Origin of the sequence: Allochromatium vinosum DSM 180 (genome assembly GCF_000025485.1) — a bacterium.
In the GTDB taxonomy this organism is placed as follows: domain Bacteria; phylum Pseudomonadota; class Gammaproteobacteria; order Chromatiales; family Chromatiaceae; genus Thermochromatium; species Thermochromatium vinosum.
In genome coordinates, this window is record NC_013851.1 from 2488874 (window position 1) to 2546379 (window position 57506).

Genomic DNA, 57506 nt, shown 5'->3' on the forward strand with positions numbered 1-57506 from the left:
TTCTTCGTCTGGGGCGCCTACGGCATGGTGGCGCTACTGTTGGTGGCCGAGGTGCTGCAATTGCGTCTCCAGCATCGAACCATTTTGGCGCGATTGGGTCGATTGGCCCGACTGTCCCAATCCTCGCGTCCGGAGTGAAATTCCCGATATGAAAGCACGACAGAAACGACTGGTCTTCGTCGGTCTGGCGATCCTGGGGATCGGCGCGGCCTCGACCCTGGCCATCACGGCGCTCAAGAGCAATCTCTCCTATTTCTTCAGCCCTTCGCAGGTCATCGCCAAGGAAGCACCGGCCGATCACGTCTTCCGGCTCGGCGGACTCGTCACCGAAGGTTCGTTGCAGCGCCAGGGCGAGGGTCTGACGGTCTATTTCGACGTGACCGACAATGCGTCGACCGTCAAGGTCGCTTATGAGGGCATCCTGCCCGATCTGTTCAAGGAAGGCTCGGGGGTGGTCGCCAAGGGCCGGCTGCGCCCGGATGGCGTGTTCCAGGCCGAGGAAGTCCTGGCCAAGCATGACGAGGAATACATGCCGCCCGAGGTCGCCAGCACGCTCCAGACCGCCCATGCCGAAGGCGTGGCCAACGCCGCCGCCAACCCAAGCCCAGCCAACAGTGGAGCGGCCAACTGATGGTGCCTGAACTCGGTCATTTCGCCCTGCTGCTGGCGCTGGTGCTGACGCTGGTCCAGGCCAGCGTGCCCCTGATCGGCAGCTTCACCGGCAATCGTGCCTGGATGGCCATGGCGCGTCCGCTGGCCTGGGGCCAGCTCACCTTCATCGGCATCGCTTTTCTCTGTCTGCTGATCGCCTTCCTGGACGACGACTTCTCGGTTCTCTATGTCGCGTCCAATTCCAACACCCTGATGCCGACGCTCTACAAGATCTCGGCCATCTGGGGCGCGCACGAAGGTTCGCTGCTGCTGTGGATCCTGATGCTCGCCGGCTGGGGCGCGGCGGTCGCGCAGTTCAGCCGCAACCTGCCGCTGCCGATGATCGCGCGCGTCATCTCGGTGCAGGCGATGATCGCCATCGGTTTCATGCTGTTCACGCTGCTGACCTCCAACCCCTTCGACCGCATCTTCCCGGCACCGCTCGAAGGCCGTGACCTCAATCCGCTGTTGCAGGATCCGGGGCTGGCCATCCATCCGCCGATGCTCTACATGGGCTACGTTGGCTTCTCGGTCGCCTTTGCGTTTGCCATCGCCGCGCTGATCGGCGGCAAGCTGGATGCGGCCTGGGCGCGCTGGTCGCGGCCCTGGACCACGGTCGCCTGGGTGTTCCTGACCATCGGCATCGCGCTCGGCTCCTGGTGGGCCTATTACGAACTCGGCTGGGGCGGCTGGTGGTTCTGGGATCCGGTCGAGAACGCCTCCTTCATGCCCTGGCTGGTCGGCACCGCGCTGATGCACTCGCTGGCCGTGACCGAGAAGCGCGCCGCCTTCAAGAACTGGACGGTGCTGCTGGCGATCTCGACCTTCTCGCTCTCCTTGCTCGGCACCTTCCTGGTGCGCTCGGGCGTGCTGACCTCGGTCCACGCCTTCGCCACCGACCCGACGCGCGGCAGCTTCATCCTGCTGTTCCTGTGCGTGGTCATCGGCGGTTCGCTCGCGCTCTATGCCTGGCGCGCGCCGACGATCTCCGGCGGCGGGCGCTTCGATCTGCTCTCGCGCGAGACCTTCCTGCTCATCAACAACCTGCTGCTGACCACGCTCGCGGTGCTGGTGCTGTTCGGTACGCTCGCCCCGCTGATCTACGAGGCGGCTGGCTGGGGCAAGATCTCGGTCGGCTTTCCCTGGTTCAACAAGATGTTCGTCGCCCTGTCGCCGCTGCTGATCCTGGCCACGGCCATCGGGCCGCATGTGCACTGGAAGCATGACGAAGCCTGGCGGCTGGTGCGCGCGCTCTGGATCGCGCTGGCGCTCGGGATCGCGGCCGTCCTCACCGTCTCGCTGCCGGGTATGTCCGCCGATCAGATGGCGACCGGATTCGGTGTCGGCATGGCGGTGTGGCTGGCTGCGTCTCATCTGGTCAGCCTGTTCGACCGGCTCAAGCACAAGGGCGGACTGCGCGGTCTCAAGGCCGATCTCACCGGCAACAGTCGCGGCTATTACGGCATGTGGCTGGCGCACATGGGACTGGCGGTCTTCATCGTCGGCGTGACCATGGTCTCGATCCACGGCGAAGAGACCGACGTGCGTATGTCGCCCGGCGCCAGCCACGAGGCCTCCGGCTATCGCTTCCAGTTCAACGGCGTGACCGCCATCCCCGGCCCCAACTATCAGGCGTTCCGGGGCGACTTCGTCGTCTATCGCGGTGAGCGCGAGATCGCCCGGCTCTATCCCGAGAAGCGCAAATATGTCTCAGGCGGGATGCCCATGACCGAGGCGGCCATCGACGCCGGGTTCCTGCGCGACATCTATATCTCGCTCGGCGAGCCGGTCGGCGTCCAGGGCGACTGGGCCTTGCGCCTCTATCACAAACCCTATGTGCGCTGGATCTGGCTCGGCTGCATCCTGATGGCCATCGGCGGCACGCTGGCCGCGACCGACCGGCGTTATCGTACCGTCCGCCAGACGGCAACCGTTCCGACCGACGTCGCTCTGGCCAAGGCTTGAAGGACCGATCATGAACACCTCTGCCAAACGCGCTCTCATCCCGCTCGGGATCTTTCTGGCCCTGGCCGCCCTGCTCTTCTACGGGCTGCAACTGGACCCGCGCAAAATCCCCTCGCCGCTGGTCGACAAACCGGCGCCTGAGTTCAGCCTGCCCGATCTCAAGGATCCCAACCAGACTCTGACCCGTGACATCCTCATCGGTCAGGTGTCGCTGGTGAACGTCTGGGCCTCCTGGTGCCCGTCCTGCCGCCAGGAACACGCCGAACTCATGCGTATCGCGCGCGAGCACGGTGTGCGCGTGATCGGCTTCAACTGGAAGGACACCCGGCCCGAGGCACTGGCCATGCTCCAGCGCTATGGCGATCCCTATACGGTCTCCCTCTATGACCCGGACAACAAGGCCGGGATCGACTGGGGCGTCTATGGCGCACCCGAGACCTTCATCGTCGACGCCGAGGGCATCATCCGTCACAAGCGGGTCGGGCCGATCGACGCCCAGGTCTGGGCCGAGGAGATCCAGCCCATCGTCGCGCGCTACCAAGGAGGCAAACCATGATCCGGACTCAGACCCAGTCGCTCGTGGCCGCGCTGACGCTGGCCGGCGCCCTGCTGACGACCGCTCCGGCTCACGCCTTCACCCTGGAAGAGTTCACCTTCGAGGATCCGGCGCGCACCCAGGAATTCCGCGATCTCACCAGCGAGCTGCGCTGTCTGGTCTGTCAGAACGAGTCGCTCGCCGGTTCGCAGGCCGGCGTCGCCCAGGATCTGCGCAAAGAGGTCTACCGCCTGATGCAGGAAGGCAAGAGCCGTCAGGAGGTCATCGACTTCCTGGTCGAACGCTATGGCGACTTCGTGCTCTATGAGCCGCCGCTCAAACCCTCGACCCTGGTGCTCTGGTTCGGCCCCTTCCTGTTCGTCGGTTTCGGCGCCTATCTGCTCGCGCGCACGCTCCAGCGCAAGAAGGCCGAACCCGAACAGGATCTGAGCGAGGCCGAACGCGCCCGACTGCAACAGCTACTCGCCAAGACCGGCGATCAACACGACTGACTCGAACCCCATGATCATCTTCTGGATTCTCGCCGGTATTCTGCTGGCCCTGTCGCTCGTCTTCGTGCTCGCGCCGCTGGTGCGCCCCACGCCGCCGGATACCGCGCCCGGTCAGGATCGACTCAACCTGGAAGTCTTCCAGCAGCGCCTGAAGGAACTCGACGCCGACCTGGAGGGCGGTTTTCTCGATCAGGCACAGTACGACGCCGCACGGCGCGATCTGGAGCGCGAGTTGCTCTACGATCTGGACGGTGCCGAGACGGCGGCGACCACCGAGCATTCGAGTTCCGCACTCAGCCGCTGGGCACTGGCACTGGTCCTGACCATCGTCGTTCCGGCCGCCACCGTACTGGCCTACCTAGAGATCGGCCGGACTGATCTGATCGACCAGCGCCAGACGGCCGCCATGGCGGACGGCGCCAACACCGAGGCCGCCTCGCTGGAAGAACTGGTCCAGCAGTTGGAAAAACGGCTCGAACAGGAACCGGCGAACATCGATGGCTGGATGATGCTCAGCCGTACCTATCTGGCCATGGGGCGACTCAACGCCGGCGCCAAGGCGATGGAGCGCGCCTATGCGCTCGCGCCCAATGAGGTCGAACTCAAGATCGCCTATGCCGAGGTGTTGGGACTCGCCGATCCCAACAAGAGCCTGCTGGGGCGTCCCGCCGAGCTGATCGCCGAGGCGCTGGCTCAGGAGCCGACCAATTCCAATGCCCGCTGGTTCTCGGGTCTGGTCGCGTTCCAGCGGGGCCAGTATCAGGCCGCCCGGACGACCTGGCAGAGCATCCTCGACGAACTCGCCCCGGAGAGCGAGGAAGCAGACAATCTCAGAAAGATGATGGACGAGGCGCTGCGTCGCGCTGGGATTCCAGCCGAGACCGCATCGGTCACACCAGGCGAAGCGGGTGAAACGACAGCCTCCGAAACCGAGGCTTCCGCATCCGCCACGCCCCAAGCCGACACGGCGGACACGCAGACAGAGAGCGAGGTGCCGGCTGCCACGTCACGAACGAGTCTGACCGTAGCGGTCAGCCTCGACCCGAGCGTCTCCGATCGCGTCTCACCCGACGATACGGTCTTCGTCTTCGCGCGTGCCGTTCAGGGGCCGCCGATGCCGCTGGCCGTACAGCGTCTCCAGGTCAAGGATCTGCCCGCCACTGTGACGCTCGACGACAGTCAGGCCATGAATCCGGCCCTGCGGCTGTCGGCCTTCGAGCAGGTTCAGGTCGGAGCACGGGTCTCGATGAGTGGCCAGGCCACGCCCCAGCCAGGCGACCTGTTCGGCGAATCGGAACCGGTTCAGCGTGATGCCGGGAGCAATGTCCGGATCCGCATCGATCGAGTGCGACCCTGAAGGCCAAAACGGGCGTACAGGACGCTGTGTCCTGGCGCCCGGCTTCGATCATCGAGTCCGGCTCAACCCGGGACGGACTTTTCGTAGGTGCCGACCAACTCGGCATGAGCCAGGATGTGGTCGTCCATCGCCAGCAGCAGATCGTCCTTGCCGGGTGTTCCCAGTGCCTCCGGCAGCCGCACATCCAATGCATAGAGCCGATGGAAATAGCGGTGACGTCCGATCGGTGGACAGGGTCCGCCATAACCCGTCCGCCCCCAGCTATTGATCCCCTCCCCCGCGCCTTCGGGCAATCCATGACGCGCCGTATCCTCGGGCAATCCTCCGCAATCCGGCGGGATGTTGTAGAGGATCCAGTGATCCCAGACCATGCGCGGCGCGGCCGGATCGGGCGCATCCGGGTCGTCGACGATCAACACCAGACTCTGGGTTCCCTCCGGCAGGTTCTCCCAGCTCAACGGCGGCGAGCAGTCTTCGCCCACGGAGGTGTAACGCGTTGGAATGGCTTCGCCATCGACGAAAGCGTCAGATTTGAGAACCAGTGCCATTTTTTGGCCTCCAGCGTTGTGCTAACGTTTGAACCAAGACAGGATCGAACCGCACCCCAAGGTGATTTCGGCACGATTCCACAGCGAACGATCCCCGTTTCGGGGCATGACAGGCCGTCACGGGTGTGCGGTTCGATCAACTCAGCGATCATCACGACCCTAGCTGTGCGTCCTTCGGCGGCCCGCCATATCGGCCGCCGCGTTTTATCTCTCTGCCGATCACCGGCGCCAGGACCGTCCCCTTGGTCCTCGACGAAGCCGCACGTTCGACCGTCCCCTTGATCTAGGGCAACTCCAGCGCGATTTCACCCCCAGTACGGCCTGAGCCCCACTCCGGTTGCAGTATACTTTCGATTCGTTCGGATGAACGTCCCTGGGCGCTGGTTCGCTCAAGCGCCCCGATTTCCACTCAAGCGCCACGACGGGATCCAAGATGTCTGACTACAATGCCGAGGACGTCCGCAACATCGCCCTGGTCGGTCACGCCGGCTCCGGAAAGACCACCCTGGTGGAGGCGCTGCTCGCGGCCACCGGCGTCATCAATGTGCCCGGCAACGTGACCAAGGGCACCACGGTCTGCGACTTCGACCCCATGGAAAAGGAGTTGCAGCACTCGCTCGACGCCGCCATCTCCAGCTTCACCACCAGCGGCAAGCACATCAATCTGATCGATACCCCCGGCTATCCCGATTTCCTCGGTCGCAGCCTCTCTGTATTGCCGGCGGTCGAGACCGCCGCCCTGGTCATCAATGCCCAGGCCGGCATCGAGTCCATGACCACGCGCCTGATGAAGGCGGCCGACAACCGGCATCTGTGCCGGCTGATCATCGTCAACCAGATCGATGCCGAGCAGATCGACCTGGAGCAGGTGACGGCCCAGATCCGCGAGACCTTCGGCCCCGAGTGTCTGCCGATCAACCTGCCGGCCGACGGCGGCAAGCGCGTCGTCGACTGCTTCTTCCAGCCCAGCGGCGGACCCACGGACTTCTCCTCGGTCGAGGAGGCGCACAGTCAGATCATTGATCAGGTGGTCGAGGTCGACGAGGATCTGATGGCGCTCTATCTGGAGCAGGGCCAGGAACTCCAGCCCGAGCAGCTCCACGATCCCTTCGAGGCGGCGCTGCGCGAGGCGCATCTGATGCCGATCTGCTATGTCTCGGCCCAGACTGGCGCCGGAATCCCGGAGCTGCTGGAGATCCTGGCGCGCCTGATGCCGAATCCGGCCGAGGGCAATCCACCGCCCTTCCTCAAGGGTGAGGGCGCAGCCATGGAGCCGGTGCGCGTCAGTCCCGATCCGAGCCAGCACGTCGTGGCCCATGTGTTCAAGATCCTCAACGACCCCTATCGCGGCAAGATCGGCATCTTCCGCGTCCATCAGGGGCGCATCACCCCGGCCAGCCAGCTCTTCGTCGGCGACGCGCGCAAGCCCTTCAAGGTCAGCCATCTCTATCGCGTACATGGCAATGATCTGATCGAGGTCGACGAGGGCGTACCGGGTGACATCCTGGCCGTCACCCGGGTCGAGGACATCCATTTCGACGCCGTGCTGCACGACTCGCACGACGAGGATCATTTCCATCTCACGACCATGGAGTGCCCGGTGCCGCTGTTCGGGTTGGCGATCAACACCACCAAGCGTGGCGACGAACAGAAGCTCACCGACGCGCTCAACAAGCTGCGCTCGGAAGATCCCTGCTTCCACATCGAGCACAACGCCAGTGCCAACGAGACCGTGGTGCGCGGACTCGGGGAGGCCCATCTCAAGGTGGTGCTGCGCCGGCTGACCGAGCAGTTCCATGTCGACGTCGAGACCCGGCCGCCGAGCATCCCCTATCGCGAGACCATCCTGGGTCAGGCCGAGGGCCATCATCGGCACAAAAAGCAAACCGGCGGCGCCGGCCAGTTCGGCGAGGTCTATCTGCGGGTCGAACCCAAGGCACGCGGGACGGGATTCGAGTTCGTCGATGCTGTGGTCGGCGGGGCCATTCCGGGCAACTTCATCCCCTCGATCGAAAAGGGTGTGCGTCAGGTACTGGAAGAAGGCGCTATCGCCGGTTATCCGCTCCAGGATCTAAAAGTCACCGTCTACGACGGCAAGTACCACTCGGTCGATTCCAAGGACATCGCCTTCGCCACGGCCGGGCGCAAAGCCTTCATCGAGGCCGTGCTCAAGGCCCAGCCGGTGATCCTGGAACCGATCGTCAAGATCCGCATCACGGCTCAGGACAGTGCCATGGGCGATCTGGCCGGAGATCTGTCGAACCGGCGCGGCCGCATCAACGGCAGTGAGTCCAAGAGCCGCGGGCGCGTGGTCATCGAGGGCGAGGTGCCGCTGGCCGAGCTGGAGGGGTATGACGCACGGCTCAAGTCGCTCACAGGCGGCGAAGGGACCTACAGCATCGAGTTGAGCCACTACGACCCGGTGCCGGGCAACATCCAGAAGCCGTTGATGGACGCCTATCAGCGCGCCGAGGATTGAGCGCTCCCCCCAGCCGCCTCCGAACCGGAGGCGTCGATCCATGGCTCAGACGCGTGCTGTGGCCATGGATCTCCAGCCGCCTGTTCCGCGCGCTAGGCGTGCGTGCCGAGCGCGCCGGTCTCTGGTGCCTGAGGTTCCGGTGAATCGCGATGACTCCGGGTCATCGACCAGAGCATCAGGCCGAGCCAGCCGATGATCGTCCAGCCGAGCAGGACGTTGAGCACACTGATGGCCACACGCCGACGGTGGCCCTGGTCGAACGCCAGCCAGGTCGGCAGCAGATAGAACAGGATCAGGAGCGCGGAGATGAACCATCCGCGAACGTCGATCGGATAGATGGCATCGACGGCCAGCAGCAGGAGCAGCCAGACCAGGACGAAGACGGGAATACCGCGTCTCAGACCGAGCCGGCGCAGATTCCCGACGAGTACCGGCGGAAGGCGTCGCTCGATGGCGGCGATCCAGGTACGAGAGTTTGAATTTTGAGCAGGGTTGGTCGCTTGGTGTCGATCCATACGGGGTCTCCGGGAGCAGAAAGATATCCGGCGCGAAGCATAGCCTGTAACCCGACCCTGATGCCAAGGCGGATGGGGCTACCCGATCTATCGCATCCGCGTTGAACCTAGGGATTTCCCTTATATCGAGTTTTGAAATACCATACCGGAAATCTTCCCGAGTATTTCATACACGAGAAAGCAAACATGCGAACGCTGTCCACGGTCTTGCTTGCCGCGATCGTCCCAACGCTCCTGACCGCATCACACACCACACCGCGTCTGATCGAAACACGACCGAGCGCCGAGACGAGAACCGAAATCGACCAGGATCTGCATTGTCTGGCCCTAAACATCTACCACGAAGCCCGCTCCGAGCCGGAATCCGGCCAGATCGCCGTCGCCCGCGTGACCCTGAACCGGGTCGAGTCAGAGGCCTTTCCCGAATCGATCTGCGGCGTCGTCAAACAGGGCAGCCAGAAGCGTCATCGCTGTCAATTCTCCTGGTGGTGTGACGGAAAGCCCGATGACCCCAAAGAACAAAAGGCCTGGAAGCGCTCTCTGGAGATCAGCCGCCGTGTCCTGGCCGACGAGGTTCCGGACCCGACCGACGGCGCGCTCTACTACCACACCGACTATGTCAGCCCCAAGTGGTCGCGACACCTCGAGCGCACCACACGCATCGGGCGCCATCTGTTCTATCGCCCCACCCAGAGTTAGTCGGCTCAGGCCGGCTGACGCCGACGGTTCCATACCACATATCCCAGCAACGTCAGCGCGACGAAGATCAGGGCCGCGACAGTCACCAACGGCAGGTTCTCACGGATGAGCGCCTCGTTGCCCCCGATGAAATAACCCAGCGCGATCAGCACCAGCGACCAGAGCCCGGCCCCGAACGCGGTGTAGAAGGCAAAGGTCGCGAGCCGCATCCGCGCCAGTCCGGCCGGAATCGAGATCAACTGCCGGATGCCTGGAATCAGACGCCCGGTGAAGGTCGAGATCGCCCCATGACGCGCGAAGAAAACGTCCGTCTTGTGCAGCACATCCGGGGCAATGAAGAAATAGCGTCCATAGCGCTCCAGGAAGGGGCGTCCTACCGCCAGCGCCAGCCCGTAATTGACGAAGGCGCCGATCAGACAGCCGACGATCGAGGCCAGCAGCACCAGGCTCGGATCCATCCGCCCCTGATGCGCCAGATAACCCGCCGGGATCAGTACCACCTCGCTCGGAAAGGGGATGAAGCTCGACTCGATGGCCATCAGCACCATCACACCCGTATACCCCCAGCCGTCGACCGCAGTCACCAGCCAGTCGATCATGTCATGCAACATCCGCTCATACCTCGCGCGCGGTTCAAATCAGTCCAATAGCGTTGAGAAAAACGATCACGACCAGCCAGGGCGAGACATAGCGTACCAGGAACCGCCAGGTGCGATACCCGACTCCATCCCCCATCCGCAGCTCGCCGCGCGAGGCGGCGCGCGACATCACCCAGCCGGCGAAGAGCGCGATCAACAGCCCGCCCAACGGCAGCAGGATGTTGGCCGTCAGATAATCCACGAGGTCGAACCAGGTCTTGCCAAAGAACTGGAAGGACTCGCCCGACCAGAGATTGAAAGACAGCACCGAGCCGACACCGAGCACCCAGGCCGGCGCCCCGACGGCGAGCGCTGCCGGAACACGTGCCATCCCCCGATTCTCGACCAGCCAGGCCACCGCCGGTTCGATGAGTGAGATCGCCGAGGTCCAGGCCGCGAACACCAGCAGCACGAAGAACAGCGTGCCGAACACCTGCCCACCCGGCATGGCCCCGAAAGCGATCGGCAGCGTCTGGAAGATCAGCCCCGGACCGGACGCCGGCTCCAGCCCGTTGGCGAAGACGATCGGGAAGATCGCCAGCCCTGCCAGCAGCGCCGCCGCCGTGTCGGCGGCCACGATGGTCAGGGTCGCACGCGCGATCGAGGCATTGCCCGGCATGTAGGAGCCATAGACCATGATTGCGCCCATGCCGAGACTCAGGGTGAAGAAGGCGTGCCCCAGGGCGATCAACAGCGGCTCGCCGGAGAAGCGGCACGACTTCACACCGGACTCCAGTAGTTCGCAATGCTGGAACACCTTGTCGAAGTCGGGGTTGAAGAGAAACGCCGCGCCGCGCGCGAAATCGCCTGCATACAGAGCGTAGAGCACCAGGACCACCAGTAGCGCGAAAAGCGCCGGCATCAGGATGGTCACGGCCCGCTCCAGGCCGCTGCGCACACCGCGTGCCACCACGGCCATGGTCATTACCATGAAGATGGTGTGCCAGGCGAGCATGGATTCGGGCGAATCCAGCAGGGCCCCGAACAGTGTCGAGACGCTCTCGGCGTTTGCGCCGGCGAAGAGTCCGGCGCCGGCGCGGAAGACATAGGCCAGCGCCCAGCCGGCGATCACGCTGTAATAGGACAGGATCAGGAAGCCCGTCAACACTCCAAGCCAGCCAAGCCAGCGCCAGGCCGGATGGGCCTTCTCGTCGGCCACCAGCGCGTGCATGGTATTGATCGGACTCTGGCGCCCACGCCGCCCGATCAGGATCTCGGCCATCATGATGGGCACGCCGATCAGGGCGATACAGATCAGATAGACCACGACGAAGGCACCGCCGCCGTTCTCGCCTGTGATATAGGGAAACTTCCAGATGTTGCCCAGACCGACCGCCGAGCCGACGGCGGCCAGGATGAAGACGAATCGCGACGACCATTGGCCGTGGATGGAACCGCGTATGTCCGGCATGGAGTGCGCGCCCTCGATGAATGGTTTCAATCGACCGAAAGCGCGCATTTTCCGCCAAGCGTATCGGAGTCACAAGGCACGCGCCGCGCCAGCCGCCAATCCCCTATGCAATAATTGCCATTTGACTCAAAACACTCTGAGGGACTTCACCGCCATGCCCAGGTTCCCCATCTTCCACTCCCGATCCGACCAGCGACGGCGATCGGGCGCCATCCGCGCGACACGCCTGCTGTTCACGGGTCCAATCATCCTGACCGGAGGCGCCTGCGCCAGCAACCAGTCACAGTCGGGCCAGGATCGCTCGACCCTGGCCCCCACGCCACCCAAGCCCTATGTCAATGCCTCCGCGCCTGTGAATCCATCGGGTTACGACTGGCGCAACATCGAGGGTACCCAGGACGGCTGGCAGCTGAACGAGCGTTCGAGCGAGTGGAGCAGACTCAACCGCGCGGCGCTGAATCTGCATTCGGTCAGCGCGATGATCGTCGACGAACGCGGTAACGTCCTGTACTCGAAGAATGCCCGCGCGGTCCGCCCCATCGCCTCCATCACCAAGTTGATGACGGCCATGGTGGTGCTGGATACGGGCGTCTCGCTCAAGACGCCGATCCGCATCGTCGAGGACGACCGCGACCGGCTCAAGAACAGCCGCTCGCGTCTGCGCATCAACGACACCGTGCTCTCGCGCCGCGAGATGATCATGGTCGCCATCATGTCTTCGGACAATCGCGCCGCCCACGCGCTCGGCCGCACGACCTTCCGCGGCGGCACTCCGGAATTCATTCAGGCCATGAACCGCAAGGCACGCGCGCTCGGGATGCGCAATACTCGATTCGTCGATTCTTCCGGCCTCGATCCGCGCAACCAGTCGACGGCCGAGGATCTGGTCAAGATGGTGCGCGCCGCCTCGAACTATCCGCTGCTCCATGAGATCACCGCGCTCGGCCAGATGACGCTGCGTCCCTTCTCCGATGGTACGGCACTGCAATATCGCAATACCAATCCCCTGGTGCGCAGCCCGGAGTGGACGGTGGAAGTCAGCAAGACCGGCTTCATCAACGAGGCCGGCCGCTGTCTGGTCATGCGGGCGCGTATCGACAATCGCAGCCTCTACATGGTCTTCCTGGGATCGAATGGCAAACTGAGTACCGTCGGCGATTCCAACCGGGTGCGTGATTGGATCCTGACCAGTAGCCGCACCACAGCCGCGCGTTGATCCAGGCCCGATTCGACGCCTGGCGGTTCTAGCGCGAACGCCGCCCCCACTTCAATCCTTCGCCCGATGAGGAGCCGTCATCGGGCTTGGGTCGCCGGGGCTTCGCCGCTCCAGGTGCGGGGCGGCGCAAGCGTGGGCGCTCCAGCACGCGCAGTCCGGCCAGGGCCATCAGCTCGGCGCGTTCCGCGTCGGTCAGCGGACGCCAGTTGCCGGGAAAGAGCCGTCGGCCCAGCTCGACATTGCCGTAACGGATGCGGATCAGTCGGCTGACGGTGCAGCCGGCGGCCTCCCAGAGTCGGCGCACCTCGCGATTGCGTCCCTCGCGCAGCACCACGTTGTACCAGTGATTGGCGCCGGTGCCGCCCTGGTCGGTGATGCGCTCGAACTTGGCCGGGCCGTCGTCCAGTTCGATCCCGGCGGTCAGACGCTCCAGGGTCTCGGGCGCGACCTCGCCCAGGATGCGCACCGAGTATTCGCGCTCAATCTCGCGCGAGGGGTGCATGAGCCGGTTGGCCAGCTCGCCGTCGGTGGTGAAGAGGATCAGACCCGAGGTATTGATGTCGAGCCGACCGACCGCGATCCAGCGCCCCTGCTTGGGTCGCGGCAGACGGCGGAAGACGGTCGGGCGTTCCTCGGGATCGCGGCGCGTGACCAGCTCGCCCTCGGGCTTGTGGTAGACGATGATCTGGGTCTCGGAATCGCGCTTGGGCTTGAGCGTGACATCGCGCCCGTCGACGCGGATACGGTCGGCGCGGGTGGCCTGATCGCCGAGCTTGGCGAGCTGGCCATTGACGCGCACCCGGCCCTCGCTGATCCAGCCCTCGATCTGGCGGCGCGAGCCGAGTCCGGCCTCGGCGAGCAGCTTCTGGAGCCGGACGGGTTCGTCGCCGGAGCCGGGACGACGGGGCGGCTGTCGATCGTTCTTCATGGAGTGTTCTCGGTCGGTTCGGACGTCGGCACGACGTTCGTAGATAGGAAATAAGACTCGGGATCGCGGATCTCGGACAGGGGCGGCAGCTCGTTGAGCGAACGCAGTCCGAAGTAATCCAGGAACCGGCGCGTGGTCGCATAGAGCGCCGGTCGGCCCGGCACGTCGCGATGGCCCACGACCCGCACCCATTCGCGTTCGGTGAGGGTCTTGATGATGTTGGTGCTCACGGCCACGCCGCGGATGTCCTCGATCTCACCGCGCGTGATCGGCTGACGGTAGGCGATCAGGGCCAGGGTCTCCAGCAGGGCGCGCGAATAGCGCGGCGCCTTCTCGTCCCACAGCCGTGCCACCCAGGGCGCCACGGACGCGCGTACCTGCACCCGATAGCCGCCCGCGACCTCGGCGATCTCGATGCCGCGTCCCGCGTAGTCGGCGATCAGTGCGCGGATACAGTCGAGGATGGCCGCGCGCTCGGGCCGTTCGTCCTCGCCAAAGAGGGCTAAGAGCTGGTCGATCGTCAGCGGACCGCCGGCGGCGATCAGCGCCCCCTCGACGATGGCTTTGAGCGGTTGGTCGGTCATGCGGTGGTCGCGGGCGAGGACTCGCGCAGTTTGACATGGATGGGGGCGAAGGACTCGGACTGCACCAGTTCGAGCACGCTCGACTTGATCAGTTCCAGCAGCGCCAGAAAGGTGACGACCACGCCCGGACGCCCTTCACTCGGGTCGAAGAGATCGGTCAGCCGCGCGAATCCGCCGCCGTTCAGACGTTCCAGCACCTGCGACATGCGCTCGCGCAGCGACAGCTGTTCCTTCTCGACCCTGTGGCTGGTGAAGAGTTCGGCGCGCGCCAGCACCTCGCGCAGTGCCGACAGCAGTTCGTGCAGCTCCACGTCCGGCGGCAGGCGCCGGATGAATCCGGGCGGCACAGCGGCCTCGACGACGAAGTGATCGCGCTCCAGCCGGGGCAGCGCGTCGAGATCGGCCGCCGCCTGCTTGAAGCGCTCGTACTCCTGGAGCCTTCGGACCAGATCGGCGCGTGGATCGGCGCCCTCCTCTTCGGCTTCCTGCGGCCGGGGCAGCAGCATCCGCGACTTGATCTCGGCCAGCATCGCGGCCATCAGCAGATACTCGGCCGCCAGCTCCAGACGCAGCTCGCGCATCAGCTCGACGTACTCCATGTACTGCTCCGTGATCTCGGCGATCGGGATGTCGAGGATGTCCAGATTCTGGCGCCGGATCAGATAGAGCAGCAGATCGAGCGGTCCCTCGAAGGTTTCGAGGAAGACCTCCAGCGCATCGGGCGGGATGTAGAGATCCTGGGGCAACGTCAGGAACGGCGCGCCCCGGACGATGGCCAGGGGCGGCTCCGGTCGCACATCCGCCGTCGAGAGATCCGGTTCGACAGCGGCGGCGATCCCCTCCGTTTCGCGCGGTGCGTTCAAGGCGCGGCGCGCGTCAGGACATCACCAGCGACATGGCGTGCCGGACCTCTTCCATGGTCTCGCGGGCCACATCGCGGGCTTTCTCGCAGCCTTCGTTGAGGATGCTGCGCACCAGATCGGGCTGCGCCTCGTACTCGCGCGCGCGCTCCTGGATCGGCGCCAGTTCGGCGAGCACCGCATCGACGATCGGCTGCTTGCATTCCAGGCAGCCGATCCCCGCCGAGCGGCAGCCCTGCTGCACCCATTCGTGCACCGAGCTGTCGGAATAGACCTGATGGAACTGCCACACCGGGCACTTATCGGGATCGCCCGGATCGGTGCGACGCACCCGCGCCGGATCGGTCGGCATGGTGCGCAGCGCCTTCTCGACCTCGGCCGGCGAGTCGCGCAGTGAAATCGTATTGTTGTAGGACTTGGACATCTTCTGTCCGTCCAGACCCGGCATCTTCGACGCCTTGGTCAGGAGCGCCTGCGGCTCGGGCAGGATGATGCGCCCGCCGCCCTCCAGATAGCCGAACAGCCGCTCGCGGTCGGACAGGGTGATGTTGCCCTGGCCTTCGAGCAGCGCGCGCGCCACCTCCAGCGCCTCCTGATCGCCCTGTTCCTGATAGCGCCGCCGCAGCTCGTCGAACAGCTTGGCGTTCTTCTTGCCCATCTTCTTCTTGGCTTCTTCGGCCTTGACCTCGAAGTCCGGCTCGCGCCCGAAGATGTGATTGAAACGCCGCGCCACTTCGCGCGTCAGCTCGACATGCGCGATCTGATCCTCACCGACCGGCACCTGACCGGCCTTGTAGATGAGGATGTCGGCGCTCTGGAGCAGCGGATAGCCGAGGAAGCCGTAGGTCGAGAGATCCATCTCCTTGAGCTTCTCCTGCTGATCCTTGTAGGTCGGCACCCGCTCCAGCCAGCCGAGCGGGGTGATCATGGACAGCAGCAGATGCAGCTCGGCGTGCTCGGGCACCCGCGATTGGACGAACAGCGTCGCCGAGCTGGGGTTGATGCCGGCGGCCAGCCAGTCGATCACCATGTCCCGCGCACTGTCGGGAATCCCGGCGGGGTCTTCATACTGGGTGGTGAGCGCGTGCCAGTCGGCGACGAAGAAGAAGCACTCGTACTCGTGCTGCAACTCCAGCCAGTTCTTGAGCACGCCGTGATAATGGCCGAGATGCAGCCGTCCGGTCGGACGCATGCCCGAGAGCACGCGCGCATGTTGATTTGAGACAGAAGCCAAGAGTCGATGACCTCGCGTGTCAGACGAAAAAGAGTTCCTTGACGATCCCGCTACCCGGCAGCAACCCGATGGTCCAGTGGACGACCGGGATCAGGATGGTTCCGAGCAGCCCGGTGACGAGCAGGATCAGCAGGATGATGAACCCAAAGGGTTCGAGCCGAGAGAACAGATAGGCCAATCGCGGCGGCAGCAGCGAATTGAGCACCCGCCCGCCGTCGAGCGGCAGCAACGGCACCAGATTCAGCACCATCAGGAAGACATTGATGAGCACGCCCGCCGCGCCCGTGTAGATCAGCGGCAGCGCGATCCACTGACTGACCGGATACAGCAGCAGCCCGGCCTGGATGATCAGCCCCCAGGCGAGCGCCATGATCAGATTCGCCCCCGGCCCGGCCACGGCCACCAGCGCCATGTCGCGTCGTGGATGATGCAGATTGCGCCAGTTCACCGGCACCGGCTTGGCCCAGCCGAACAGAAAGCCGGTGAAGAAGAACGCCAGCGCCGGCACCAGCAGCGTCCCGACCAGATCGACGTGACGTAGCGGATTGAAGGTCACGCGCCCGAGCCGCAGCGCGGTATGATCGCCGAGCTTGTTGGCGACCCAGCCGTGGGCGGCTTCGTGCACGGTGATGGCCAGCAGCACCGGCACGGCCAGCACCGCCAGCAGTTGCATGTGATTGAGCGCTTGCATCATTCCTCGAACAGTGAGGCGTCACCCTTGCCGCGACGCACCAGAGCCGGCGGATCGGCCGTCATGTCGACCACGGTCGTCGGCTCCAGACCGCAGAAGCCGCCGTCGATGATCAGATCCACGTGCTTGTCGAGCGCCTCGCGCATGTCATAGGGATCGGTCAGCGGCTCGTCGTGATCGGGCAGGATCAGCGTGGTGCTCAGGATCGGCTGATCGAGTTCGCCGAGCAGCGCGCGACAGATCTCATTGTCCGGCACCCGCAGACCGATCGCCTTGCGCTTTGGATGCAGCAGCCGGCGCGGCACCTGCTTGGTGGCTTCGTGGATGAAGGTATAGGCACCGGGCGTGAGCGACTTGAGCATCCGGTAGGCCTGATCGTCGATCTTGGCATAGCTGGCGATCTCGGAGAGATCGCGACAGACCAGGGTGAAGTTGTGCTTGTCGTCGAGTCGCCGGATACGCCGGATGCGCTCCATCGCCGATTTTTCGCCGATCTGACAGCCGAGCGCATAGGACGAGTCGGTCGGATAGACGATGACCCCGCCTTCGAGCAGGATCTCGACGGCACGGCGGATCAGCCGCGGCTGCGGATTGTCGGGATGGATCTGGAAGAACTGCGCCATGAAAGGTTCTCGGTTCGCTAACCGCAGGCCATCCGTGGCTCGGATTCGGGCCAGTCGCGCCAGATGGGCACACAGCCCTCCGGCAACGGCGGCAGCCGACCGAGTTCGAGCCAGGGATTCTCGGGTCCATGATAATCGGAACCCGCCGAGGCGCGCAGACGCTGCTCGCGCGCATGACGGGCGAAGGTGAAGGCTTCGTCGCGACTGTGACTGCCGGTGACGACCTCGACGCCGACGCCGCCCAGCTCGCGGAACTCGCCGAGCAGCCGCTGCATCCGGGTGCGCGTCAGACCATAGCGGGCCGGATGGGCGATCACCGCCTCGCCGCCGGCGCTGCGAATCCAGCCGAGCGCGTCCTCAAGGCTTGCCCAGTCGCCCGGCACATGACCCGGCTTGCCGCGCGTGAGGAAGTGCCGGAAGACCTCGTTGGTATCGGCGGCCCGCCGCTGCTTGACCAGCAAACGCGCGAAATGGGTGCGACCGACGAGACGCCCCTTGGCCAGCGCCCGCGCGCCCGCGCAGGCGTCCTCGATGCCGTGCTTGGCCAGCCGCCGTCCGATCTCCTCGGCCCGCCAGGCGCGAAACTCCATCAGCCGTGCCAGACCTGCCTGAAGGTCGCTGTTGGCTGGATCGAGCCGCAAGCCCACCACATGCACCGTGAGCGTGTTCCAGGTGACGGAGATCTCGACGCCTGGAATCAGGGTCAGACCCAGGTCGTCTGCGGCCCGCCCGGCTTCGGCCAGACCGTCGGTATTGTCGTGATCGGTGAGCGCCAGCACCTGCACCCCCGCCGCACCGGCGCGCACCACCAGCTCCGTCGGCGTGAGCGTACCGTCGGAAGCGGTCGAATGCGTATGCAGATCAGGGATGGGAGGCATCGGCCTAGTTTAACCGAATGGCGACCTCGGCGTGCGATCGAGCGCGAGACGGATACCAGCACGATTGCTATGCTTCCGGGATCCACGGACCACTCCCACTCCGGGACGGGTCGACGCACAGGCCGGACACCCATGCTGCCACCGATCGACATCAGCCATATCGTGCAGCGTCTCGACGAACTCGGCGAGGAACTCCAGCGCATCAGCGACGAATCGCCCGAACCCGTCGAACCGACGCCACGGGCGTTGCTTGCCGGACTCGAACGCCTGCTCGACGTCCTGCACGCGGCCGACGGGGGATCATGCACCGACTTCGCGCGCCAGATCCAGCAGGCGACCGGCTCGGACCCCGAGTTCATCCTGGAGCACGGACTGCGCCTGATCGTCCAGCTCACCGAACTGGCCCAGCGGCTCAACCTGCCGACTCAGGCCCAGGCGCTGGAACGGCTCGCCCTGCCGCTCAGTGTCTGGATGCTGCGTCGTGGCTGCGAGCTGCCGCATCCCGAACCCGTGGTCAACGCACTCGCCCGGCTCGCCAACGGTCTGCGCCAGCCCGAGGACTTGCTCGAACTCCATGGGCTGATGAACGAAATCATGGATGCCATCGGCATCGAACGCGCCCTGGAGCTGGAGAGCGACAATCCGGCCCGCCCCTGGCGTGTGCTCCTGATCAACCGTGCCATCGTCGCCACCCGCACCCGCCGGCCGGCCTTGATGGAAGCGGCCTTCCAGACCATCGTCGAGCACCTGCCCGAGGAGGCGCCCGACTTCTTTCGCGAGGGCATGGGTCAGATGGAGACGCTCGACTATCCCCCCCAGGCGCGCGAGGTCATGCAGCGCTATTTCGAGATCTGGTGCTCGGCACAGCGTCTACACTAAATCGCATGATGTAGAATGCGCCAATCGACGACGACAGCGGACAGCCTCTCATGCGCCTCGCGGAGATCCAACCCGGAATGCGGCTCGCCAAGGACGTTCACGATCCTCATGGTCAGATCCTGATCCGTGCCGGCGTCGTCCTGGGCGAGCGCCAGATCCGGGCACTGAGGTCGTGGGGCGTGGTCGAGGTCGGCATCGCGCCGGACGAGAGCGCGACGGATCCAGGGGGCCGCGATCCCAAGGCCATCGCCGAGATCCGCCATTCGATCGACATGCAATTCGGCCTGAGCAATCGCGATCATCCGGTGATCCAGGCTCTGCACACGCTATGCCTGGATCGGGCGCTCGACAGGCTCTAAGGGGGCCGGACGTGGACACTGACCGCCTCATCGAGCGACTCGGCGAGCTGCCCTCCCTCCCGGCTGTCTATCATCGCGTGCGCGAGGCCATCGAGACCCCGGACGGCTCGCTGGAAACAGTGGCCCGCCTCATCGAGTCCGACCCGTCCATGAGTACGTGCGTGCTGCGTGTCGCCAACAGCCCGTTCTATGGACTGGCGACCAGGGTCGACAACATCCTCCGGGCGCTGACGCTCATCGGCGCGACCGCGACCCACAATCTGGTGCTGGCCACAGCTCTGCTGACGGTATTCCGTGATCTGCCGCTCGGCGCCGTCTCCATGCGTTCGTTCTGGGAGCATGGCCTCGCCTGCGCCGCAGCGGCCCGTCTGATTGCCTGCCAGGGAGGCCGGGCCAATCCGGAAGACGCCTATCTGGCCGGACTGCTGCACGACATCGGGCGTCTGCCGCTCTACATCCTCGAACCCCTCGACATGGGCGCCGCCCTGCAGGCGCATCGAGAACGCCAGGGCCATCTACACGACCTGGAGCAGCAATACCTGGGTATCGACCACACCGAACTCGGCGCCATCCTGCTCGCACACTGGCAGCTGCCAGAGGTCTTCTGTTCGGCCGTCTCCAATCACCATGCCCCCTGGCGCGCGTCGAGCTCCAGTCCCGAGACCGCTGTCGTGCATGTCGCCGACCTGATCGCCAACAGCCTCAGACTCGGCACCAGCGGCACACGCTGGGTTCCGGTGCTCGACGATGGAGCCTGGCGCCTGACGGGACTCGACATCGCACAGCTGCCCGCCATACTCGAAACGACCGTCACGGCCACGCGTGATCTCGCCTCGGCCTTCATGGAGCCCTGAATGAAGCCGGCTCCCCCCCCCAGGTCCCTATCTCCGGCCGAGTCAGTCGACGAACTCCCGTCAGGCACCTTGCCGAGACTCCATCCACTGACACTCAACGTCCTGCGCGAAGTCATCGCGCGTCTGCACAGCTGTCGCTCGCTCTCCGAATTGCTCGCCGGCATCGAGCGCGGTGCGCGGCTGCTCCTGCCGACGACTCAGATGGCCGTTCTGCTGCGCCAGCCGGACGCCTGTCTCGAGATCGTCCATTGCGCGCCGCACACGGCGACGGACAGTCTGGGTGCCCTCGTCGACGACCTCATCGATCGCGGCCATTTCGGTCAGGCGCTCAAGCAGGGGTTCGTCTGGGCGAGCGCCGGCCCCGATCGAACCTGCCTGTTGTCGCGGATCTCGACCGCCAGTCGCATCCATGGCCTGGTGCTCTGGGTCGACCCGGCACTCTCGCCTCCTTGGCACCAGACCCTGGGCGCCCTGACGGATCTGATCGGACTGGGTCTCGAACGGCTGAACGACGATGCCGAGGCCGTCCTGCTCCCGCGACCGGCGACCAGCGCCAGATCGCGTCCGGCCCTCGATATCGCCATTCCAGTCGATCGGCTCACTGGATTGGCCCATCGGACCCACTTCATGCGATTCCTCCAGCGAGCGATCCTCGACAGTGCCCCGCAGCTGTCGGTGGCCACACTGCTGCTCGACGTCGATGGCTTTCATCGCGTCAACCGCGAATTGAGCTACGAGACCGGCGATCAGATACTGTGCGAGCTGGCCGCCCGGCTCAATGGTGCACTACAGTCCCAATCGGCGTGTGACAGCCTGGGCGTCGCCGAGCGCGACATCTGCTTCGCCCGCACCGGCGCCGACGAATTCGGGATCGCGCTGGCGCGGGTGCACCACCCCCAGCGGCTGGTTGAGCTCGCCGCCCAGCTGCACAGCCACATCGCGGCGGGTTTCCAGCAGCAGGGTTCGCGACTCCATCTGTCGGTCAGCATCGGCATCGCCGTCGCGAGCGGACTCGCCGAGAGCACCAGCGCCCAGGATCTGATGCGCAATGCCGACGCGGCGCTCAAACGCGCCAAGCAGGCTGGACGCAACCGGCACGTACTCTACGAGCCCAGTTGGGAGTCCTCAGGAACACACCATCTGCGCACCGAGTCGCTACTCCAGGAGGCGCTGCGTCAGGATACGTTCAACCTGCATTTCCAGCCTCAGTTCGAGCTGGCGACCGGGCGTCTGGCCGGCGCCGAGGTACTGCTGCGGCTCACGCTCGGTGATGGCACGCCGCTCTCGCCGGCGAGCTTCATCCCGGTCGCCGAGAGCACGGGGCAGATCATCGAGATCGGCGAATGGGTGCTGCGCCGCGCTTGCCGACAACTCCGGGCCTGGGATGCACTGGGATTGGCGCGGATTCCGCTCGCCATCAATGTCTCGGCGATCGAATTGAGCCAGCCCGACCTGAGCATACGTCTCCAGTCGATCCTGGAGCAGGAGGGCATCGGGATGGAGCGCCTGCATCTGGAGATCACCGAAACGGCCATCGCCCACAACGAGGGCCAGACCATCGCCAACCTCAAGACACTGCGCGCGGCAGGATTCGAGATCTGGATCGACGACTTCGGCACCGGCTATTCGTCGCTGAAGTCGATCAAGAATTACCCGGCGAGCGGAATCAAGCTGGATCGCGAATTCGTGAAGGATCTGAGCGAGGATCATGGCGCACGCGTGGTCGCCGCCGCGATTCTCGATCTGGCGTGGAATCTGGGCTATCCGGTCGTCGCCGAGGGGATCGAAGACGCCGCGCAGTGTGCGCTGCTGCGCGGGCAGGGTTGCGACATCGGTCAGGGATTCCATCTCGGGCACCCGGTCGATGCCCTGGAGTTCCAGCGGCTCTATCTGTCCGAGGCGACGTAACCCGGCGCACGGAGCGCGATGAGCCGGCGCGTAAGGATTGTCCGCGAGCCGGGGTGACGCCCGACTCAAGCCCGATGCCGTCAATGACCTCGCCATGTCGAACGGCTGGCGCTGGTGGTGCTCCACACCCAGATCCATCAAGGACGGCCGGGCTTGATCCTGGCAGACTCATGGCCGATCCTAACTTCAGCATCACACGACTGCACACACGAGAGGACGAGACACATGCATGCCACCGCACGCCCGATCCTGATCGCCACCGGCCTGAGCCTGCTGACGAGCCTGACGCTGGCCCACGCCTCAGCCGATGACCCCATGACCGAGGAAGCCAAGGAGCTCATCCAGGAATTCGCCGGACAGTTGCAGTCCGAACTCAAGGCGGCGATCCAGACCGGCGGCCCCGTCCAGGCGATCTCCGTCTGCAAGGATCGCGCACCGGCCATCGCCGCCGAGCTGTCCGAATCCAGCGGCTGGGAGGTGGGACGTGTCAGTCTCAAGATGCGTAACACGACACTCGGGACACCGGACGCCTGGGAGACCCGGGTGCTCGAATCCTTCGAGACCCGTCTGGCCAATGGCCAGCCCGTCGATACCCTGAGCCAGGCCGAGGTGGTCGAGGACGATCAGGGACGGGCGTTCCGTTTCATGAAAGCGATCCCAACGCAGGAGGTCTGTCTGGCCTGTCATGGCAAGACCATTGCCGAGCCGGTCGCTCAGGCGCTCGACGCGCACTATCCGAACGACCGCGCGCGCGGCTTCGAGGTCGGCGACATTCGCGGCGCTTTCACGCTGTCCAAACCACTGACCGAGTGAACCAGTGCCTGGTATCGATCCAGCGGCGCGGTCGTCACTGACGAACGGCGATCGGGCCGCCTGATTCATCGAGGGGTAGAGATCATGTCAGGGGCGCGATTCGACATCCTGTTCGACGGCACGCTCAAGCCGGACGTTGATCCGGGTCTGGCGCGCGAACGTCTGGGCGCGGCCTTCAAGCTGGACGCGGCCGGCGTCGAGCGTCTCTTCACCGGCAAGCCGGTCGCCGTCAAGCGCGACGCGGACCTGACCACCGCCGCCCGCTACAAGCGCGTCTTCGAGGAGGCCGGCGCCATCGTCACCCTGCGTGCGATCGAAGCGGCCGAGCCGACCGAGGCCCCTCCGTCTCCCGTTGCCGTGCCAACGGATCGCACGCCGGCAGCGGCGGCCCCTCAGTCCGTCGTCACGCGCGCGGCCTCCGAACCAAAGGCCGACGCCAAGACAGACGGGGTGTCCGCAAACCTCACCGCCGAGGGCGGCTTCGAGTTCCTCGAAGAGCCGCCCAAGGTTAAGATGCCCGACCTCGATCTCAGTCATCTGAGCCTGGTCGGCGGCTCGAACTGGAGTCTGGCCGACTGCGAGCAGACACCCGAGCCGGTGCACATTCCCGACATCAGCCATCTGCGTCTCGACGAGATCGAGCCGCCCCCGGACGACAACGACCCGACTGGACAAAATCCCGCCCCATGAGCACAGACTTCGACCACATCGTCATCGGCGCCGGCATCAGCGGACTGGGCGCCGCGCACTTCTCCGCCCGGCGCGGCCTGAGTACGCTGGTGCTCGAAGCCAGCGACCGCGTCGGCGGCTGCATCAACAGCCAGGTATTCCCCGCACTCGGCGGTTTCTGGACCGAAGCCGGCGGACACACGTGTTTCAACAGCTATGGCCACATGCTGTCCATCCTCGACGATCTGGGTCTGACCAGTCAGGTCCATCCCAAGGTCAAGGTCGGCTACAAGCTTTGGAAGGCGGGCAAGCGCCGCTCCATCCTCTCGGCCCTGCATCTGTTCGAGGGTGCGCGCTCGATTCCCAAGCTGTTCAAGGAACCCAAGGACGGGCGTAGCGTGCGCGACTACTATGGCGCCGTGCTCGGCCGGCGCAATTATCGGGATCTGCTCCAGCACGCCTTCCAGGCCGTCATCTGCCAGCCGGCCGACGACTACCCGGCCGAGGCGCTGTTCCGACGCAAACCACGCCGCAAGGAGGTCATCAAAGCCTTTACCTTCGCCGAGGGCATCGCGACCATCCCGAACGCCATCGCCGCCCAGAACACGCTCGACGTGCGCACAGGTCAGCGGATCGAGCAGGTCGAATCCGAGGGCGAAGGGTTCCGTGTCCGGCTCCAGGACGGCACCGCGATCCGTGCCGCTCACCTGACCCTGGCCGTGCCGCCCGACGTCGCCGCCAAGCTGCTCCCGGCCGGTTTCGAGGACGCACGCGCACTGGTCGCCGGCATCGGCATGGCCGAGATCGAGACACTGGTGCTGGTCTTGCGCCAGGACGATCTGGAACTGCCGCCGATCGCCGGCCTGATCGCCGTCGAGGATGCCTTCTATTCGGCCGTCTCGCGCGACTTCCTGCCCGACGCGCAGTATCGCGGCTTTGCCTTCCATTTCCGCCCCGGCGTGCTCGACGCCGACGCTCAGGTCCGCCGCGCCTGCGAGTCACTGAGCATCGCGCCGGAACGAATCGCCGCCCAAGCGCGCGTCCACAACCGTCTGCCCGCGCTCCGCAAGGGCCATTTCGCGCTCGTCGAGCGCCTCGACGCCGCCCTCGCCGGCAAACGGCTGGCCCTGACCGGCAACTGGTTCCTCGGCGTCTCGATGGAAGACGCCCTGACGCGCAGTCACAGCGAGCACGTCCGACTATTCGGCGACCGCGCCTGAAGACAGCCCACACACATGGAGAACACATCATGCGACACGCACTGATCCTGCCGCTACTGATCGGCGCCCTGTCCGGTAACGCACTCGCCGAAGAGATCGGCAGCGTCTCGACCAAATTCAAATGGATGGGTCCGAACGACAAGATCGTCGTCGAGGTCTTTCAGGACGAGGATATCCCCGGCGTGGTCTGCTATCTGAGTCGGGCCAAGACCGGCGGTGTCTCGGGGGCCGTCGGTGTTGCCGAGGACACCTCCGATGCTGCGATCGAATGCACCCAGATCGGTCCCATCGCCCTGCCCGACGACGTGCGCTCCGGCAAGCGTAATGGCGAGCAGGTGTTCAAGAAGCGTACCTCGCTCCTGTTCAAGAGCCTGCAGGTGGTGCGCTTCTACGACGGACCGCGCAATGCCCTGGTCTACCTGACCTACAGCGACCGCATCATCGAGGGTTCGCCCAAGAATAGCGTCTCGGCGGTGGCCATCCAGCCGTGGAAGACAGACCCCGTTCAGCCGGCGGTGAAGTAGCCGTTACTCGATTGCGAGCTCTAAAGAAATTATTCGAACCGTGCCACGCCACAGCCCCGGACAACCCGCGCGGCCAAGAAGGGGCGGCCGGTTCGAAAAGAATTTTAAAAGGCGGGTGTCAGAACAGATCGATCAGGAGGCGTTGGGCTTGGGCCACGGCCAGATCCTTGGAACCGGAGGCATCCGAGCCGCCGAACTCCAGAACCCGGAGTTCGACCGGAGCCACGCCACGGCCGAGCATGCCCAGCTCACGTGCCGCTTCCTTGGAGAGGTCGATCGAGCGGCCATGCACATAGGGGCCGCGATCATTGATGGTGACTTCGACCGAGCGGCCGTTGACCTTGTTGGTCACCAGCACCCGGGTACCGAACTCCAGCGTGCGATGTGCCGCCGTCAGTTCGCCTTGATCGAAACGCTCGCCGCTGGCGGTGCGGCGGCCATTGAAGCGATCTCCGTAGTAGGAGGCCATACCCTCGGTGGTGAGGGCCTGAGCCTGAGTCATTGGCAAGAGCGCAAGTGCTAGAGCCAAGGGTGATAGCCAGTTGCGTCGATGGACCAAAACGCTTCCTCCGCGTGTCGTTTGGTGTTTGGGCGCTGTGCAAGAACCCTTCGAATACTCGTTCGCGGCGAGATCCTAACCGCCAGGACACCACGGAGGCAAGTTTTAGTTTCACCAGATCCGGCAAGGATTTAGCGCATCTATCTATCGTATCTTCTAATCACGGAACTCTTGTCAGGCCATCGCTGTCGCGGCTTCTGAGCCCAGCCCAGGGCTTCTGCACTAGCGCTCACGGCCATCCAGGCGCGTCAAACGTACACTGGATTCCAACGCCGGATCGGGCGCGGTCGTTGCGAGCGGCAGGAATTCATAGGCCGCGATCCGCGCGCGCTGAACCGGCTGATCGAGCGCCTCGGCCACGGCCGGATCGCGGCCATAGACATCACGACGCACGCGAAGGTTGCCCTCGGCGTCGGCGCGTGCCGTCAGATAATAGAGCAGGACGGGCAAGGGCTCCGACAGGTTGACATAGCGCGTCTTGGCGCCCTCCAGGACGCTGTCGATACGCGCCCGATCCCAGCTCGACTCCTCCAGCAGCAATTCGGCGAATTTCATCGGGTTCTGGACCCGCACACAGCCATGACTGAGCGCGCGCGCCGAGCGCCCGAACAGCGCCTTGCTGGGCGTATCGTGCATATAGACGGCATGGCGGTTGGGGAACATGAACTTCACCCGCCCGAGCGCGTTGTCCGGCCCCGGCTGCTGGACCACGCGATAGCGTTTGTAATCGGTCGCATTGCCACCGCTGACGCGGCGCCCCGTGCGACGATCGATCAGGATGTATTTGTCCGAGACCTTAGTGAACGTCTTCTGGATCGAGACCGGCATGGTCCAGGTCGGGTTGAGCACCAGATGATCGAGCCGGTCGCGGAACATGGGTGTCTGCGAATCCTCCTTGCCGACGATGACGCGCGTGCTCCAGGCGATCTCGCGGCCGCGCACCAGATGGGCCATGTAGTCGGCGACATCGACGAAGACATAGTCGGGCGGCAGATCCTCGTAGAGCCAGCGCATGCGCTCCAGATTGATCCGGATGCGCTCGATCCTGGATTCGTCGACGGGGTCGTTGATCACCGCAAGCGTTTGGGGACCGACCGCACCGTCAGCACCGAGACCATGACCACGCTGGAAGGCGCGCACTGCCTCGCTCAGGGCGGCATCGAAGGTCTCGGGCCGGTCGGGTGGCGTGCGCTCGCTATATCCAAGCAGACGCAGACGCTCGCGCAACTGGGCGACACGCTCGCCCCGGCTGCCGAGCGACAACACAGATCCGCCAGGCAGCGGCTCCAGCGCCTTGAGCTGACGCGCGCCGGCGTAATGACTCAGCGCGCGTTTGAGATCCTGGTACCAGAAGGGCTTCTGGAAGCGTCCGTCGAGGAAGTCGGCCAGATCCCCGGCCTCCAGGGCGCCGTGCATGTCGGCGATCAGACGCTCGGCCGGCAACGGCGCGCGGTCGTTCCACTTTCGGTCGATGGCGACCGGATCGAGCTTGCCATAGCGGGTGTGATGGGCATAGCGCAGTAGCGCATCGCTCAGCTGGAGATCGGCGGCGAGACGGGCGGCACCCTGGAGTGCGTCGAGCGCACCCGGACGGCTCAGTGCACGCAGGCGGTCGACGTGGAAGTCCTCGGGGCGGAAGCCTTCGGTGTCGCTCTGCTCGGCGAGTTCGAGCAAGGCCTCGATCGGCGCCGGCTTGGACCAGGCCAGACTGTAGCCGCGCTGGACATAGAAATCGGCGAGCACGGCGGCCGAGAGCAGCGGTACGCCGTCGATGGCCAGCGTCCTGGACTCGCGGAACGCCTCCAGGGTCGAGGCGAGCAGTTCGCTCGCACGCCCGGTCGCGGGCGTCATGAGGGTCAGCCAGGACAGCAGAACCAGTGGAAGCGATGCCTTCATGTCGTCAATTCAAACCTCGCCGATGAGTTCGACCCGCCCCCGGTCGTCGACCGTCTCCAGGCGCACGGTGAAGCCCCACAGACGGCGGATGTGGCGCAGCATCTCCGGCACCGAGTCACCCAGCGGGCGGCGCTGGTGCGCGAAGTGACGCAGGGTCAGCGAGCGGTCGCCGCGCCGGTCGACATTGTAGACCTGAATGTTGGGCTCGCGCGTGCCCAGATTGTACTGTTCCGCGAGCGCCTGACGCAGGGCGCGATAGCCGCTCTCCTCGTGGATCGCCTTGACTTCGAGATGTTCCTCCAGATCGTCGTCGGTGATGGCGAACAGACGGAACTCGCGCATCAGGTTGGGCGAGAGGAACTGGGCGATGAAGCTCTCGTCCTTGAAGTTGCGCATGGCGAAGTCGAGCACCTTGATCCAGTCGCCGCCGGCGATGTCGGGGAACCAGTAGCGGTCCTCGTCGGTGGGTGATTCGCAGATGCGGCGGATGTCGCGCATCATGGCGAAGCCGAGCGCATAGGGATTGATGCCATTGTAGTAAGGCGCATCGAACGGCGGCTGGAATACCACGCTGGTGTGCGATTGCAGGAACTCGATCATGAAGCCGTCGCTGACGAGTCCGTCGTCATACAGATGGTTCATGAGCGTGTAATGCCAGAACGTAGCCCAGCCTTCATTAGCCACCTGCGTCTGGCGCTGCGGATAGAAATACTGCCCGATCCGCCGCACGATGCGCAGGATCTCGCGCTGCCAGGGTTCGAGCAGGGGCGCATTCTTCTCGATGAAATAGAGGATGTTCTCCTGCGGCTCCTCCGGCCAGCGCTCCTCAAGCCGCGACGCGTCGTGCTCGGCGGTCGGCGGTCGGCGGCAAGGTGCGCCAGAGATCGTTGATCTGCGATTGCCGATAGTCCTCGCGCTCGCGCTGGCGGCGCTGCTCCTCGGCCATCGACAGCGGCGACGGGCGCTTGTAGCGGTCGACGCCGTGGTTCATCAGGGCATGACAGGAATCGAGCAGCAGCTCGACCTCATCATGGCCGTAACGCTCCTCGCACTGGGCGATGTACTTCCGGGCGAAGACCAGATAGTCGATGATGGCGTCGGCGCTGGTCCAGGTGCGGAACAGATAGTTGCCCTTGAAGAAGCTGTTGTGCCCGTAGCAGGCATGCGCGATCACCAGCGCCTGCATCGGCAGGCTGTTCTCCTCCATCAGATAGGCGATGCAGGGATCGGAGTTGATGACGATCTCATAGGCCAGACCCATCTGACCGCGCCGATAGGTCTGCTCGGTGGCGACGAACTGCTTGCCGAACGACCAGTGCTGGTAGTAGATCGGTAGGCCTACGGAGGAATAGGCGTCGATCATCTGCTCGGAGCTGATGACCTCGATCTGGTTGGCGTAGGTGTCGAGTCCGTAGACCTCGTGGGCCAGGCGGCCGAGTTCCCGGTCGAACCGCTCCAGGAGCGGAAAGGACCACTCGGATGAATCCGTGATGAGTCGTGTGCTCATGCCGTCTGCCTCTTGAACAACTCGCGAAACACCGGATAGATGTCCTCGGCACCGTCGATCTCCTGCATCGCGAAGTGCGGATGCGCCGCCATCACTTCCTCATAGGCATACCAGAGGCTCTGATGCTGACGCGGCGTGATCTCGACATAGGCGTAATAGCGCATCAGCGGCATCAGCTTCTCGATCAGCAGATCGCGGCAGAGGCTGGAGTCCGAATCCCAGTTGTCGCCGTCCGAGGCCTGGGCGGTATAGATGTTCCAGACGCTCGGGTCATAGCGCTCCTTGACCACGTCATAGGCCAGATTGAGCGCGCTCGACACCACGGTGCCGCCGGTCTCGCGCGAGTAGAAGAAGTCCTCTTCGTCGACTTCCTGAGCGATGGTGTGATGGCGGATGAAGACGACCTCGATCCGGTCGTAATTGCGCTTCAGAAACAGATACAGCAGGATGAAGAAGCGCTTGGCGAGACTCTTGCGCTCCTGATCCATGGAGCCTGAGACGTCCATGATGCAGAGCATGACGGCCTTGCTCGTCGGCTCGGGCAGCTTGACGAAGCTCTGATAGCGCAGATCGAAGGTGTCGATGAAGGGCAGCGCGGCGATCCGGGTCTTGAGCCGGTCGATCTCGGCGCGCCGTTCGCCGATGTGCGGGTCGGTCTCCGGAACCCCGTCGGCAAGCAGACGCGCGACCTCTTCCTCCAGCTCGCGGATCCGGGCGCGTGAGGGCGCACCGAGCGCGGTCCGCCGGGCGACCGCGCCCTTGAGCGAGCGCACCACATCGATATTGGTCGGCGCGCCCTGGGTCGAATAGCCGGCGCGCACCGTCTTGAACTCGGTGGTGCCGATGAGCTGGTTGCGCACCAGATTGGGCAGTTCCAGATCCTCGAACAGCAGATCCATGAACTCCTCGCGCGAGAGTTCGAAGACGAATTCATCCTCGCCCTGCCCGTCCTTGCTCGCGCGCCCCTGACCCGAGCCGCCGCCCTGCCCGCCCTCGGGCCGACGGATGCGGTCGCCCGACTCGAACTGCTTGTTGCCGGGGTGCACCATGTCGCGCACCCCGCCCTTGCCGTGATGGAACACCGGCTCGGATATGTCGCGCGACGGGATGCCGACCGTCTCGCCGGAATCCATGTCGGTGATGCTGCGCTTGTCGACCGCGTCGGCCACGGCCCGCTTGAGCTGGGTCTTGTAACGCTTCAGGAAGCGCTGGCGGTTGACCGCGCTCTTGTTCTTGCCGTTCAGACGCCGGTCGATGAAGTGTGACATAGGAACTCGCTGTGACGCTGGCGGTTCGAGTTACTGCGACTTGCGCACCCGCAGATACCACTCCGAGAGCAGCCGCACCTGCTTGGGCGTGTAGCCCTTGTCGGTCATGCGGTCGACGAACTGGTCGTGCTTCTTCTTCTCGTCGACCGACGCCTTGGCGTTGAAGGAGATGACCGGCAGCAGATCCTCGGTGTTGGAGAACATCTTCTTCTCGATGACCACGCGCAGCTTCTCGTAGCTGGTCCATTTCGGATTGGACCCGGCGTTGTTGGCGCGCGCGCGCAGCACGAAGTTGACGATCTCGTTGCGGAAGTCCTTGGGATTGGAGATCCCGGCCGGCTTCTCGATCTTCTCCAGCTCCTCGTTGAGCATGGCGCGGTTCATCATCTCGCCGGTGTCCGGGTCGCGATATTCCTGATCCTGGATCCAGTAGTCGGCATAGGTGACATAGCGGTCGAAGATGTTCTGACCGTACTCGGCATAGGACTCCAGATAGGCCGTCTGCAACTCCTTGCCGATGAACTCGGCATAGCGCGGGGCCAGATACTGCTTGAGGAAGCCGAGATAGCGTTCCTGGGTCTCGGGCGGCAGTTGCTCGCGCGCGATCTGGCGCTCCAGCACATAGAGCAGATGCACCGGATTGGCCGCGACCTCGCTGTGATCGAAGTTGAACACCTGCGACAGGATCTTGAACGCAAAGCGCGTCGAGATCCCGCTCATGCCCTCGTCGACGCCGGCATAGTCGCGATATTCCTGCACCGACTTGGCCTTGGGGTCGGTATCCTTCAGGTTCTCGCCGTTATAGACGCGCATCTTGGAAAAGAGGCTCGAATTCTCCGGCTCCTTCAGGCGCGTCAGGACCGAGAACCTGGCCATCATCTCCAGGGTGCCGGGCGCGCAGGGCGAGGCGGCGAGCGAGCTGTTACGCAACAGCTTCTCGTAGATCCGCACCTCTTCGTCGACGCGCAGGCAATAGGGCACCTTGACGATGAAGACGCGGTCGAGGAAGGCCTCATTGTTCTTGTTGTTGCGGAAGCTCTGCCATTCCGATTCGTTCGAGTGCGCCAGGATGATGCCCTGGAACGGCAGGGCCGAGAGACCCTCGGTGCCGTTGTAGTTGCCCTCCTGAGTCGCCGTGAGCAGCGGATGCAGCACCTTGATCGGCGCCTTGAACATCTCGACGAACTCCATCAACCCCTGGTTGGCCCGACACAGCGCACCCGAATAGCTGTAGGCGTCCGCGTCGTTCTGGGCGAAGCGTTCGAGCTGACGGATGTCGACCTTGCCGACCAGCGCCGAGATGTCCTGGTTGTTCTCGTCGCCCGGCTCGGTCTTGGCCACCGCGACCTGTTCCAGGATCGAGGGATAGAGCTTGACCACCTTGAACTTGGTGATGTCGCCGTTGTACTCCTGCAAGCGTTTCACCGCCCAGGGCGACATGATGGTGCGCAGGGCGCGGCGCGGGATGCCGTAGTCCTCTTCCAGGATGGCGCCGTCCTCTTCGGGTGAGAACAGGCCCAGCGGCGACTCGAACACCGGCGAACCCTGGATGGCGTAGAAAGGCCGCTCCTCCATCAGTTCCTTGAGCTTCTCGGCCAGCGACGACTTGCCGCCGCCGACCGGCCCCAGCAGATAGAGGATCTGTTTCTTCTCCTCCAGCCCCTGCGCGGCATGCTTGAGATAGGAGACCAGATGCTCGATCGACTCCTCCATGCCGTAGAACTCGGCGAAGGCCGGATAGCGCCGGATCATCTTGTTCTGGAAGATACGGCTCAGACGCGGATCGTCGCGGGTGTCGATCAGCTCGGGCTCGCCGATCGCCGCCAGCAGCCGCTCGGCCGGCCCGGCGTAGGCCGAGCGGTCGGTCTTGCACAGCTCCAGGTACTCGTTCAGGCTCAGCACCTCCTCGCGGGAGGCTTCGTAGCGGGCCTGATAGCGTTCGAAGATCGACATGGACTCATACCTCACTCGGAAGGGGTGGTGACCTTCGACCGCGTCGGTCACAACAGGTGCGATCGCGCCTGTATCAGAGAGCGTATCGCCCCATCGGGCGTCGGATCAGCGAGGCGGTCGGGGTGATATTCAATGAAGCAATGATCGGGCCATTGACAGGACAGACGTCATCGCCGTCTCGCACGCTCCGAGTCTGTCGTTGAGAAACCCGATTTGCACCGAATCAGTGCATCAAGCGCGGCGTCCAACACCCGCTTGGACGATCCGCGCCCCAAACAACCAGCGTGGTCCGATGCATGGATGTGAGACGAACGCACCTGCGTAGTGCATTGAATCGACCAAGCCGCAGAGATCTCGGTTCCGCGTTTCATTAGATGGAGTTCCCAAAGTGGGACTCCAAGCCTGTGCAACCGAAGACAGCGCGTCGATACTGACACGACTCGCCGACACTATCCGGCGTTTATAAAACTTCATTTGGATTTCGGCGCCGATGACTATACTCCTGAAGCTGACCCTCAGGCGCGGGTGCACGCCATTCAACGGCGCCGCAGATCCTGGATGCCGCAGATCCTGGATGCCGCAGGTCATGCATGCGCCGGTTATGTGACCCCGCACCTGGACCCGGAGCGTTCGGTCGATATGCACGTCGGGCGCATTCGTCGTCAGTTACGTGAGGCTGGCATCCAGAACGTGAAGCATCCTGGCGATTCGCAGGCATGGCTAGCGGCTGAACGTCGGAAACCAAAAGGAATTCTCGTCAACTACCCCGGCCTGAAGGCCGGAGCTTGAAAGAGCTGGGTTGACCAGGGACAGCGGTGAACATCCGCTGCGTTTGCAACAGGTCGTTGAGACCCACTCCGGAATGCTTCCTCAGTCCCGGACCCTGGAAGGTCGGAATCATGCAGGCGAAAGGCAAAGCGCCGAAGGTTCCGATCGCCGCCGCGCGGCGGGAGCCGGTTGCAGACATTCCCGAGGGGAGCGAGCCGCGAGGCTCCGTCACCAGGCCCGTAAGGGCGCGTTTTGGAACAGAGCGATGGCGGTATTCGTACTCGACAAACAGAAACATCCGCTGATGCCGTGCACGGAGAAACGCGCGCGGCTGTTGCTGGAGCGCGGACGCGCGGTGGTGGTGCGTCTGGCCCCCTTCACCCTTCGGCTGAAGGATCGAATCGGCGGGGCGGTTCAACCGCTGCGCCTGAAGCTCGATCCGGGCAGTCGCGTCACGGGGCTGGCGCTGGTGCGCGAATCCGAAACCGGTGATGCGGACACGGGCGCGGTCGAGCGCCTGGAGCATGGGCTGTGGTTTGGGGAACTCGTGCATCGCGGCCAGGCGATCCGGGAGGCGCTGACGCTGCGGCGTCACTATCGCCGAGCACGCCGGTCTCGGAAGACGCACTACCGGGCGCCGCGCGTCCTGAATCGCCCCCGCCGTGAGGGCTGGTTGCCGCCGTCGTTACAGCATCGGCTCGACACGACGCTCAATTGGGTCGAGCGCCTGCGCCGGCTCGCCCCGATCACCGCCCTCAGTCAAGAACTGGTGCGTTTCGATACCCAGGCGCTCCAGAACCCGGAGATCTCCGGTGTGGAGTACCAACAGGGCGAACTGGCCGGTTATGAGGTGCGTGAATACCTGCTGGAGATGTGGCACCGGAGCTGCGCCTATTGTGGCGCGACGAACGTGCCGCTGGAGATCGAGCACATCGTGCCGCGCGCCAAAGGCGGCTCGGATCGGGCCTCGAACCTGACGCTGGCTTGCCGCCCCTGCAATCAGCGCAAGGGGAGTCGATCCATTGAGGATTTTTTGCAACGCCAACCGGTGCGCCTGCACCAGATCCAGGCCCAGGCCAGAGCGCCGCTCCAGGACGCCGCCGCCGTCAATGCCACGCGCTGGGCGCTGTTGAACGCGCTCCAGACCACGGGCCTAGCGGTCGAGACCGGCTCGGGCGGACGCACCAAGTTCAATCGCACGCGCCTGGACATCCCCAAAACCCATGCCCTCGATGCCGCCTGTGTCGGCGCCGTCGATCAGGTGCGCGACTGGAACCGCCCGGTCCTGGCTATCCGTGCCACCGGGCGCGGCGCTTACCGCCGCACGCGCACGTTCAACAACGGCTTCCCGCGCGGCTATCTGATGCGCCACAAGCGCGTCCACGGCTTCCAGACCGGCGATTGGGTCAGCGCCGTGGTGCCTACGGGAAAGAAAGCGGGCGTGCATATCGGGCGCGTCGCGGTGCGCCAAACGGGATCGTTCAATATCCAGGCCCCGGCCGGAACCGTCCAGGGGATTGCCTACCGCCATTGCTGCCTCATTCAACGCGCTGACGGCTATGGCTACGCCTTCCAACCTAAACCAGATACGGAGGAGGCGAGACGGGCGGCCTGACCGCGCTACGCGCGGTGCGCTGTCCCTCCCCGTCATGAAGGACGGGGTTTCTCGCGCAAGACTGATGAAAAACTTGACCATTGGTTTGCGGGTGCTCATTGGTTCTGGAATCGTGCTGGTGTTGAGCGTTGGTTTGATTCTGCCGCTAGCCATGGCCAAGTTGAGCGAGCTGTCGAATCAGGCCGAACAGCGCGAGCTGGAAAATCTCTTCGTCAACCTCACCGAGGCGATCGCCGCCCAAGGCGCCCAGGCCCGCGCATTGAGCGCCGCCATTGCGCGCAATCCGGACATCCAGCGCGCCTTTGCCGAGGGCAATCGTGATCGGCTGATCGAACTGACCCGACCGATCTTCGACTATATGCACGAACATCAGGGCGTGCAGCAGTTCCAGTTCCACCAACCGCCCGCGACCTCGTTCCTGCGGGTGCATATGCTCGAAAAATACGGCGACGATCTCTCGGCGATCCGCAAGACCATCGTGGAAGCCAACCGCACCCAGTCCCCGATCAGCGGACTGGAAAAAGGCGTGGCGGGGCTGGGTGTGCGTGGAGTCGAGCCTGTGCCCTATGAAGGGCGACACATCGGCGTCGTCGAGTTCGGTCTCTCATTCGGTCAAGCCTTCTTCGAGCATTTCAAACGACGCACCGGCGTCGATGCCGCCTTGCAGATTACGGAGGATGGCGGTGGCTTCAGAACCTTCGCCGGCACCATCCAGGGCAGTACGCTGTTTTCCGCCGAACAGCTCGCACGCATTCTGGCCGGTGAGATCCTGATCCAGCATCGGGACTACCAGGGCATCCCGGTGGCGGTGTATGGGCGTGTGGTAAACGATTTTTCGGGGCAGCCGGTCGGAGTGCTAGAGCTGATCGGCGATCGGAGCGCCACGGTCGCCACCTATCACCGCGCGCTCGCCTCGATCCTGGGCACGGGCGTGGCCCTGCTGATCGTCGGACTCGTGATCGCCTGGTTCATCGCTCAGGGGATCGCCAGATCCATTCGCCGTACCGTCGAGAGTCTCGACGCCATCGCCCAGGGCGACGGCGACCTGACACGCCGCCTCGACGACCAGGGGCGCAACGAACTGGGCGACCTGGCGCGCGCCTTCAATGCGTTCGCCGACAAGATCCATGCGCTCGTTTCCCAGATCTCCAGGGCCACTTTCGAGCTCCAGGGGGCGTCCGAGCAGCTCTCCACCACGAGTGGCGAGACCTACCGTCAGGTCAAGGTAGAGCAGAGCGAGACCGATCAGGTCGCGACCGCGATCAACCAGATGACGGCCACCGTCGAAGAGGTTGCACGTCACGCCGCCGAGGCGTCGCGTGTGGTCCAGGAGACGAGCCGTGCGGCCACACACGGCGATCGGCTCGCTCAACAGACAGTCGAAGCGATCGAGGCCGTGGCCCATGAGATCGAGCAGGCCGGCCAGGTCGTCGCGCGGCTGGCCGCCGACAGTCGCGAGATCGGAGCCGTGCTCGATGTCATTCGCGGGGTCGCCGAACAGACCAACCTGCTCGCCCTCAACGCCGCCATCGAGGCCGCGCGTGCCGGCGAGCAGGGACGCGGCTTCGCTGTGGTCGCCGCCGAGGTCCGCACCCTGGCCAGTCGGACCCAGGACTCGATCCAGGACATCCGCCACAAGATCGAACGGGTTCAGAGCGGCTCGTCCGAGGTCGTGAGCGTCATCGAGACCAGTCAGACGCACGCCCGGGGCGGGGTCGAGCAGGCACGTCAGGCCAGTGAGTCCTTCCAGTCCATCAGTCGCTTCATCCTGGGCGTCCATGACATGAACACCCATATCGCGAGCGCCGCCGAGGAACAATCGGCGGTCGCCGAGGAAATCAACCGCAACATTCACGTCATCAGCCGGAGCGTCGACGAAACCGCCGCCGAAGCCGATCACCTCGCCCAGGCGAGCAGGCGGCTCGCCCAACTGGCCGGCGAGATCCAGCAGGCGATCGGGAGCTTCCGGATCTGAGGATTTCGACGGGCGCGATCCTGTAACATGCGAAGATCCTGAGCCGTATCCGAGATCCGTATGCCCGATTCCTACGTCGATCGCATCCTCAAGGCGCGCGTCTACGATGTCGCCGTCGAGACCCCGCTCACGCTGGCGCCACGACTCTCGACCCGCCTGAACAATACCGTCCTGCTCAAGCGCGAGGACTTGCAGCCGGTGTTCTCGTTCAAGCTGCGCGGGGCCTACAACAAGCTCATCCATCTCGACGCCGAGGCACGCGCGCGCGGTGTGATCGCGGCCAGCGCCGGCAATCATGCGCAGGGCGTGGCGCTCGGCGCCAGCCGGCTCGGACTCCAGGCGACCATCGTCATGCCGCGCACCACGCCGGCGATCAAGGTCCGCTCGGTGCGCGCCCATGGCGGCAAGGTGGTGCTCCATGGCGATTCCTACGACGAGGCCTATGCCCATGCACGGGAGCTGGTGGACGAGAAGGGTCTGACGTTCATCCATCCCTTCGACGACCCGGACGTCATCGCCGGTCAGGGCACCATCGGTATGGAGATCCTGCGCCAGCATCCCGAGCCGCCGCACGCCATCTTCGTCCCGGTCGGCGGCGGCGGACTGATCGCCGGGATCGCGGCCTATGTCAAATGGCTCTATCCCGAGGTGCGGATCATCGGCGTCGAACCCGAGGATGCGCCCACGCTCCATGCCGCGCTCGCCGCCGGCGAACGGGTCGCCCTGCCTCAGGTCGGGCTGTTTGCCGACGGCGTGGCGGTGCGACTGATCGGCGAGGAGACCTTCCGTGTCGCGCGCGAACGGGTCGACGAGGTGGTGCTGGTCAGCACCGATGAGATCTGCGCGGCGATCAAGGACATCTTCGACGACACCCGAGGCATCGCCGAGCCGGCCGGGGCGCTGGCCGTGGCCGGACTCAAACGCTGGGTCGAGACCACGGGCACGCGCGACACCCATCTGGTGGCCATCGAGAGCGGTGCCAACATCAATTTCGACCGCCTGCGCCATGTCGCCGAGCGCGCCGAACTCGGCGAGCACCGCGAGGCGCTGTTCGCCGTCGAGATCCCCGAGCGTCCGGGCAGCTTCCTGAGCTTCTGCCGCGCGCTCGGCAAGCGCCAGATCACCGAGTTCAACTATCGCTATGCCGACAGCCGCCGCGCCCAGGTCTTCGTCGGTATCGAGCTGTCCAAGGGCGAGGATGAGCGTGCCGAACTGATCGCACGCTTGGCCGACAAGGACTTCAAGGTGCTCGACATGACCGACAACGAAACGGCCAAGCAGCACATTCGTTTCATGGTCGGCGGCCACGCGCTGGGGCTGGAGCACGAGCGGCTGGTGCGCTTCGAATTCCCCGAGCGTCCCGGAGCCCTGCTCAACTTTCTGAGCGGACTCGGCAAGCGCTGGAACATCAGTCTCTTCCACTACCGCAACCATGGCGCGGCCTATGGGCGGGTGCTCATGGGCGTGCAGATCCCGCCCGCTGATCACGAAGATTTCACGCAGGCGCTCGACGGCTTGAGCTATCCGCACTGGGATGAGACCGACAACCCCGCCTACCGGATCTTCGCCGGCAACGGATAGTGCGTACGGCCGGCGCCACGGGAGCCGTCCGCCAGACTGGTCAGAGACAGGACCGTCCCCTAGAATTCAACCGCCCACTCAACGTCGTCGAGCTCACAGCTCCAGGAGAACCCAACGTGGACGCTGCCTTTCATTCGGATCTCGTCAGCACCCGGATCGGAATTCTGGGGCTTGGCTATGTGGGTCTACCGCTCGCCGTCGAGTTCGGCAAGCGCTACCAGACCATCGGTTTCGACATCAATGCGGCGCGGATCGCCGAGCTGCGCGCCGGGCGTGATTCATCACTGGAGGTCGAACCAGACGAGCTGCGGACGGCCAGCCGACTCGAATACGCCGACGCGATCGAGGCGCTCGCCGACTGTCATGTGCTGATCGTCACCGTCCCCACGCCGATCAATGCCCACAAGCAGCCGGACTTCGGTCCGCTCGAGTCGGCCAGCCGCGCCATCGGCTCCATCATCAAGCCGGGCACGATCGTCGTCTTTGAATCGACCGTCTACCCGGGCGCGACCGAAGAGGTCTGCATCCCCATCATCGAGCGCCTCTCGGGTCTGACCTACAACCGCGATTTCTACGCCGGCTACAGCCCCGAGCGCATCAATCCGGGTGACAAGGCCCATCGACTGACCACCATCAAGAAGGTGACATCCGGCTCCACGCCCGAGGTCGCGCGCTTCGTCGATGCGCTCTACGGCTCCATCATCACCGCCGGCACCCATCTGGCCAGCAGCATTCGCGTCGCCGAGGCGGCCAAGGTGATCGAGAACACCCAGCGCGATCTCAACATCGCCCTCATCAACGAGCTGGCGCTGATCTTCAACCGACTGGGACTGGACACGCTGGAGGTGCTGGAAGCGGCCGGGACCAAGTGGAACTTCCTGCCCTTCCGTCCCGGACTGGTCGGCGGACACTGCATCGGCGTCGACCCCTACTACCTGACCCACAAAGCGCAGGAGATCGGCTATCACCCCAAAGTCATCCTGGCCGGACGGCGTGTCAACGACGGCATGGGCGCTTATGTCGCCGGCGAGGTCATCAAGCTGATGGTGCGGCGCGGCAGCCTGCACCAGGGCAGCCGCGTTCTGGTTCTGGGCCTGACCTTCAAGGAGAATTGCCCGGATCTGCGCAACACGCGCGTGGTCGACATCCTGGCCGAGTTGCAGGACTATGGTCTGAGCTGTGACGTCCACGACCCCTGGGCCAATCCGGCCGAGGCCGAGCACGAATACGACCTGAAACTGGTGCAGCACCCCGAGCACGGCACCTACGATGCCATCATCCTGGCCGTTGCCCATCGCGAGTTCGCCGACTGGGGTGCCGAACGTATCCGCGCCTTCGGCAAGCCGGGCGCCATCCTCTACGACGTCAAACAGCTCTTCCCGCGCGACGCAGTCGACGGACGGCTGTAATCTCAACCCCCTGGAGTTTCGATGAAGATCCTGATCACCGGCAGCGCCGGTTTCATCGGTTCGGCCCTGTCACTGCGCCTGCTCGAACGCGGCGACACGGTGATCGGGGTCGACAATCTCAACGACTACTATGACGTCCGGCTCAAGGAAGCCCGGCTGGCACGCACCCTCGACCATCCGAACTACACCGACGTGCGGCTCGACATCGAGGACGGCGCCGGACTGACCGAGGTCTTCCGCACCCATCGCCCCGAGCGCGTGGTGAATCTGGCGGCCCAGGCCGGCGTGCGCTACTCGCTCGAAAACCCCATGGCCTATGTCAGCACCAATCTGGTGGGCTTCGCCAATATCCTGGAATGCTGCCGTCATCACGGCGTCGAGCATCTGGTCTATGCCTCCAGCAGCTCGGTCTATGGCGCCAACACCGAGATGCCCTTCTCGGTCCACGACAACGTCGATCATCCGCTCAGCCTCTATGCCGCGAGCAAAAAGGCCAACGAGCTGATGGCCCACACCTACAGCCATCTCTACCGGCTCCCGACCACCGGACTGCGCTTCTTCACCGTCTACGGACCCTGGGGTCGGCCCGACATGGCGCTGTTCAAGTTCACCCGCGCCATCCTCGCCGGCGAACCGATCCAGGTCTTCAACTACGGCCAACACCGGCGCGACTTCACCTATGTCGACGACATCGTCGAGGGCGTGATCCGCGTACTCGACCGCGTCCCCGCGGGCAACCCCGACTGGAGCGGCGCCAAGCCCGACCCGGCCAGCAGCCGCGCGCCCTATCGCGTCTACAACATCGGCAACAACCAGCCGGTCGAGCTGATGGAATACATCGCCGTCCTGGAGCAGTGCCTGGGCCGCAAGGCCGAGATGGAGCTACTGCCCCTGCAACCCGGCGACGTCCCCGACACCTTCGCCGACGTCACGGATCTCGTCCGGGACACCGGCTACAAACCCGACACCCCCGTAGCCGTCGGCGTCGCACGCTTCGTCGCGTGGTATCAGGACTTCTACACCCAAGAAGCCCGCGCCCACTGACGCTCGACCCCATGAGGGAGGGTCGGGTGACGGCGGGCGGGGGTGTCGACCGCATGGGTGCGGTCGTCAAGCCTCCAGGGACGGATTCACGGCGTCCCCCGACCGCCGTCACCCGACCCGGAAGCCGTCACCACGCCAAGTACCTGACCGACCTCAGAACGGCGCGTCCAGTTCACTCGCCAAGGTCTTAGGCACAGCCGGACTGTTTGGAGCCAACCCAAACACCTCATCGAGCCGCGCGATCAACTGACGCACCTGCAACGCCAGGATCGCAAACTCCGCATCCAGCCGCTGCGCCGGATCCATGTCATCGCCGTCCAGCTCCTCCAGCAGCGCCTCCCCCACCCGCAACCGCTTGAGCGACAGATCATCGGCCAGCGTAAAACTCAGCCGCTCATCCCACTCCAGCGCCAGCTTGGTCACCTGCTTGCCTGCGCGCAGATGATTGAGGATCTCCTCGCTCGCCAGATCCTGCCGACTACAGCGCACCACCCCCGCCTGCTCACCGACATCGCGCAACTCACAGGCATCCCCAGGCACGAAATCGTTCGGCGCACTCTCATCCAGCAACCAGCTTGTCAACACATTGGCCGCCGGCCGTACCGGATCCGGCAATCTGACCGGCAGCGACCCCAGCGTCTCACGCAGCAGCGACACCACCTCCTCCGCCTGCTTCTCGCTCGACGAATCCACCACCAGCCAACCGCTCTCGGTATCGAGATAGAGCTGAGTCCGGCGCGAACGGGTAAAGGCCCGCGGCAGCATCTCATTGATGATCTGCTCGCGCAGCCGACGCCGCTCGGCCCGCCCGACATCACGCGCCTCGCCTGCCTCCAGCTCGCTCACCCGCTCGTCGAGCGCCTCGGCCACAGCGGCCGACGGCAACAGCCGCTCCTGCCGGCGCGCGCAGATCAGATAACAGCCGCTCACCGCCTGCACCAGGGCCGTGGTCTCTTCACCCAACGGCGACGTCCAACCCAGGGTCGCCGTCTCGATCGGACCACAGGGACGGAAACGCCGCCCGCCCAGCGCCTCCTCCAACTCAGCGGCCGTAAACTCGAACGGCTGATCCAGACGGAAGAAACGTGCATTCTTGAACATGGCGAGCCTCCATACGAAAAGGCCCGGAGTATGCCCGACTCGCGACAACGCGGAAAGGGCAGGTCGCGCGCCAGCGGTTTAGAATGGCCGCTATCTTGGCCACTGATCGCTACATCGTGAACGAACTCTCATTGCCCGGACTCTTCATCACCCTCGGCGTCCTCATCTGCCTCTCGGCGTTCTTCTCCGGCTCCGAGACCGCACTCCTGACCCTGAACCGCTACCGGCTCAAGCACCTCGCCGAACGCGGCCACAACGGAGCACGCATCGCCCGCCGGCTACTCGATCGCCCCGACCGCCTGATCGGACTCATCCTGCTCGGCAACAACTTCGTCAACATCATGGCCTCGTCACTGGCAACCGTGATCGCGCTGCGGATCGGCGGCGAGGCGGCCATCGGCCTCGCCGCCGGTCTGCTGACACTCGTCATCCTCATCTTCGCCGAGGTCGCGCCCAAGACCTATGCGACCCTCGATCCCGAGCGCCTGGCCTTTCCTGCCGCCTATGTCTACCGGCCCCTGCTCAAGCTGCTCTATCCCATCGTCTGGTTCGTCAATCTCTTCACCAACGGCATCCTGCGCCTGATCGGGATCGTGCCCGAGGGCGCACCGCCGACCGATCTGAGCCGCGAGGAACTGCGCACCGTGGTCAGCGAGGCCGGGGCCATGATCCCGGAACGCAGTCGTTCCATGCTGATTGCGATCCTGGATCTGGAGCACGCGACCGTCGAGGACATCATGATTCCCCGCAACGAGGTCGAGGGCATCGACCTCCAGGACAGCGAGGAAGACATCCTCAACACCATCCGCAACACCAGCTATACCCGACTGCCACTCTACGACGGCAGCATCGACAATGTCGTCGGCATCCTCCATGCGCGCAACGCCCTGCATGCGATGCTGGAACGCGGGCTGGACAGCCAGCACCTGCGCGAGATCGCCCGCGAACCCTATTTCGTCCCCGAGAGCACCCCGCTCTATCAGCAGATGCTCAACTTCCAGCGCACCAAACAGCAGGTCGGTCTGGTCGTCGACGAATATGGCGATTTCATGGGACTGATCACCATGACCGACCTGCTGGAGGAGATCGTCGGCGAGTTCACCACCGACCCCGCCGACAGCCTGCCCGAGATCCATCGCACCGAGGACGGCAGTCTGCTCGTCGATGGCTCGATCGGCCTGCGCGACCTCAATCGGGCGCTACGCTGGGAGCTGCCGACCGACGGCCCCAAGACGCTCAACGGACTGATCCTGGAGTACATGGAGACCATCCCCGAGCCCGGCACCAGTCTCAAGCTCGGCGAGCATCCGCTGGAGATCATCCAGACCGCCGACAATGGTGTGCGAACCGTCAAGGTTGTGCCGACGCCGCTGCGCAAGGGATACCGCTGAATCGTTCGGCATTCCAAAAACGGCGCTCACCCCGCATACACCGCGAGCAGGCTCTGACTCCAGACCCGGCGGGACTACAGCGCCGCGCGGCCATGCTTGCCCCGTCCCCGACGGCAACCTAGACTGCGGGGCGTCCGCCATCAGGCGTCGCAGATCAGGATGGTTTCTCTCGCATGACTCAGTCCCACACGGAGGCGCCGCACAACTGGCGCCAGACGCTCGGTGAACTGCTCGACCGGCGCGTGCTCGCTATGCTCCTGCTCGGGTTCTCGGCCGGAGTGCCGCTACTGCTGATCTTCTCCTCGCTCTCACTCTGGCTGCGCGAGGCCGGGATCGAGCGTCAGGCTGTGACCTTCTTCAGCTGGGCCGCCCTCGGCTATTCGTTCAAGTTCGTCTGGGCGCCGCTGATCGACACCCTGCCGCTGCCCTGGCTGACGCGCTGGCTGGGGCGGCGGCGCGCCTGGCTGCTGGTCTCGCAACTGGCGATCATCACCGCCATCGTGCTCATGGCCCTGATCGATCCGGCCGGCGGCGGCGACAACCTCGCGCACATGGCGCTCGCGGCCGTGCTGCTCGGGTTCTCCTCGGCGACCCAGGACATCGTGATCGACGCCTATCGCATCGAGTCGGCCCCGCCCCGACTCCAGGCGCTGATGTCCTCGACCTATATCGCCGGCTATCGCATCGCCATGGTGGCTTCAGGCGCGGGCGCGCTGTTCCTGGCCTCGGCCTTCGGCTCAGAGCTGGGCGCCTACAGCTACTCGGCCTGGAGTTCGACCTATCTGATCATGGCCGCCGTCATGCTGGTCGGGGTGCTCACCACGCTCGTCATCCGCGAACCCGAGACCTATCGGCCCAAGGCGCTCACCCACTACTCGGCACTCGACTATCTGCGTCTGGTGCTGGTGTTCGCGCTCATGGCCGGCGCCTTCGTCGGCGGCTTCTTCCTGAGCGGGACGCTGTTCGGCGATCTCAAGCACTGGCTCGGCGGCGGTGCGCTCGGGGCCTTTCTGCTGGAGACCCTGCATTTCGGGCTGGCCGTGGGCGTGGCGGCGTTCGTCGGCTGGGCGCTGGTGCAGTTGGGCGCGATCGACCGGCCCATGGCGCACGCAGTCTGGATCGAGCCGGCGCTCGACTTCTTCGCCCGCTACGGACTCAAGACGGCCTTGCTGCTGCTGGCGCTCATCGGACTGTACCGGATCTCAGACATCGTGCTCGGCGTCATCTCCAATGTCTTCTATCAGGACATCGGCTTCAGCAAGCCGCAGATCGCCACGGCGGTCAAGACCTTCGGCGTCTTTGTCAGTATCGCCGGCGGGGTGCTCGGCGGGCTGATGGCGACCCACTATGGTGTGGTGCGCATCCTGATGCTGGGCGCGATCCTGTCGGCGGCGACCAACCTGATCTTCGTGGTGCTGGCGCATGCCGGAGCGGATGTGACCCTGCTCTATGTGGCCGTCGGTGCGGACAATCTGGCGGCCGGGCTGGCGAGCGCGGCCTTCGTCGCCTTTCTGTCGAGCCTGACCAATGTCTCCTTCACCGCCGTGCAGTACGCCATCTTCAGCTCGCTGATGACGCTCCTGCCCAAGGTGCTCGGCGGCTACTCGGGCAGCCTCGTCGACGGCATCGGCTATCCGGGCTTCTTCGTCTTCACCACGCTCATCGGGGTGCCGGTGATCGCCCTGGTCTGGATCGCCGGTCGGCGGCTGGACATCGCCGAGGAACGGGCCGGGGCGATGCGCAAGTGCGAAGCGTAGTGATAGCATAGGCCGATTCAATGGCCAGAGAGAGAAGACTCGATGTCTTACGAGAAGATCCAGGTTCCAACCACCGGCGAGAAGATCAGCGTCAATGCGGATTTTTCACTGAACGTGCCGGACAAGCCGATCATCCCCTTCATCGAGGGTGATGGCATCGGCATCGACATCACGCCCGTGATGCGTGCCGTGGTCGACGCGGCGGTCGCCAAATCTTATGGCGGCCAGCGCCAGATCCAGTGGATGGAGATCTATGCCGGCGAGAAGTCGACCCGCACCTATGGCGAGGACGTCTGGCTGCCGGAGGAGACGCTCAAGGCCGTCAAAGAGTTCGTGGTCTCGATCAAGGGGCCATTGACCACGCCGGTCGGCGGCGGCATCCGCTCGCTCAACGTCACCCTGCGTCAGGAACTCGACCTCTATGTCTGCCTGCGTCCGGTGCGTTACTTCAGCGGCACGCCCAGCCCGCTCAAGGAACCCGAACACACCGACATGGTGATCTTCCGCGAGAACTCGGAAGACATCTACGCCGGCATCGAGTGGCAGGAAGGCACGGATGGCGCGCGCAAGGTGATCGATTTCCTGCGCAACGAGATGGGCGTCACCAAGATTCGCTTCCCGGAGACTTCGGGCATCGGCATCAAGCCGGTCTCGCGCGAGGGCACCGAGCGTCTGGTGCGCAAGGCCATCCAGTACGCCATCGACAATGATCGCGCCTCCGTGACCCTGGTCCACAAGGGCAACATCATGAAGTTCACCGAGGGCGCCTTCAAGCAGTGGGGCTATGAGCTGGCCCAGCGCGAGTTCGGCGCGGTGGAGATCGACGGCGGTCCCTGGTGTGCGTTCAAGAACCCCAGGACCGGGCGCGAGATCGTGGTCAAGGACGTGATCGCCGATGCCTTCCTGCAGCAGATCCTGCTGCGTCCGAAGGAATACGACGTGATCGCCACGCTCAACCTCAACGGCGACTACATCTCGGACGCGCTGGCGGCTCAGGTCGGCGGGATCGGCATGGCGCCGGGCGCGAATCTGTCGGATTCGGTCGCCATGTTCGAGGCCACCCACGGCACGGCGCCCAAGTATGCGGGCAAGGACCAGGTCAACCCGGCTTCGCTCATCCTCTCGGCCGAGATGATGCTGCGCCACCTGGGCTGGACCGAGGCGGCCGATCTCATCATCAAGGGCGTGGAAGGGGCGATCGCGGCCAAGACCGTGACCTATGACCTGCATCGTCTGATGGATGGCGCGACCAAGCTGAGCTGCTCGGAGTTCGGCGAGGCCGTCGTCGGCAAGATGTAAGGATTACGAAGGTTCGCTTGATTTTTGGTCACGAAGCACCAGCTTCGTGACCCCGGACCCGTAGGAGGCGATGCCTGCGTCACCACCTCCTACAGGGGCCTCACACGACGCGATGCACATTGGCTGCGTGCAGTCCTTTCGGCCCCTCACTCAGCTCGAACTCGACCTTCTGGCCCTCGCGCAGGGTCTTGTAGCCGTCCATGTCGATCGACGAGAAATGGACGAAGACATCCTCCTCACGCCCCTCGGGCTGCACGAATCCATAACCCTTCGCGTTGTTGAACCATTTGACGATACCGGTAATCATCGCTTACTCCTCGATAGACTCCACACTTCAGGGTAATGTCGGGATCGCTGGCCGCCTCGGAGCGGCTTTTTGTTTATTACGGGACACGCCAGTAGCGACGCACCCGCTCGGGTGGTCCTCTTGCACCCTGGGCTGACTGGCCCGCCGGCGCTTGAATCCGACGAACGGCACCCTGATTCGGTAGTATAGTGACTTGATTTCCATGGTCAAACGTGCATTGCTTGACTCATCTTCGACGAACACCTCAAGAAACCCATGACTAACCCTAGATCCGGCGAGGAGCGCGAATCCGGCCTGAGCGTGCAGGAAGCCCGTCCCAAATTGCGCCGACCGCCCCTATATAAGGTTCTGCTCTTGAACGACGACTACACCCCGATGGAGTTCGTGGTGTTGGTTCTGGAGATCTTTTTTGGTATGAATCGGGAAAAGGCGACCCAGGTCATGCTGCATGTGCACACACGGGGCGTCGGAGTCTGCGGAGTCTTCACCAAGGACATCGCCGAAACCAAGGTGGCGCAAGTCAACGACTATGCGCGTGGCAATCAGCATCCGCTGATGTGCACCATGGAAGAGGCCTGAACCGCGTCCACGACTGAAAGACCGCTTTATCGTTGAATCAACCCTTGGTACAGGCCGATGCTGAGCAAAGAACTCGAATTCACGCTGAACCGGGCCTTCAAGGAGGCTCGGGCCAAGCACCACGAATACATGACCGTGGAGCACATGCTGCTGTCGCTGCTCGACAACCCGACCGCCGCCAAGGTGTTGCGAGCCTGCGGCGCGGATGCCGAGCGGTTGCGCCGCGAGATCGCGACCTTCATCGAGGAGACCACGCCGCTGATCCCGCCCAACGAGGAGCGCGACACCCAGCCGACGCTCGGGTTCCAGCGCGTGCTCCAGCGGGCCGTCTTCCATGTCCAGTCGGCGGGCAAGAAGGAAGTGACTGGCGCCAATGTGCTGGTGGCGTTGTTCAGCGAACAGGACTCCCAGGCCGTCTATCTGCTCAATCAGCAGGACGTGACCCGGCTCGACGTGGTCAATTACATCTCGCACGGCATCTCCAAGGTGCCGGGTGAGAATCGTGACGAAGACGGTCATGGCGGCGGCGAGGCCGATGAGGCACGCGGCGAGGAGAAGGAAGGCGCCAGCCCGCTGGAGAGCTTCACCACCAATCTCAACGAGCTGGCGCGTCAGGGGCGGATCGATCCGCTGATCGGGCGCGCGCCCGAGGTCGAGCGCACCATCCAGATCCTGTGCCGGCGGCGCAAGAACAATCCGCTGTTCGTCGGCGAGGCTGGCGTGGGCAAGACGGCGATCGCCGAGGGGCTGGCCAAGAAGATCGTCGATGGCGAGGTGCCGGAAGTGCTGGCCAATGCCGTGATCTATTCACTGGATCTCGGCGGTCTGGTGGCCGGGACCAAGTATCGCGGCGACTTCGAGAAGCGGCTCAAGGCGGTGCTCGCCCAGCTCAAGCGCCAGCCGCACGCCATCCTCTTCATCGACGAGATCCACACCATCATCGGCGCCGGTTCGGCCTCGGGCGGGGTGATGGATGCCTCCAACCTCATCAAGCCGGTGCTGGCCTCGGGCGACCTGCGCTGCATCGGCTCGACCACCTATCAGGAATATCGCGGCATCTTCGAGAAGGACCGGGCGCTGGCGCGTCGCTTCCAGAAGATCGACGTCGAAGAACCCTCGGTCGAGGAGACCGTCGAGATCCTCAAGGGCCTGAAATCGCGCTTCGAGGCCCATCATCAGGTCAGCTACACCCAACCGGCGCTGCGCGCGGCGGCCGAGCTCTCGGCGCGTCACATCAACGACCGCCATCTACCCGACAAGGCGATCGACGTCATCGACGAGGCCGGCGCCCATGTGCAGCTCATGGCCCCGTCCAAGCGCAAGAAGCGCATCGATGTCGCCGACGTCGAGGCGATCGTGGCCAAGATCGCGCGCATCCCACCCAAGCGGGTGTCGGCCTCGGACGCCGAGTCGCTCAAGAATCTCGACCGCGATCTCAAGATGGTGGTCTATGGCCAAGACGCGGCCATCGATGCCCTGACCTCGGCGATTCGCATGAACCGCTCCGGGCTGGGTCACGAGGAAAAGCCGATCGGTTCGTTCCTGTTCACCGGGCCGACGGGTGTGGGCAAGACCGAGGTCACGCGCCAGCTCGCGCGCATCCTGGGCATGGAGCTGCTGCGCTTCGATATGTCCGAGTACATGGAGCGGCACACCGTCTCGCGGCTGATCGGCGCCCCGCCCGGCTATGTCGGTTTCGATCAGGGCGGGCTGCTGACCGAGCAGATCAACAAGCATCCGCATGCCGTGCTGCTGCTCGACGAGATCGAGAAGGCGCATCCCGATGTCTTCAACCTGCTGTTGCAGGTGATGGACCACGGCACCCTGACCGACAACAACGGACGCAAGGCCGATTTCCGCAACGTGGTGCTGGTGATGACCACCAATGCGGGCGCCGAGGAAACCTCGCGCCGTTCGATCGGCTTCACCGAGCAGAACCACGCCACCGACGGCATGGAGGCACTCAAGCGCTACTTCACGCCCGAGTTCCGCAACCGGCTCGATAGCATCGTCCAGTTCGGCCCGCTCGGCGAGGACACCATTCTCAACGTGGTCGACAAGTTCATCTTCGAGCTGGAGCAGCAACTCGAAGAGAAGAAGGTCGCGCTGACCATCGACCAGGATGCGCGCCGCTGGCTGGCCGACACCGGCTATGACCCCAAGATGGGCGCGCGGCCCATGGCGCGCATCATCCAGCAGCACATCAAGAAGCCGCTGGCCAATGAGCTGCTGTTCGGCGATCTGGTGGGCGGCGGCTCGGTGCGGGTCTTCATCCAGGACGGTCAGGTCGCCTTCGAGATCAATGGCGAGGTGCGCGAGCTCTGAACGATCCGGGCCCGGACGCGGCGCTTGACCGATCCGGGTCCGCTCTCGGCTGCCTGGCCAAACGCGACCTGGATCACACCTTCCATCGCTCTACCATGATAATTGTGGTCCGACGCCCTGAATTCCTGCCAAAATACCCTCATTTGCACCCAATTGGTGCCCGGAGCGCACCCGGTTCGCGCCTGTAGCGGCACCATGATCTCATGTGCGGCCGCTTCCATCGTCTCGTCTGGCCCGAGGTGTGTTCCTTGGCCCGCCAAGGTCGTGTCGAGACTCAAACACTTCGGTTCGTATAGAAAAGGTTCTGCATGATCGGACAGAGATTCGTTGGCGGCCGCTCGGTGGCCATGGCCCTGACCTTGGCCGCTGTCGGGGTGATCGCGGTTCTGATGGGCGCCTTCGCCATCGGCGTGGCCCAGTTCAACCACTCGCTCATGGAACGCAAGGTCATCGCCCAGCTCGAACAGCAGAGCAAGCTGGTGCGCTCCATGCTCGCCAACCATGATTCGGCGCTGCGCGAGGAGGCCCATCGACTGATGGAGCAACTGGCTGCGCGCTTCGGCTCGGTCTTCACGCTGAACCCCGAAGAGCCGGTGCTGGTCGGCGACCAGATCACCCCGGCGCTCTACGACGGCGAGCGTCGACTCACGCTCGACGACAGCGTTCTCGAACGCTTCACCAAGGCCACGGATGCCGTAGCCACGCTCTTCGTGCGTCGTGACAACGACTTCGTGCGTGTCGCCACCACACTCCGGGACGAGCAGGGCGAGCGGGCCGTCGGCACCCTGCTCGCCAGCGATCATCCCGCACTCCCGGCGCTGCTCGCCGGAGAGGAATTCATCGGGCGCGCCACCCTCTTCGGGCGCGATCACATGACTGTCTACCGGCCCATGCTGAACGCACGCCGCGAAGTCATCGGCGCGTTCTTCATCGGACTCGACATGACCGCTGGTCTGGACCATCTCAAGCACGAGATCCTGTCGATCCGGATCGGCGAGACCGGCTACTTCTACGCACTGGATGCCCGACCCGGACCGGATTTCGGGCGTCTGGTCATCCATCCAGCCCAGGAAGGCACCAACATCCTCGACGCCAGGGACGCCGACGGCCGGGCCTTCATCCGCGAGATCCTGGAGCGCAAGGAGGGCGTGATCCACTATCCCTGGATCAACCGCGAGACGGGCGAGACCGCGCCGCGCATGAAGGTGGTGGCCTACACCCACTTTCCGGCCTGGGACTGGGTGATCGGCGGCGGTTCCTACGACGACGAGCTGAGCCGCGACAGCGTCCTGCTGCGCAACCTGACGCTCGGCGCCGCCCTGGTCGTGGTGGCGGTGCTGGCGCTCATCCTCTTCTGGCTGACGCGGCGTCTGGTCGGCCGACCGCTTGGCGAGGCCACGCGGATCTTCGAGCGCATCGGCGCCGGCCATTACGACAACCCGATCGACACCACGAGACGCGACGAGATCGGCACACTGTTCGACGCCCTGGCGCGGATGCAGACGAGCCTCGACGCGCGCACCCGCGCCGATGCGCGCATCTCGGCCGAGGCGCTGCGCATCAAGAGCGCGCTCGACAAGTCCTCGACCAACATGATGGTGTCCGACCGCGACGGAATCATCATTTATGCCAACGAAGCCCTGCTCCGGATGCTGCGCCTGGCCGAATCCGACCTGAGGCGCGATCTGCCCGAATTCAGTGTCGACAGCCTGCTCGGGAGTCATCTGGACATCTTCCACCGTCAGCCCGAGCGTCAGCAGTCGATGCTGGCGACACTCCAGAACAATCACCTCGCTCAGGTCCGTCTCGGCGGGCGTACGTTCCGCATGATCTTCAATCCGGTCATCAATGATCAGGGTGAGCGTTTGGGCACTGTGGTCGAATGGACCGACCGCACCAGTGAGGTCGAGACCGAGACCGAACTGGCGTCGCTGCTGGAGGCCGCCGTCCAGGGTGATTTCTCGCGCCGCCTGACGCTGGAGGGCAAGACCGGGTTCTTCCACGAACTCGCCGATGGACTCAACCGGCTGGTCGATATCCTCTCGGCCGGACTGACTGACGTGGCCCAGGTGCTCGCGGCCATCGCTCAAGGTGATCTGAGCCGGCGTATCGAGTCGGACTATGCCGGCACCTTCGGCCGGCTCAAGGACGACACCAACCTGACGGTCGAGCGTCTGCGCGAGGTCGTCACCGGCATCAAGGAGTCGACCGACGCCATCAATACGGCGGCGACTGAGATCGCCTCAGGCAACAGCGACCTGTCGATCCGTACCGAGACCCAGGCCGGCACCCTGGAGAAAACCGCGAGCGCCATGGAAGAGCTGAATGCCACGGTCAAACAGAATGCCCACAATGCCCAGGAAGCCAATCAGCTCGCCCAGGACTCCAACCGGGTCGCGGCGCGCGGCGGCGAACTCGTCCGGCACGTGGTCGACAACATGGGGCGCATCCAGGATTCGAGTCGCCAGATCGCCGACATCATCGGCGTGATCGACTCCATCGCCTTCCAGACCAACATCCTGGCGCTCAATGCGGCCGTCGAGGCGGCGCGTGCCGGCGAGCAGGGACGCGGCTTTGCGGTGGTCGCCGCCGAGGTGCGCAATCTGGCGCAACGCAGCGGTCAGGCCGCCCGCGAGATCAAGACCCTGATCGTCGGTTCGGTCGAGCAGGTCGAAGACGGGGTGAAGCTGGTCGAGCAGGCCGGTCAGACGATGAACGAGATCGTCGACTCTTTCCAGCAGGTGACGACCCTCGTGACTGAAATCGCCGTGGCCAGCCGCCAGCAGAGCAGCGGTATCGAACAGGTCTCGCGCGCCGTGACTCAGTTGGACGAGGTCACGCAGCAGAACGCCGCCCTGGTCGAGGAAGCGGCGGCGGCGGCTGAGAGTCTGGAGGAGCAGGCGCGGTCACTGGCCAGGGCCGTGGCCCTGTTCCATCTGGACGGGCAGACGGTCGGCCAGGCGGCGGCCGCCATCGACCGAAGCGCGCCGACGGGTGGCCGTGGGGTCGCGGCGCTGCCGCGACCCGATCAGCGTGCCAGTTCGAGCAGCGCGTCCAGATCCAGACAGCGCTCGATGTGATCGGCGAGCGCGTCGAGAGCCGCTTCGATGCGCGCCTCGAAGTCGAGACGCGCCGCTTGGGCACCGACCTGTTCGAGCCAGTGGGCGCGGAATTCATCGGCACCGAAGATCCCGTGCAGATAGCCGCCCATGACCCGACCGTCGGCGGTGATGGCGCCTTCGGGGTGCACTTTGCCGGCGCCGTCCTCCAGCCTCAGCCAGGGACGCTCCAGTCCAGGGCCGGTGGTGCGGCCCATGTGCATCTCGTAACCGCTGATCCGGCAGCCGCTCTGCCGCTCGCGCCCGGCGATCTCGATCAGGCGCTTGTCGGCGCCGATCTCGGTCTCGATGTCGAGCAGGCCCAGTCCGGGCGTCTCACCCGGTTCGCCTTCGATACCGCGCGGATCGCGCACCACGCGCCCGAGCATCTGGTAGCCGGCACAAAGTCCGACGACCCTCCCCCCGCGCCGCACATGGGCCAGGATATCGATGTCCCAGCCCTCGCGGCGCAGCACGTCCAGATCGGCGCGCGTGGCCTTGGAACCGGGCAGGATGACGACATCGGTCTCGGCCGGGATTGGATGTCCAGGCTCGATCCAGCGCAGATTCACACTCGGCTCGGCGGCCAGCGGATCCATGTCGTCGAAGTTGGCCACGCGCGACAGACGCGGAATGACGACGTTGAGCGTGCCGCCCGTGGTCTCGGCCGGGCGTTCGAGCGCCAGTGAGTCCTCCGCCGGCAGGCGCGAAGCGCCCTCGAACCAGCGCACCATGCCACGAAACGGCCAGCCGGTGATTTCGGTGATGGTGTCGCACGCCGGCTCGAACAGCGAGAAGTCCCCACGGAACTTGTTGACCAGATAGCCGACGACCCGGTCGCGGTCGGCCTGATCGAGCAGGAGCCAGGTGCCGACCAGCGAGGCCATGGTTCCGCCCTTGTCCAGATCGCCGACCACCACCACAGGCACATCGGCGCGTTCGGCGAAGTGCATATTGGTGATGTCGCAGTGGCGCAGATAGATCTCGGCGCCGCTGCCCGCCCCCTCGACCAGCACCAGATCGGCCTCGGCACAGAGGCGCTCGAAGGAATCCAGCACCGCCGGCATCAGCCCCTGGCGCATCTCGTGATAGACCCGCGCCGGACAATTGCCGAGCGCACGACCGCGCAGCACGACCTGGGAACCGATGTTGGTCTGGGGCTTCAGGAGCACCGGGTTCATGTGGATCGAGGGCGGCACGCCGCAGGCGCGCGCCTGGAGCGCCTGAGCGCGTCCGATCTCACCGCGCGGCTGTTCGCCGTCCGGGCCGGGCGGCACGTCGGTGTCGGCCGTGACAGCGGCGTTGTTGCTCATGTTCTGCGCCTTGAAGGGGCGCACCACCAGCCCGCGTCGGGTGTAGGCACGACAGAGCCCGGCGACCAGCAGGCTCTTGCCGACGTCTGAGGCCGTACCCTGGATCATCAGAGCGCGCGCACGGCGCGGGCCGTAGGTGCCGAGCGGGGGGAGTTCGAGACGGATGGTGGGGGCTGAATCGGTCATGCGGTCTCTCTCAAAACGAAGCGACCCGCATTCGTCGCCAAAACGAATGCGGGTCACATTGGACAAGCGGTAGGGTGCGCATGGCGCACCACCCTACACCGGATCAGGCGACCTCGGCCTGCTTGGACTGGCCGGTGCTGGCGCGCGCGACGGCTTCCATCTGCTCGTCGGTCATCTGCTCGTCGCCACCGCCGCACGCCTTGGGGCTGCCGCCAGCACAGGCCTGGGGCGCCGCGCCGACCGCGCTGACGACCGCCGGACGCTTGGCAGGCGGCGCCTTCTTCCAGGCGTTGTGATCCGGCTCGACGATCTTGGAGCGGTCCTTGTCGTACTCGAACTTGATGAACTTCTTGAACAGCGGCCCCCAGTAGTTCTGTTTGCCGAGCTGATAGAAGCGACGCTCCATCGCGCTCTTCAGGAACGCCTTGATACAGCCGATCAGATACTTGCGGCGGAAGGGATCACGCACCCAGGGATACTGGAAGAACATCCGCCGCATGTAGAAGCGCCGGTAGTTGGCCATGACGCCGTCGAGCAGCTCGGCGCGGTCGATGTTGTCGGGCTTCATGATCGGCGAGACGAAGTTGTACTTCGAATAGTCGAACACCTCGACCTTGTCGCCCATCTCGGCGAACATGTCCGAGAACGGCCAGGGGGTGTACATCGACCAGTTGGCCATGTCCGCGCCCCAGTCCATGACCATCTGATAGGTCTCTTCCAGGGTCTCGCGGGTCTCGTTCTCCAGACCGACGATGAACTGCGCCTCGGTGACGATGCCGTTCTTCTGCAGGAGCTGGATGGCGCGCTTGTTCTGCTCGATCGTGGTCTCCTTGACGAAGCGATCGAGATTGAGCTGTGCCGCCGCCTCGGTGCCGAGCGAGATGTGCACCAGCCCGGCCTTGCGGTAGAAGGGCAGCAGATCCTCGTCGCGCATGACGTCGGTCACGCGGGTGTTGATGCCCCAGTGGATGCCCAGGTCGCGGTCGATGAGTTCCTGGCAGAACTCGATGAACATCTTCTTGTTGATCTGGGGTTCTTCGTCGGCGAGGATGAAGAAGCCCACGCCGTGGACCTTCACCAGCTCTTCGATCTCGTCGACCATGCGCTTGGGATTGCGCACGCGGTAATCGCGCCAGAACTTCCACTGCGAGCAGAAGCTACAGGTGAAGGGACAGCCGCGCGCCATGTTCGGGGTCGCGACCGGCACGCCGAGCGGGATGTAGATGTACTTCTTCCACTCCAGGATGCCCCAGTCCGGCCAGATCGAATCCACGTCCTTGATCGACGGCTCGGCCTCGGTGGCGATCACCTTGCCCGACTCGTCGCGGAAGGCGATGCCGCGCACGGACTCGCGCTCGTTCGGCCAGCGGCCCTCGTCGATGCAGCGCACCAGATTCAGGGTGACGGCCTCGCCCTCGCCGCGCACGATGGCATCGATCCAGGGCGCCTCGCCGAGCACCTGCTCGTACATGAAGGTGCCGTGGATGCCGCCGAGCACGGTGATGGCGTTCGGATGTTCTTCCTTGGCGATCTGCAGCACGCGCTGGGCGGCATAGATCATCGGCGTCATCGCGGTGGTGGCGATGATGTCGGGCTGGGCGGCACGGATCGCCTCGCGCATCTGGTCGTCGTCGAGCTTGTCCACCAGACCATCGATGAAATGGTAATCTTGATAGCCACCCGACTTCAGATAGCCCGCGATATAGGCGACCCAGGCCGGCGACCAGTTGCCGGCGATGTCGGCGGCACCGGCGCTATAGTTGGGGTGGATAAAAAGGATTCGCATCGTCAGCTCCGGGTTGTCTCATGAAGGGTCGGTCACGGACGCCTCTAAGGACGGCGGCGGCTCGGCCACAGATAAGGAGAATGCGTCGGTCGCGCCCGTCCAGGCAACCCTGGAGCGACGCGGGGTATCGAGACCCTGGCGCCAGCGCGCGGACCGAATGGGACTCAAGCGGGCAATGTTACCAACGACTCGCCCGGATCGCCATGCTATAGGTGGCGCGAACCGACGACGCATACGACCGCGATCGCTCTCCGATCACTTTTTAATCGACGCACCCGCCGGAATCCGGGCGGCGCACTCATCACAACGTAAGAAACCGCATGAAACGCTTGTATTTGATCGGCATGGGTCCAGGCGGCCCCGAATATCTCACGATCCAGGCCATCGAGACCCTGAAACGGGTCGACGTCTTCTTCATGCTGGAGAAGGAGGGACGCGGCAAGGACGAGCTGCTGCGGATGCGTCACGACATCCTGCAACGCTATCTCGGCGACTCGGACTATCGGGTCGTCACCGCAATCAGCCCGGAGCGGCGCATGCTCCCGGACGGCTACCGGGAGACGGTGCGCGCCTGGCACGACACCAAGCGCCAGCTCTTCGCGCGCCTGATCGACGAAGAGCTGCAAGATGGGCAAAGCGGCGCGCTACTGCTGTGGGGCGATCCTTCGCTCTACGACCAGACTGTGACCATGATCGCCGAGTTGGTCGACGCCTCCGACGGCGCGCTGGAGTTCGAGATCATCCCCGGCATCACCTCGGTGCAGGTGCTGACCGCCAAACACAAGATCCCGCTCAACCGTGTCGGCGAAAGCATCACCATCACCACCGGCCGCCATGTCGAACACTGCGACCCGGCCGAGATCCACAATGCCGTGGTCATGCTCGACTACAATGCCTCATTCCAGCGCTTCACCGGACAGGACATGGACGTCTACTGGGGCGGCTATCTGGGTTGCCCGGATGAGGTGCTGGTGTCCGGGCCGGTCGACGACGTGCTCGATGAACTGCTGAGTACCAAGGCGCGTGTTCGGGAAGAGAAGGGCTGGCTGCTGGACATCTATCTGTTGCGCCGGCGCCTGGATGAAGGCGACTGACAGCCGGAGCGGCGGATCAATGGACGTCGCGGAAGCGGATTCCAAGCATATAGCGGCAGTCCCCGCTCAATGGCTTGGACCAGACCACGGACCCTTCGCATGACGTGATGTTGAGGCAACCCATCTTCACGTATTCGAAGGCCAG

At 64.6% G+C, this 57506-nt stretch carries 51 protein-coding genes and 1 pseudogene (2 of these 52 running past the window's edge); 31 read left to right on the top strand and 21 right to left on the bottom strand.

The features are described 5' to 3' along the window. The 6 genes in view from ccmD to ccmI are tightly spaced (at most 10 nt apart) and all read left to right on the top strand, a layout consistent with a single transcriptional unit that may run on beyond the window. Window positions 1-138, top strand: partial view of a heme exporter protein CcmD gene (gene ccmD / locus ALVIN_RS10850; protein WP_012971370.1) — the 3' portion only. Its footprint begins 33 nt before the window's first position; 138 of the gene's 171 nt are visible here — the last part of the coding sequence; its start codon lies off the left edge, out of view; the stop codon is at window positions 136-138. Window positions 139-148: 10 nt separating this feature from the next. Further along, window positions 149-631, top strand: a complete 483-nt coding sequence (ccmE, locus tag ALVIN_RS10855; protein WP_012971371.1) for a cytochrome c maturation protein CcmE — start codon at window positions 149-151, stop codon at window positions 629-631. Next, on the top strand, window positions 631-2616 hold the full coding sequence (locus tag ALVIN_RS10860) for a heme lyase CcmF/NrfE family subunit (protein ID WP_012971372.1): 1986 nt from the start codon (window positions 631-633) through the stop codon (window positions 2614-2616). The genes ccmE and ALVIN_RS10860 overlap by 1 nt, the downstream gene beginning before the upstream one ends. A 10-nt stretch (window positions 2617-2626) precedes the next feature. Beyond that, window positions 2627-3172 carry a DsbE family thiol:disulfide interchange protein gene (locus ALVIN_RS10865; protein ID WP_012971373.1) on the top strand — a complete coding sequence of 182 codons (546 nt, stop codon included), beginning with the start codon at window positions 2627-2629 and terminating at the stop codon, window positions 3170-3172. Then, window positions 3169-3663: a cytochrome c-type biogenesis protein gene (locus tag ALVIN_RS10870; protein WP_012971374.1), complete on the top strand. Its 495-nt coding sequence runs from the start codon at window positions 3169-3171 to the stop codon at window positions 3661-3663. Before ALVIN_RS10865 ends, ALVIN_RS10870 begins: the two co-directional genes overlap by 4 nt. 10 nt (window positions 3664-3673) lie before the next feature. Next, window positions 3674-5020 carry a c-type cytochrome biogenesis protein CcmI gene (gene ccmI / locus ALVIN_RS10875; RefSeq protein WP_012971375.1) on the top strand — a complete coding sequence of 449 codons (1347 nt, stop codon included), beginning with the start codon at window positions 3674-3676 and terminating at the stop codon, window positions 5018-5020. Window positions 5021-5082: 62 nt separating this feature from the next. On the opposite strand, the gene ALVIN_RS10880 is transcribed toward ccmI, so the two are convergent. After that, on the bottom strand, window positions 5083-5568 hold the full coding sequence (locus ALVIN_RS10880; RefSeq protein ID WP_012971376.1) for a YbhB/YbcL family Raf kinase inhibitor-like protein: 486 nt from the start codon (window positions 5566-5568) through the stop codon (window positions 5083-5085). Window positions 5569-6001: 433 nt separating this feature from the next. Between ALVIN_RS10880 and fusA the strand changes: the two genes are divergently transcribed. Further along, complete coding sequence (fusA, locus tag ALVIN_RS10885) at window positions 6002-8047, top strand: elongation factor G (protein ID WP_012971377.1); 2046 nt, start codon at window positions 6002-6004, stop codon at window positions 8045-8047. Window positions 8048-8139: 92 nt separating this feature from the next. Here the strand turns inward: fusA and ALVIN_RS16660 are convergent, their stop codons facing one another. Beyond that, window positions 8140-8562 carry a superinfection immunity protein gene (locus ALVIN_RS16660; protein ID WP_012971378.1) on the bottom strand — a complete coding sequence of 141 codons (423 nt, stop codon included), beginning with the start codon at window positions 8560-8562 and terminating at the stop codon, window positions 8140-8142. Between the two features lie 186 nt (window positions 8563-8748). Here ALVIN_RS16660 and ALVIN_RS10895 point away from each other — a divergent pair, with 186 nt between their 5' ends. Beyond that, window positions 8749-9261, top strand: coding sequence for a cell wall hydrolase (locus ALVIN_RS10895; protein WP_012971379.1), 513 nt, complete (start codon window positions 8749-8751; stop codon window positions 9259-9261). 5 nt (window positions 9262-9266) lie between these two features. On the opposite strand, the gene ALVIN_RS10900 is transcribed toward ALVIN_RS10895, so the two are convergent. Together ALVIN_RS10900 and ALVIN_RS10905 are read right to left on the bottom strand one after the other, a co-directional pair. Then, window positions 9267-9860 carry a DedA family protein gene (locus tag ALVIN_RS10900; RefSeq protein ID WP_223295208.1) on the bottom strand — a complete coding sequence of 198 codons (594 nt, stop codon included), beginning with the start codon at window positions 9858-9860 and terminating at the stop codon, window positions 9267-9269. Window positions 9861-9894: 34 nt separating this feature from the next. Then, on the bottom strand, window positions 9895-11310 hold the full coding sequence (locus ALVIN_RS10905; RefSeq protein WP_012971381.1) for a sodium-dependent transporter: 1416 nt from the start codon (window positions 11308-11310) through the stop codon (window positions 9895-9897). Window positions 11311-11464: 154 nt separating this feature from the next. Between ALVIN_RS10905 and ALVIN_RS10910 the strand changes: the two genes are divergently transcribed. Then, on the top strand, window positions 11465-12526 hold the full coding sequence (locus ALVIN_RS10910; RefSeq protein WP_012971382.1) for a serine hydrolase: 1062 nt from the start codon (window positions 11465-11467) through the stop codon (window positions 12524-12526). A 28-nt stretch (window positions 12527-12554) separates the two neighbouring features. Here ALVIN_RS10910 and rluB read toward each other — a convergent pair whose 3' ends face one another. Genes rluB through ALVIN_RS10945 form a run of 7 tightly spaced genes read right to left on the bottom strand, consistent with a single transcriptional unit; the run spans window position 12555 to window position 18324 of the window. Beyond that, on the bottom strand, window positions 12555-13454 hold the full coding sequence (rluB, locus tag ALVIN_RS10915; protein WP_012971383.1) for a 23S rRNA pseudouridine(2605) synthase RluB: 900 nt from the start codon (window positions 13452-13454) through the stop codon (window positions 12555-12557). Then, window positions 13451-14038: an SMC-Scp complex subunit ScpB gene (gene scpB / locus ALVIN_RS10920; RefSeq protein WP_012971384.1), complete on the bottom strand. Its 588-nt coding sequence runs from the start codon at window positions 14036-14038 to the stop codon at window positions 13451-13453. The genes rluB and scpB overlap by 4 nt, the downstream gene beginning before the upstream one ends. Next, window positions 14035-14874 (bottom strand): segregation and condensation protein A, encoded by an 840-nt coding sequence (locus ALVIN_RS10925; RefSeq protein ID WP_043796254.1) that lies wholly within the window; start codon window positions 14872-14874, stop codon window positions 14035-14037. Before ALVIN_RS10925 ends, scpB begins: the two co-directional genes overlap by 4 nt. Window positions 14875-14914: 40 nt before the next feature. Further along, entirely contained in the window at window positions 14915-16132 is a 1218-nt protein-coding gene (locus tag ALVIN_RS10930; RefSeq protein WP_012971386.1) for a tryptophan--tRNA ligase, read from the bottom strand. 19 nt (window positions 16133-16151) lie between these two features. Beyond that, a complete protein-coding gene (locus ALVIN_RS10935; RefSeq protein WP_012971387.1) occupies window positions 16152-16823 on the bottom strand; it encodes a site-2 protease family protein in 672 nt (223 codons plus the stop codon). Continuing rightward, window positions 16823-17446 carry an L-threonylcarbamoyladenylate synthase gene (locus ALVIN_RS10940; RefSeq protein ID WP_012971388.1) on the bottom strand — a complete coding sequence of 208 codons (624 nt, stop codon included), beginning with the start codon at window positions 17444-17446 and terminating at the stop codon, window positions 16823-16825. Before ALVIN_RS10940 ends, ALVIN_RS10935 begins: the two co-directional genes overlap by 1 nt. Window positions 17447-17463: 17 nt before the next feature. Next, window positions 17464-18324, bottom strand: a complete 861-nt coding sequence (locus ALVIN_RS10945) for a PHP domain-containing protein (protein ID WP_012971389.1) — start codon at window positions 18322-18324, stop codon at window positions 17464-17466. A gap of 132 nt (window positions 18325-18456) precedes the next feature. Between ALVIN_RS10945 and ALVIN_RS10950 the strand changes: the two genes are divergently transcribed. From ALVIN_RS10950 to ALVIN_RS10985, 8 genes are all read left to right on the top strand, one after another. After that, window positions 18457-19203: a hypothetical protein gene (locus ALVIN_RS10950; protein ID WP_012971390.1), complete on the top strand. Its 747-nt coding sequence runs from the start codon at window positions 18457-18459 to the stop codon at window positions 19201-19203. A 50-nt stretch (window positions 19204-19253) separates the two neighbouring features. Beyond that, complete coding sequence (locus ALVIN_RS10955; RefSeq protein WP_012971391.1) at window positions 19254-19562, top strand: hypothetical protein; 309 nt, start codon at window positions 19254-19256, stop codon at window positions 19560-19562. An 11-nt stretch (window positions 19563-19573) separates the two neighbouring features. Further along, on the top strand, window positions 19574-20416 hold the full coding sequence (locus tag ALVIN_RS10960; protein WP_012971392.1) for an HDOD domain-containing protein: 843 nt from the start codon (window positions 19574-19576) through the stop codon (window positions 20414-20416). A gap of 69 nt (window positions 20417-20485) precedes the next feature. Next, window positions 20486-22324: a putative bifunctional diguanylate cyclase/phosphodiesterase gene (locus ALVIN_RS10965; protein WP_223295209.1), complete on the top strand. Its 1839-nt coding sequence runs from the start codon at window positions 20486-20488 to the stop codon at window positions 22322-22324. Window positions 22325-22549: 225 nt separating this feature from the next. Continuing rightward, window positions 22550-23137 (top strand): Tll0287-like domain-containing protein, encoded by a 588-nt coding sequence (locus ALVIN_RS10970; protein ID WP_012971394.1) that lies wholly within the window; start codon window positions 22550-22552, stop codon window positions 23135-23137. A gap of 84 nt (window positions 23138-23221) precedes the next feature. Next, the gene (locus ALVIN_RS10975; protein ID WP_012971395.1) at window positions 23222-23827 is read left to right on the top strand and encodes a hypothetical protein; all 606 of its coding nucleotides are present in this window, start codon (window positions 23222-23224) and stop codon (window positions 23825-23827) included. Then, complete coding sequence (locus ALVIN_RS10980) at window positions 23824-25026, top strand: protoporphyrinogen/coproporphyrinogen oxidase (RefSeq protein WP_012971396.1); 1203 nt, start codon at window positions 23824-23826, stop codon at window positions 25024-25026. Before ALVIN_RS10975 ends, ALVIN_RS10980 begins: the two co-directional genes overlap by 4 nt. A 29-nt stretch (window positions 25027-25055) precedes the next feature. Then, a complete protein-coding gene (locus ALVIN_RS10985) occupies window positions 25056-25550 on the top strand; it encodes a CreA family protein (protein ID WP_012971397.1) in 495 nt (164 codons plus the stop codon). A gap of 118 nt (window positions 25551-25668) precedes the next feature. Here the strand turns inward: ALVIN_RS10985 and ALVIN_RS10990 are convergent, their stop codons facing one another. The 5 genes and pseudogenes from ALVIN_RS10990 to ALVIN_RS11010 form a co-directional block, all read right to left on the bottom strand. Next, window positions 25669-26052, bottom strand: coding sequence for a septal ring lytic transglycosylase RlpA family protein (locus ALVIN_RS10990; RefSeq protein ID WP_081442741.1), 384 nt, complete (start codon window positions 26050-26052; stop codon window positions 25669-25671). Window positions 26053-26331: 279 nt separating this feature from the next. Continuing rightward, window positions 26332-28005 carry a L,D-transpeptidase family protein gene (locus ALVIN_RS10995; protein WP_012971398.1) on the bottom strand — a complete coding sequence of 558 codons (1674 nt, stop codon included), beginning with the start codon at window positions 28003-28005 and terminating at the stop codon, window positions 26332-26334. Between the two features lie 9 nt (window positions 28006-28014). Then, a pseudogene (locus ALVIN_RS18310) lies at window positions 28015-29512 on the bottom strand (SpoVR family protein). Continuing rightward, window positions 29509-30780, bottom strand: a complete 1272-nt coding sequence (locus tag ALVIN_RS11005) for a YeaH/YhbH family protein (RefSeq protein WP_012971399.1) — start codon at window positions 30778-30780, stop codon at window positions 29509-29511. The pseudogene ALVIN_RS18310 and the gene ALVIN_RS11005 overlap by 4 nt, the downstream one beginning before the upstream one ends. Before the next feature lie 30 nt (window positions 30781-30810). Next, window positions 30811-32733, bottom strand: coding sequence for a PrkA family serine protein kinase (locus ALVIN_RS11010; RefSeq protein WP_012971400.1), 1923 nt, complete (start codon window positions 32731-32733; stop codon window positions 30811-30813). Between the two features lie 558 nt (window positions 32734-33291). Between ALVIN_RS11010 and ALVIN_RS17590 the strand changes: the two genes are divergently transcribed. The 6 genes from ALVIN_RS17590 (at window position 33292) to ALVIN_RS11035 (ending at window position 41125) form a co-directional block, all read left to right on the top strand. Beyond that, the gene (locus ALVIN_RS17590; RefSeq protein WP_148217499.1) at window positions 33292-33522 is read left to right on the top strand and encodes a hypothetical protein; all 231 of its coding nucleotides are present in this window, start codon (window positions 33292-33294) and stop codon (window positions 33520-33522) included. 244 nt (window positions 33523-33766) lie between these two features. Beyond that, window positions 33767-35116: an RNA-guided endonuclease IscB gene (gene iscB / locus ALVIN_RS11015; RefSeq protein WP_012971401.1), complete on the top strand. Its 1350-nt coding sequence runs from the start codon at window positions 33767-33769 to the stop codon at window positions 35114-35116. A gap of 61 nt (window positions 35117-35177) precedes the next feature. Further along, window positions 35178-37091, top strand: coding sequence for a methyl-accepting chemotaxis protein (locus ALVIN_RS11020; protein WP_150103612.1), 1914 nt, complete (start codon window positions 35178-35180; stop codon window positions 37089-37091). A 60-nt stretch (window positions 37092-37151) separates the two neighbouring features. Next, window positions 37152-38672, top strand: coding sequence for a threonine ammonia-lyase, biosynthetic (gene ilvA, locus ALVIN_RS11025; protein WP_012971403.1), 1521 nt, complete (start codon window positions 37152-37154; stop codon window positions 38670-38672). Between the two features lie 116 nt (window positions 38673-38788). Next, the gene (gene tviB, locus ALVIN_RS11030) at window positions 38789-40081 is read left to right on the top strand and encodes a Vi polysaccharide biosynthesis UDP-N-acetylglucosamine C-6 dehydrogenase TviB (RefSeq protein WP_012971404.1); all 1293 of its coding nucleotides are present in this window, start codon (window positions 38789-38791) and stop codon (window positions 40079-40081) included. Window positions 40082-40102: 21 nt separating this feature from the next. Next, window positions 40103-41125 carry an NAD-dependent epimerase gene (locus tag ALVIN_RS11035; protein WP_012971405.1) on the top strand — a complete coding sequence of 341 codons (1023 nt, stop codon included), beginning with the start codon at window positions 40103-40105 and terminating at the stop codon, window positions 41123-41125. Window positions 41126-41278: 153 nt separating this feature from the next. Here the strand turns inward: ALVIN_RS11035 and ALVIN_RS11040 are convergent, their stop codons facing one another. After that, window positions 41279-42226, bottom strand: coding sequence for a recombination-associated protein RdgC (locus tag ALVIN_RS11040; RefSeq protein WP_012971406.1), 948 nt, complete (start codon window positions 42224-42226; stop codon window positions 41279-41281). Window positions 42227-42342: 116 nt separating this feature from the next. On the opposite strand from ALVIN_RS11040, the gene ALVIN_RS11045 reads away from it, so the two are divergent. The 3 genes from ALVIN_RS11045 (at window position 42343) to icd (ending at window position 46673) form a co-directional block, all read left to right on the top strand. Then, complete coding sequence (locus ALVIN_RS11045) at window positions 42343-43617, top strand: HlyC/CorC family transporter (protein ID WP_012971407.1); 1275 nt, start codon at window positions 42343-42345, stop codon at window positions 43615-43617. 173 nt (window positions 43618-43790) lie between these two features. After that, window positions 43791-45374, top strand: a complete 1584-nt coding sequence (locus ALVIN_RS11050; RefSeq protein WP_012971408.1) for an AmpG family muropeptide MFS transporter — start codon at window positions 43791-43793, stop codon at window positions 45372-45374. Window positions 45375-45416: 42 nt separating this feature from the next. Next, window positions 45417-46673 carry an NADP-dependent isocitrate dehydrogenase gene (gene icd / locus ALVIN_RS11055; protein ID WP_012971409.1) on the top strand — a complete coding sequence of 419 codons (1257 nt, stop codon included), beginning with the start codon at window positions 45417-45419 and terminating at the stop codon, window positions 46671-46673. 100 nt (window positions 46674-46773) lie between these two features. Here icd and ALVIN_RS11060 read toward each other — a convergent pair whose 3' ends face one another. Then, window positions 46774-46980 carry a cold-shock protein gene (locus tag ALVIN_RS11060; RefSeq protein ID WP_012971410.1) on the bottom strand — a complete coding sequence of 69 codons (207 nt, stop codon included), beginning with the start codon at window positions 46978-46980 and terminating at the stop codon, window positions 46774-46776. Between the two features lie 255 nt (window positions 46981-47235). On the opposite strand from ALVIN_RS11060, the gene clpS reads away from it, so the two are divergent. The 4 genes from clpS to ALVIN_RS18225 all read left to right on the top strand — a co-directional run bounded on the left by clpS (window position 47236) and on the right by ALVIN_RS18225 (window position 52964). Then, complete coding sequence (gene clpS / locus ALVIN_RS11065) at window positions 47236-47559, top strand: ATP-dependent Clp protease adapter ClpS (RefSeq protein WP_012971411.1); 324 nt, start codon at window positions 47236-47238, stop codon at window positions 47557-47559. Between the two features lie 57 nt (window positions 47560-47616). Next, entirely contained in the window at window positions 47617-49884 is a 2268-nt protein-coding gene (gene clpA, locus ALVIN_RS11070; protein ID WP_012971412.1) for an ATP-dependent Clp protease ATP-binding subunit ClpA, read from the top strand. Window positions 49885-49887: 3 nt separating this feature from the next. Then, window positions 49888-49983, top strand: coding sequence for a cytochrome PufQ (gene pufQ, locus ALVIN_RS18315; RefSeq protein ID WP_148217605.1), 96 nt, complete (start codon window positions 49888-49890; stop codon window positions 49981-49983). 209 nt (window positions 49984-50192) lie between these two features. Continuing rightward, a complete protein-coding gene (locus ALVIN_RS18225) occupies window positions 50193-52964 on the top strand; it encodes a Cache 3/Cache 2 fusion domain-containing protein (RefSeq protein WP_012971413.1) in 2772 nt (923 codons plus the stop codon). On the opposite strand, the gene ALVIN_RS11080 is transcribed toward ALVIN_RS18225, so the two are convergent. Together ALVIN_RS11080 and bchE are read right to left on the bottom strand one after the other, a co-directional pair. Beyond that, complete coding sequence (locus ALVIN_RS11080) at window positions 52913-54481, bottom strand: cobyric acid synthase (protein ID WP_012971414.1); 1569 nt, start codon at window positions 54479-54481, stop codon at window positions 52913-52915. The genes ALVIN_RS18225 and ALVIN_RS11080 overlap by 52 nt on opposite strands. A gap of 103 nt (window positions 54482-54584) precedes the next feature. Continuing rightward, window positions 54585-56267, bottom strand: a complete 1683-nt coding sequence (bchE, locus tag ALVIN_RS11085; protein ID WP_012971415.1) for a magnesium-protoporphyrin IX monomethyl ester anaerobic oxidative cyclase — start codon at window positions 56265-56267, stop codon at window positions 54585-54587. 320 nt (window positions 56268-56587) lie between these two features. On the opposite strand from bchE, the gene cobF reads away from it, so the two are divergent. Then, window positions 56588-57361, top strand: coding sequence for a precorrin-6A synthase (deacetylating) (gene cobF / locus ALVIN_RS11090; RefSeq protein WP_012971416.1), 774 nt, complete (start codon window positions 56588-56590; stop codon window positions 57359-57361). Window positions 57362-57377: 16 nt separating this feature from the next. Here cobF and ALVIN_RS17150 read toward each other — a convergent pair whose 3' ends face one another. Next, on the bottom strand, window positions 57378-57506 hold the 3' portion of the coding sequence (locus ALVIN_RS17150; RefSeq protein WP_012971417.1) for a PilZ domain-containing protein. 204 nt of this gene lie beyond the right edge of the window; the window shows 129 of its 333 coding nt (coding positions 205-333); its start codon lies beyond the right edge, outside the window; it ends in the stop codon at window positions 57378-57380.

Excerpts from the sequence above, each read along its gene's own strand:
- ccmE (WP_012971371.1), top strand. The coding sequence starts at position 149 with ATGAAAGCACGACAGAAACGACTGGTCTTCGTCGGTCTGGCGATCCTG.
- ALVIN_RS10860 (WP_012971372.1), top strand. The coding sequence starts at position 631 with ATGGTGCCTGAACTCGGTCATTTCGCCCTGCTGCTGGCGCTGGTGCTG.
- ALVIN_RS10865 (WP_012971373.1), top strand. The coding sequence starts at position 2,627 with ATGAACACCTCTGCCAAACGCGCTCTCATCCCGCTCGGGATCTTTCTG.
- ALVIN_RS10870 (WP_012971374.1), top strand. The coding sequence starts at position 3,169 with ATGATCCGGACTCAGACCCAGTCGCTCGTGGCCGCGCTGACGCTGGCC.
- ccmI (WP_012971375.1), top strand. The coding sequence starts at position 3,674 with ATGATCATCTTCTGGATTCTCGCCGGTATTCTGCTGGCCCTGTCGCTC.
- ALVIN_RS10880 (WP_012971376.1), bottom strand. The coding sequence starts at position 5,568 with ATGGCACTGGTTCTCAAATCTGACGCTTTCGTCGATGGCGAAGCCATT.
- fusA (WP_012971377.1), top strand. The coding sequence starts at position 6,002 with ATGTCTGACTACAATGCCGAGGACGTCCGCAACATCGCCCTGGTCGGT.
- ALVIN_RS16660 (WP_012971378.1), bottom strand. The coding sequence starts at position 8,562 with ATGGATCGACACCAAGCGACCAACCCTGCTCAAAATTCAAACTCTCGT.
- ALVIN_RS10895 (WP_012971379.1), top strand. The coding sequence starts at position 8,749 with ATGCGAACGCTGTCCACGGTCTTGCTTGCCGCGATCGTCCCAACGCTC.
- ALVIN_RS10900 (WP_223295208.1), bottom strand. The coding sequence starts at position 9,860 with ATGATCGACTGGCTGGTGACTGCGGTCGACGGCTGGGGGTATACGGGT.
- ALVIN_RS10905 (WP_012971381.1), bottom strand. The coding sequence starts at position 11,310 with ATGCCGGACATACGCGGTTCCATCCACGGCCAATGGTCGTCGCGATTC.
- ALVIN_RS10910 (WP_012971382.1), top strand. The coding sequence starts at position 11,465 with ATGCCCAGGTTCCCCATCTTCCACTCCCGATCCGACCAGCGACGGCGA.
- rluB (WP_012971383.1), bottom strand. The coding sequence starts at position 13,454 with ATGAAGAACGATCGACAGCCGCCCCGTCGTCCCGGCTCCGGCGACGAA.
- scpB (WP_012971384.1), bottom strand. The coding sequence starts at position 14,038 with ATGACCGACCAACCGCTCAAAGCCATCGTCGAGGGGGCGCTGATCGCC.
- ALVIN_RS10935 (WP_012971387.1), bottom strand. The coding sequence starts at position 16,823 with ATGCAAGCGCTCAATCACATGCAACTGCTGGCGGTGCTGGCCGTGCCG.
- ALVIN_RS10940 (WP_012971388.1), bottom strand. The coding sequence starts at position 17,446 with ATGGCGCAGTTCTTCCAGATCCATCCCGACAATCCGCAGCCGCGGCTG.
- ALVIN_RS10945 (WP_012971389.1), bottom strand. The coding sequence starts at position 18,324 with ATGCCTCCCATCCCTGATCTGCATACGCATTCGACCGCTTCCGACGGT.
- ALVIN_RS10950 (WP_012971390.1), top strand. The coding sequence starts at position 18,457 with ATGCTGCCACCGATCGACATCAGCCATATCGTGCAGCGTCTCGACGAA.
- ALVIN_RS10955 (WP_012971391.1), top strand. The coding sequence starts at position 19,254 with ATGCGCCTCGCGGAGATCCAACCCGGAATGCGGCTCGCCAAGGACGTT.
- ALVIN_RS10970 (WP_012971394.1), top strand. The coding sequence starts at position 22,550 with ATGCATGCCACCGCACGCCCGATCCTGATCGCCACCGGCCTGAGCCTG.
- ALVIN_RS10975 (WP_012971395.1), top strand. The coding sequence starts at position 23,222 with ATGTCAGGGGCGCGATTCGACATCCTGTTCGACGGCACGCTCAAGCCG.
- ALVIN_RS10980 (WP_012971396.1), top strand. The coding sequence starts at position 23,824 with ATGAGCACAGACTTCGACCACATCGTCATCGGCGCCGGCATCAGCGGA.
- ALVIN_RS10985 (WP_012971397.1), top strand. The coding sequence starts at position 25,056 with ATGCGACACGCACTGATCCTGCCGCTACTGATCGGCGCCCTGTCCGGT.
- ALVIN_RS10990 (WP_081442741.1), bottom strand. The coding sequence starts at position 26,052 with ATGACTCAGGCTCAGGCCCTCACCACCGAGGGTATGGCCTCCTACTAC.
- ALVIN_RS10995 (WP_012971398.1), bottom strand. The coding sequence starts at position 28,005 with ATGAAGGCATCGCTTCCACTGGTTCTGCTGTCCTGGCTGACCCTCATG.
- ALVIN_RS11005 (WP_012971399.1), bottom strand. The coding sequence starts at position 30,780 with ATGTCACACTTCATCGACCGGCGTCTGAACGGCAAGAACAAGAGCGCG.
- ALVIN_RS11010 (WP_012971400.1), bottom strand. The coding sequence starts at position 32,733 with ATGTCGATCTTCGAACGCTATCAGGCCCGCTACGAAGCCTCCCGCGAG.
- ALVIN_RS17590 (WP_148217499.1), top strand. The coding sequence starts at position 33,292 with ATGCCGCAGATCCTGGATGCCGCAGGTCATGCATGCGCCGGTTATGTG.
- iscB (WP_012971401.1), top strand. The coding sequence starts at position 33,767 with ATGGCGGTATTCGTACTCGACAAACAGAAACATCCGCTGATGCCGTGC.
- ilvA (WP_012971403.1), top strand. The coding sequence starts at position 37,152 with ATGCCCGATTCCTACGTCGATCGCATCCTCAAGGCGCGCGTCTACGAT.
- ALVIN_RS11035 (WP_012971405.1), top strand. The coding sequence starts at position 40,103 with ATGAAGATCCTGATCACCGGCAGCGCCGGTTTCATCGGTTCGGCCCTG.
- ALVIN_RS11040 (WP_012971406.1), bottom strand. The coding sequence starts at position 42,226 with ATGTTCAAGAATGCACGTTTCTTCCGTCTGGATCAGCCGTTCGAGTTT.
- ALVIN_RS11050 (WP_012971408.1), top strand. The coding sequence starts at position 43,791 with ATGACTCAGTCCCACACGGAGGCGCCGCACAACTGGCGCCAGACGCTC.
- icd (WP_012971409.1), top strand. The coding sequence starts at position 45,417 with ATGTCTTACGAGAAGATCCAGGTTCCAACCACCGGCGAGAAGATCAGC.
- ALVIN_RS11060 (WP_012971410.1), bottom strand. The coding sequence starts at position 46,980 with ATGATTACCGGTATCGTCAAATGGTTCAACAACGCGAAGGGTTATGGA.
- clpS (WP_012971411.1), top strand. The coding sequence starts at position 47,236 with ATGACTAACCCTAGATCCGGCGAGGAGCGCGAATCCGGCCTGAGCGTG.
- clpA (WP_012971412.1), top strand. The coding sequence starts at position 47,617 with ATGCTGAGCAAAGAACTCGAATTCACGCTGAACCGGGCCTTCAAGGAG.
- ALVIN_RS18225 (WP_012971413.1), top strand. The coding sequence starts at position 50,193 with ATGATCGGACAGAGATTCGTTGGCGGCCGCTCGGTGGCCATGGCCCTG.
- ALVIN_RS11080 (WP_012971414.1), bottom strand. The coding sequence starts at position 54,481 with ATGACCGATTCAGCCCCCACCATCCGTCTCGAACTCCCCCCGCTCGGC.
- bchE (WP_012971415.1), bottom strand. The coding sequence starts at position 56,267 with ATGCGAATCCTTTTTATCCACCCCAACTATAGCGCCGGTGCCGCCGAC.
- cobF (WP_012971416.1), top strand. The coding sequence starts at position 56,588 with ATGAAACGCTTGTATTTGATCGGCATGGGTCCAGGCGGCCCCGAATAT.